Source organism: Enterobacter sp. ENT03, from assembly GCF_019218745.1.
Taxonomy (GTDB): Bacteria; Pseudomonadota; Gammaproteobacteria; order Enterobacterales; family Enterobacteriaceae; genus Enterobacter_D.
Window position 1 is genome coordinate 631,583 of the sequence record NZ_JAHUXA010000001.1, and the last position, 57,671, is coordinate 689,253.

The 57,671-nt window shown below is 57.2% G+C and carries 43 protein-coding genes (1 of these 43 cut by a window edge); 13 read left to right on the plus strand and 30 right to left on the minus strand.

Annotated features, from left to right (window positions below):
- The first annotated feature begins 239 nt into the window (after positions 1–239).
- Positions 240–1,472, plus strand: a complete 1,233-nt coding sequence (locus KW828_RS03040) for an alginate lyase family protein (protein ID WP_218334929.1) — start codon at positions 240–242, stop codon at positions 1,470–1,472.
- A 12-nt stretch (positions 1,473–1,484) separates the two neighbouring features.
- Positions 1,485–3,461: a heparinase II/III family protein gene (locus tag KW828_RS03045; RefSeq protein WP_218334930.1), complete on the plus strand. Its 1,977-nt coding sequence runs from the start codon at positions 1,485–1,487 to the stop codon at positions 3,459–3,461.
- Positions 3,462–3,494: 33 nt separating this feature from the next.
- On the opposite strand, the gene fsa is transcribed toward KW828_RS03045, so the two are convergent.
- Positions 3,495–4,157 (minus strand): fructose-6-phosphate aldolase, encoded by a 663-nt coding sequence (gene fsa / locus KW828_RS03050; protein WP_218334931.1) that lies wholly within the window; start codon positions 4,155–4,157, stop codon positions 3,495–3,497.
- A 134-nt stretch (positions 4,158–4,291) separates the two neighbouring features.
- On the opposite strand from fsa, the gene KW828_RS03055 reads away from it, so the two are divergent.
- From KW828_RS03055 to KW828_RS03070, 4 genes are all read left to right on the plus strand, one after another.
- Positions 4,292–5,191 carry a glycyl-radical enzyme activating protein gene (locus KW828_RS03055; protein ID WP_218335363.1) on the plus strand — a complete coding sequence of 300 codons (900 nt, stop codon included), beginning with the start codon at positions 4,292–4,294 and terminating at the stop codon, positions 5,189–5,191.
- 4 nt (positions 5,192–5,195) lie between these two features.
- On the plus strand, positions 5,196–7,628 hold the full coding sequence (locus tag KW828_RS03060) for a formate C-acetyltransferase/glycerol dehydratase family glycyl radical enzyme (protein WP_218334932.1): 2,433 nt from the start codon (positions 5,196–5,198) through the stop codon (positions 7,626–7,628).
- A gap of 148 nt (positions 7,629–7,776) precedes the next feature.
- The gene (locus KW828_RS03065; protein ID WP_218334933.1) at positions 7,777–8,592 is read left to right on the plus strand and encodes a Cof-type HAD-IIB family hydrolase; all 816 of its coding nucleotides are present in this window, start codon (positions 7,777–7,779) and stop codon (positions 8,590–8,592) included.
- A gap of 152 nt (positions 8,593–8,744) precedes the next feature.
- Positions 8,745–10,010: a DUF1479 domain-containing protein gene (locus KW828_RS03070; RefSeq protein WP_218334934.1), complete on the plus strand. Its 1,266-nt coding sequence runs from the start codon at positions 8,745–8,747 to the stop codon at positions 10,008–10,010.
- Here KW828_RS03070 and KW828_RS03075 read toward each other — a convergent pair.
- Complete coding sequence (locus KW828_RS03075; RefSeq protein ID WP_218334935.1) at positions 10,007–11,080, minus strand: LacI family DNA-binding transcriptional regulator; 1,074 nt, start codon at positions 11,078–11,080, stop codon at positions 10,007–10,009. The genes KW828_RS03070 and KW828_RS03075 overlap by 4 nt on opposite strands.
- A 303-nt stretch (positions 11,081–11,383) precedes the next feature.
- Between KW828_RS03075 and KW828_RS03080 the strand changes: the two genes are divergently transcribed.
- A complete protein-coding gene (locus KW828_RS03080; RefSeq protein WP_218335364.1) occupies positions 11,384–12,637 on the plus strand; it encodes an MFS transporter in 1,254 nt (417 codons plus the stop codon).
- 18 nt (positions 12,638–12,655) lie between these two features.
- Positions 12,656–15,022, plus strand: coding sequence for a TIM-barrel domain-containing protein (locus KW828_RS03085; RefSeq protein ID WP_218334936.1), 2,367 nt, complete (start codon positions 12,656–12,658; stop codon positions 15,020–15,022).
- A gap of 42 nt (positions 15,023–15,064) precedes the next feature.
- On the opposite strand, the gene KW828_RS03090 is transcribed toward KW828_RS03085, so the two are convergent.
- Positions 15,065–17,668, minus strand: coding sequence for a hypothetical protein (locus KW828_RS03090; protein ID WP_218334937.1), 2,604 nt, complete (start codon positions 17,666–17,668; stop codon positions 15,065–15,067).
- Positions 17,669–17,988: 320 nt separating this feature from the next.
- Here KW828_RS03090 and KW828_RS03095 point away from each other — a divergent pair, with 320 nt between their 5' ends.
- Positions 17,989–20,085 (plus strand): ADP-ribosylglycohydrolase family protein, encoded by a 2,097-nt coding sequence (locus tag KW828_RS03095; RefSeq protein ID WP_218334938.1) that lies wholly within the window; start codon positions 17,989–17,991, stop codon positions 20,083–20,085.
- Between the two features lie 167 nt (positions 20,086–20,252).
- Positions 20,253–21,245 (plus strand): LacI family DNA-binding transcriptional regulator, encoded by a 993-nt coding sequence (locus tag KW828_RS03100; protein WP_218334939.1) that lies wholly within the window; start codon positions 20,253–20,255, stop codon positions 21,243–21,245.
- 49 nt (positions 21,246–21,294) lie between these two features.
- Here KW828_RS03100 and KW828_RS03105 read toward each other — a convergent pair whose 3' ends face one another.
- The 12 genes from KW828_RS03105 to KW828_RS03160 form a co-directional block, all read right to left on the minus strand.
- On the minus strand, positions 21,295–22,206 hold the full coding sequence (locus KW828_RS03105) for an OmpG family monomeric porin (RefSeq protein WP_218334940.1): 912 nt from the start codon (positions 22,204–22,206) through the stop codon (positions 21,295–21,297).
- Between the two features lie 76 nt (positions 22,207–22,282).
- Complete coding sequence (locus KW828_RS03110; protein ID WP_218334941.1) at positions 22,283–23,362, minus strand: ABC transporter ATP-binding protein; 1,080 nt, start codon at positions 23,360–23,362, stop codon at positions 22,283–22,285.
- A 10-nt stretch (positions 23,363–23,372) separates the two neighbouring features.
- Positions 23,373–24,041 carry a beta-phosphoglucomutase gene (gene pgmB / locus KW828_RS03115; RefSeq protein WP_218334942.1) on the minus strand — a complete coding sequence of 223 codons (669 nt, stop codon included), beginning with the start codon at positions 24,039–24,041 and terminating at the stop codon, positions 23,373–23,375.
- Positions 24,042–24,045: 4 nt separating this feature from the next.
- The gene (locus KW828_RS03120) at positions 24,046–26,316 is read right to left on the minus strand and encodes a glycoside hydrolase family 65 protein (RefSeq protein ID WP_218334943.1); all 2,271 of its coding nucleotides are present in this window, start codon (positions 26,314–26,316) and stop codon (positions 24,046–24,048) included.
- The gene (locus KW828_RS03125; protein WP_218334944.1) at positions 26,313–27,371 is read right to left on the minus strand and encodes a Gfo/Idh/MocA family protein; all 1,059 of its coding nucleotides are present in this window, start codon (positions 27,369–27,371) and stop codon (positions 26,313–26,315) included. The genes KW828_RS03120 and KW828_RS03125 overlap by 4 nt, the downstream gene beginning before the upstream one ends.
- Before the next feature lie 10 nt (positions 27,372–27,381).
- Positions 27,382–28,170 carry a sugar phosphate isomerase/epimerase gene (locus tag KW828_RS03130; RefSeq protein WP_218334945.1) on the minus strand — a complete coding sequence of 263 codons (789 nt, stop codon included), beginning with the start codon at positions 28,168–28,170 and terminating at the stop codon, positions 27,382–27,384.
- Between the two features lie 18 nt (positions 28,171–28,188).
- Complete coding sequence (locus KW828_RS03135) at positions 28,189–29,241, minus strand: zinc-binding alcohol dehydrogenase (protein WP_218334946.1); 1,053 nt, start codon at positions 29,239–29,241, stop codon at positions 28,189–28,191.
- Between the two features lie 28 nt (positions 29,242–29,269).
- On the minus strand, positions 29,270–30,112 hold the full coding sequence (locus KW828_RS03140; protein ID WP_218334947.1) for a carbohydrate ABC transporter permease: 843 nt from the start codon (positions 30,110–30,112) through the stop codon (positions 29,270–29,272).
- Entirely contained in the window at positions 30,099–30,980 is an 882-nt protein-coding gene (locus tag KW828_RS03145; RefSeq protein WP_218334948.1) for a carbohydrate ABC transporter permease, read from the minus strand. The genes KW828_RS03140 and KW828_RS03145 overlap by 14 nt, the downstream gene beginning before the upstream one ends.
- Positions 30,981–31,002: 22 nt before the next feature.
- Positions 31,003–32,292 carry an ABC transporter substrate-binding protein gene (locus tag KW828_RS03150; protein ID WP_218334949.1) on the minus strand — a complete coding sequence of 430 codons (1,290 nt, stop codon included), beginning with the start codon at positions 32,290–32,292 and terminating at the stop codon, positions 31,003–31,005.
- 11 nt (positions 32,293–32,303) lie between these two features.
- On the minus strand, positions 32,304–33,986 hold the full coding sequence (locus KW828_RS03155; RefSeq protein ID WP_218334950.1) for a sugar phosphorylase: 1,683 nt from the start codon (positions 33,984–33,986) through the stop codon (positions 32,304–32,306).
- A 270-nt stretch (positions 33,987–34,256) separates the two neighbouring features.
- Complete coding sequence (locus tag KW828_RS03160; RefSeq protein WP_129362181.1) at positions 34,257–35,849, minus strand: ABC-F family ATPase; 1,593 nt, start codon at positions 35,847–35,849, stop codon at positions 34,257–34,259.
- Between the two features lie 222 nt (positions 35,850–36,071).
- Here KW828_RS03160 and ldtB point away from each other — a divergent pair, with 222 nt between their 5' ends.
- Entirely contained in the window at positions 36,072–36,992 is a 921-nt protein-coding gene (ldtB, locus tag KW828_RS03165) for a L,D-transpeptidase (RefSeq protein ID WP_072569424.1), read from the plus strand.
- A 51-nt stretch (positions 36,993–37,043) separates the two neighbouring features.
- Here the strand turns inward: ldtB and KW828_RS03170 are convergent, their stop codons facing one another.
- From KW828_RS03170 to mntR, 15 genes are all read right to left on the minus strand, one after another.
- Entirely contained in the window at positions 37,044–37,760 is a 717-nt protein-coding gene (locus tag KW828_RS03170) for a GntR family transcriptional regulator (protein WP_218334951.1), read from the minus strand.
- A 15-nt stretch (positions 37,761–37,775) separates the two neighbouring features.
- Complete coding sequence (locus tag KW828_RS03175) at positions 37,776–39,098, minus strand: PTS sugar transporter subunit IIC (RefSeq protein WP_218334952.1); 1,323 nt, start codon at positions 39,096–39,098, stop codon at positions 37,776–37,778.
- A 49-nt stretch (positions 39,099–39,147) separates the two neighbouring features.
- Positions 39,148–40,524, minus strand: a complete 1,377-nt coding sequence (locus KW828_RS03180; protein ID WP_218335365.1) for a glycoside hydrolase family 1 protein — start codon at positions 40,522–40,524, stop codon at positions 39,148–39,150.
- An 851-nt stretch (positions 40,525–41,375) separates the two neighbouring features.
- Positions 41,376–42,422, minus strand: coding sequence for a ferric ABC transporter ATP-binding protein (fbpC, locus tag KW828_RS03185; protein ID WP_218334953.1), 1,047 nt, complete (start codon positions 42,420–42,422; stop codon positions 41,376–41,378).
- 4 nt (positions 42,423–42,426) lie between these two features.
- Positions 42,427–44,505 carry an iron ABC transporter permease gene (locus KW828_RS03190; protein WP_218334954.1) on the minus strand — a complete coding sequence of 693 codons (2,079 nt, stop codon included), beginning with the start codon at positions 44,503–44,505 and terminating at the stop codon, positions 42,427–42,429.
- Between the two features lie 66 nt (positions 44,506–44,571).
- On the minus strand, positions 44,572–45,603 hold the full coding sequence (locus KW828_RS03195; RefSeq protein WP_088219860.1) for an ABC transporter substrate-binding protein: 1,032 nt from the start codon (positions 45,601–45,603) through the stop codon (positions 44,572–44,574).
- On the minus strand, positions 45,600–46,904 hold the full coding sequence (uhpC, locus tag KW828_RS03200) for an MFS transporter family glucose-6-phosphate receptor UhpC (protein WP_218334955.1): 1,305 nt from the start codon (positions 46,902–46,904) through the stop codon (positions 45,600–45,602). Before uhpC ends, KW828_RS03195 begins: the two co-directional genes overlap by 4 nt.
- An 84-nt stretch (positions 46,905–46,988) precedes the next feature.
- The gene (locus KW828_RS03205; protein WP_218334956.1) at positions 46,989–48,533 is read right to left on the minus strand and encodes an MASE1 domain-containing protein; all 1,545 of its coding nucleotides are present in this window, start codon (positions 48,531–48,533) and stop codon (positions 46,989–46,991) included.
- A complete protein-coding gene (locus tag KW828_RS03210; protein ID WP_218334957.1) occupies positions 48,533–49,162 on the minus strand; it encodes a response regulator transcription factor in 630 nt (209 codons plus the stop codon). The genes KW828_RS03205 and KW828_RS03210 overlap by 1 nt, the downstream gene beginning before the upstream one ends.
- 103 nt (positions 49,163–49,265) lie before the next feature.
- Positions 49,266–50,306 (minus strand): aldo/keto reductase, encoded by a 1,041-nt coding sequence (locus KW828_RS03215; RefSeq protein WP_218334958.1) that lies wholly within the window; start codon positions 50,304–50,306, stop codon positions 49,266–49,268.
- A 108-nt stretch (positions 50,307–50,414) separates the two neighbouring features.
- Entirely contained in the window at positions 50,415–51,941 is a 1,527-nt protein-coding gene (locus KW828_RS03220) for an efflux transporter outer membrane subunit (protein ID WP_218334959.1), read from the minus strand.
- Between the two features lies 1 nt (position 51,942).
- On the minus strand, positions 51,943–53,514 hold the full coding sequence (locus KW828_RS03225; protein WP_218334960.1) for a DHA2 family efflux MFS transporter permease subunit: 1,572 nt from the start codon (positions 53,512–53,514) through the stop codon (positions 51,943–51,945).
- A complete protein-coding gene (locus tag KW828_RS03230; protein WP_218334961.1) occupies positions 53,511–54,641 on the minus strand; it encodes an HlyD family secretion protein in 1,131 nt (376 codons plus the stop codon). Before KW828_RS03230 ends, KW828_RS03225 begins: the two co-directional genes overlap by 4 nt.
- A 101-nt stretch (positions 54,642–54,742) precedes the next feature.
- On the minus strand, positions 54,743–55,852 hold the full coding sequence (locus KW828_RS03235) for an anion transporter (protein ID WP_218334962.1): 1,110 nt from the start codon (positions 55,850–55,852) through the stop codon (positions 54,743–54,745).
- Positions 55,849–56,322: a manganese-binding transcriptional regulator MntR gene (mntR, locus tag KW828_RS03240; RefSeq protein WP_072567924.1), complete on the minus strand. Its 474-nt coding sequence runs from the start codon at positions 56,320–56,322 to the stop codon at positions 55,849–55,851. Before mntR ends, KW828_RS03235 begins: the two co-directional genes overlap by 4 nt.
- Before the next feature lie 190 nt (positions 56,323–56,512).
- Here mntR and mntS point away from each other — a divergent pair, with 190 nt between their 5' ends.
- A complete protein-coding gene (mntS, locus tag KW828_RS03245; protein WP_088219870.1) occupies positions 56,513–56,641 on the plus strand; it encodes a manganase accumulation protein MntS in 129 nt (42 codons plus the stop codon).
- 279 nt (positions 56,642–56,920) lie between these two features.
- Positions 56,921–57,671, plus strand: the start of a protein-coding gene (locus tag KW828_RS03250; protein WP_218334963.1) for a phosphoethanolamine transferase. The gene runs 833 nt beyond the window's last position; 751 of the gene's 1,584 nt are visible here — the first part of the coding sequence; it begins with the start codon at positions 56,921–56,923; its stop codon lies beyond the right edge, outside the window.

A 57,671-nucleotide genomic window follows, 5' to 3' on the forward strand; every position in this document is an offset into this window, starting at 1 on the left:
CTATTGCTGCAATTATTCGTCAAATTTTGATTTTCATGTTATTACGTGACTCTGAGCACATTTTTTGGCGTGTAAAAACTCCTGCGGTGCAAATCAGAAGCTCGTCACAACTTTATGCAAACTATCTCTTAAACTCCCTGCCATTAATTCACTCGCTGTGCATACGTTTATTTCATCGATTAATAAATGGTGGATTTTATTATTTAACCCGGATATTTCACCCTGCATAAAGGTAAATTATGAATACGGAAAAATGCAGCAGGCTTTTATGCCTGACGTTTCTTTCGCTGACGATCAGCGCCGCTTTACATGCGGCGCCAAGGGGTCTTGCGATCCTCTCTGAAGACGATTTGCTTTACAGTCAGCAGCAAATTGCCGCCAGAAATCCGCCGTTTGAACAAGCCCGTGATGCGCTACTAAAACAGGCTCAGGGAGCGCTGACCCAGCCGCTATTTTCAGTGATGGACAAAACGCTGGTCGCGGCCAGTGGTGATAAGCATGACTATTACAGCTTCCCGCCCTACTGGTGGCCCGATCCTGATAAGACAGACGGGCTGCCGTATATCCGTAAGGACGGGCAAACTAACCCTGCCGCCAACAGCGACGCAACGGATAAAAGCCGCCTGGTGAAAATGAGTAATGCCGTCTCCACGCTGACGCTGGCCTGGTATTTCACTCAGGATAAGTCGTACGCAAATAAAGCCGTGGCGCAAATCAAACGCTGGTTTCTTGATCCCGACACGCGCATGAATCCAAACCTGCGCTACGCCCAGGCAATCCCCGGCATTAACGACGGGCGAGGGATCGGCATTATCGACAGCCGTGCACTGGTAGAGGTGGTGGATGCGATTGGACTGCTGCACGCCTCGCAGCAATTATCCGATGAGGAATATCAACAGTTACGCGACTGGTTCGGCGAATTCTGGCGCTGGATGACGACCAGCCAGAACGGCTTTGAAGAAGAGAACTGGCACAATAATCACGGCACCTGGTTTGATCTGCAGGCGGCGACTTTTGCCTGGTTTAGCGGCCATACCGCAGATGCCAAAAAACAGCTCCACATCACGCAATTGCGCCGGATCGCAAGTCATTTTGATAATCAGGGCCGCCAGACGGCGGAACTGGAGCGTACCCGTCCGTGGCATTACAGCAACTTTAACCTTGATGCTTACAGCCGCCTCGGTCGGCTGGGCGAAAACGTGGGCGTGGATCTGTGGGGATTTACCCTTGACGATCATAGTCTGCGCAAGGGCTACGCTTATGTGGCGGGTTTTATCGACAGCACTACACCCTGGCCGTGGAAAGATATTGATAAATGGGATGACAAAAAAGCGTTGTATAACCTGGCCACCGCCGCGCATGCGTGGCCTGATGACGGTGAGTTTGTGCAAAAAGCGCAGTGGTTGCGCGCCCGTTATCCTGATGACATCACGACGCTGATAAGCCCCCTGCGCGACGATCGCAGCCGTTAAGGACAACTCACCATGAAGCAATTTGCTCACCGGCACGCCGTTCACCCAGGCGCTACAGAAAACCTCAAGAAGAAATGGGCCGACCTGCTGGTCACGCCCACTCTGGTGCCGGAAACGGGGATCGCCAGCTGGAATCTCTATTATTTTTGCCCTGAACATAGCGTCAGGCTGCGGTGGGATCGTCACTCTCCTCATCATCACTGCTGCCCGGTTGATGGTCGATCCTTTAGCGGCGAACCTTACGACAGCGCATGGTGGCGAGAAATGAACGGGCAAAACGCCAGCGCCTGTTACCACCTTGGCCTGCTCTGGCAACTGACCGGCGACGCAGCCTGCGCCGCTAAGGTGGCGGAAATATTGCGGCGGTATGCCGATTATTATCCGGGTTATGAAGTGCATGGTGATATTCCGCACAACGGACCGGGCAAAATGAATGCCCAGACCTTATGCGAAGCCAACTGTCTGCTGGAAATGGCGCTCGGCTATGACTTTATTGCCGACAGCCTGTCTGCCACGGAACGGGAACATATTTGCGACAACCTGCTGCGTCCCGCCGCCAGGTTTTTACAGGCGCATCGCAGCCCGCAGATCCATAATCACGAAGTGAAAATCAACGCCGCTATCGCGGTGCTGGGTTTTATTCTGGAAGAGGACGCGCTGATCGAGTTTGCCGTTAACCAGCAATATGGTCTGCGCTGGCAACTGGAAAACGGGCTGCTGGACGAGGGATTGTGGTTCGAAGGATCAATTCATTATCACTACTACGCGCTGCAAGGCTTTATGGCGTTTGAAAAGCTGGCGAGGGGGTCGCGCTGGAGCCTGCTGGATCTACCGTACTATCGCAAAATGCTTGATTTTCCCCTTTCGCTGTTAATGCCCGATGGGACGCTTCCGCTGCTTAATGACTGCCTTGCCGGGCAGGAAAAGTTGTACCACCGCGATGTTTATGAATTTGCCTGGCAGGTGTACCGCGATCCGCTGTATGCCCGCGTGCTGCACTTCATCGGCGAGGAAGACGACGCCGTTGATACCTTGCTGTGGCGCGACGCCCCGCTGCCCGTTGATCCCACGCCGCTGATCCCGCAGACGACGACCTTTGCCCCTGCTGCCGGGCTGACCGTCTGGCGTAAACCGCGACGTGGTCAGGCGCTGCTGATTAAACACTCGCCCTACGGCGGCGAGCACGATCACTATGACCGTCTGAATGTGCTGCTGTGGGACAACCACGTTGCGCTTCTCCCGGATCTCGGCACCACCGGCTACGGCGCAAAAATGCACTATGCCTATTACAAGAACAGCGCCACGCATAACACGCTGTCAGTGAATCAAACCAACCAGCCTCCGGCGCAACCCCAGTTGCTCAGCTGGCATCACGGCGATGATTTTTACTGGATGGACAGCCTGGTGGACTGGCGGAAAGCCACCGACGCGCTGAACAGCCACACCCGCGTGGAGTGGGACGCGGTGGCGTGGCGAGATATTCTTTTTCGCCGCCGCTTACTGTGGCTGGATGATGTACTGATTGATCTTTCTGACGTTCACAACCCACATGCGCAGCAGCTTGACTGGACGCTGCATCTGGCCGCCCGCGCGCTCGATCAGAGCGGAGAAGCGGGGATATTTGCTACGCAAGGCCCGCTCCGTATCATGCGCAACGCCACGGTTTGCGCGCTGCGCGGCTGTCAACCGCGCCATTTTGCAGGTCTTGCGGGTGAACATACCCTGTGGCTGGCCGGTGACGCCGATTTATGGCAGGGAACCGCGCCCGGTAATCCGGCAGTCAGCGATCTTAGCTATGTGGTATTACGCAGCCATCAGTTGCAGGCACGGTTTCTCGCCGTGTGGGATTTTTGCGCCGAACGGCCATTAACAGCGGTGAAGATTGATCATGATGAGAGAGGCAGTCATATCACTTTATGCCGGGGGGATCACACCCGCAGGCTTAGCGTGCCCGAAGGCCCGGGGGCGCTTCCACATATAGAGGGGTAATGTTAACGGGGCCGTGCGCGGCCCCGTTGATTTTTACAGCGCCAGCCGACCAAATGCGCCCTGCCAGTCCTGCTCGAACTTCGCAATCGCCGCATCCACCGCCGGGGCGGCGATAAACTGTTGCGCCACGTCCAGCGGCAGGGTGATGGACTCACAGCCCGCCAGCAGGCAATCCAGCGCCTGACGCGGCGTTTTAAAGCTGGCGGCCAGCACTTTCGCGCCCGGTGCGTGCAGGGTTAACAAGCGTTGCAAATCGCACACCGTCTGGATGCCGTCGCCGCCCTGGGCATCCACGCGATTCACATAGGGGGCGACATATTCCGCCCCCGCCAGCGCACTTAACAATCCCTGCCCTGCGCCATAGACCGCCGTGCCGAGCGTCGGGATACCTTCCGCCTTAAGCACTTTAATCGCCGCCAGACCTTCGGCACTGACCGGCACCTTCACCACAATGTCTGCAATGATGCCGCGCAGTTTGCGGGCATCCGCCACCATGCCGTCGGCGGTGGTCGCCATCACCTGGGCGAATAAACGGCCTTTACTGCCTAATGCGTCCTGTAACGCAGGGAGTAATTCTTCCAATGGGGTTTTGCCGGCAGCAACGATGCTCGGGTTGGTGGTCACGCCTGCCAGGGGGAAAATACGCGCCAGTTTTTTGACCGCCGCGACGTCGGAGGTATCGAGATAGAGTTCCATAATCTGACCTTCAAAGTGTGAGATGTAGCATGCGCTGAAATTTACCCCAGGCTACCTGAATGATACTTGATCATCGTCAAAATAACTTTCATTCGAAAGTAATTTAATCTTCATACGCAAGATGAGGCCCGATGATGATATTCAATATTCAGCGCTACTCCACCCACGATGGCCCCGGTATTCGTACCGTGGTGTTCCTTAAAGGCTGCTCGCTCGGCTGCCGCTGGTGCCAGAACCCGGAAAGCCGCGCGTTAAAACGCGATCTGCTTTACGACGCGCGCCTGTGCCTTGACGGCTGCGCGCTGTGTCAGCAGGCAGCGCCCGCCGTGATTGAGCGGGCGCTGAACGGTCTGCTGATCCATCGCCAGCATCTTAATGACGCGCACCTGGACGCGCTGACGGAATGCTGCCCGACCCAGGCGCTGACCGTCTGCGGCGAAACGAAGCCAGTGGATGAAATCATGGCCACCGTGCTGCGGGATAAACCCTTCTACGATCGCAGCGGCGGCGGTATCACCCTGTCCGGTGGCGAACCCTTTATGCACCCGGAATTGGCCGGCGCGCTGTTTCAGGCCAGCCATGAGGCGGGTATTCATACCGCTGTGGAAACCTGTCTGCATGTGCCCTGGCACTACGTTGAGCCGTCAGTAGATGATGTCGATCTGTTCCTTGCGGATCTGAAACATGTCGACAGCCAGATATTCAAAGCCTGGACCGATGGTTCAGCAAAGCGCGTGCTGGAAAACCTCAAACGCCTCGCGCGCCTCGGCAAACAACTGACCATCCGCGTGCCGCTGATCCCCGGTTTTAACGCCGATGAGACGTCGATCCGCGCCATTACCCGCTTTGCCGCCGACGAACTGAACGTTCGCGATATTCATTTTTTGCCATACCACACGCTGGGCATGAACAAGTATCACCTGCTCGGCCAGCCCTACACCGCGCCAGACAAACCGCTCGACGCGCCAGATCTGCTGACGTTTGCAGAGGACTACGCGCGCGAATGCGGCCTGACCGCCACGTTACGAGGATAACCCTATGACCACCTTACGTCTCGATACCCTGACCGACCGCATCAAGGCGCATAAAAATGCGCTGATCACCATCACAAAACCGCCGGTCTGCACCGAGCGCGCCCTGCACTACACCCAGGCCTACCAGCAGCATATGGATAAGCCGATCCCGGTGCGCCGCGCCCTTGCCCTCGCCCATCATCTGGCGGAGCGCACTATCTGGATCAAGCATGATGAGCTGATTGTCGGCAATCAGGCGAGCATGGTACGCGCCGCGCCGATCTTCCCGGAATACACGGTGACGTGGATTGAAAAAGAGATCGACGATCTCGCCGACCGTCCAGGCGCAGGCTTTGCCGTGAGCGGAGAAAACAAGCGCGTGCTGCATGACATCTGCCCGTGGTGGCGCGGGCAGACGGTACAGGATCGCTGCTACGGCATGTTTACCGACGAGCAAAAATCACTGCTGGAAAGCGGCATCATCAAAGCCGAAGGCAACATGACCTCCGGCGATGCGCACCTGGCGGTAAACTTCCCGCTGGTGCTGGAACTGGGGATGGACGGGCTGCGCCAGAAAGTCGCCGAGCGCCGCTCGCGCATCAATCTCACCGTGCTGGACGATCTACACGGCGAGCAGTTCCTGAAAGCCATTGATATTGTGCTGGAAGCCGTCAGCCTGCATATCGCACGTTTTGCCGATCTGGCGCGCAAGATGGCGCAGGACGAAATCCGTGAAAGCCGCCGCAACGAGCTGCTGGCGATCGCGGAAAACTGCGACATCATCGCCCATCAGCCGCCAAAAACTTACTGGCAGGCGTTGCAGCTGTGCTACTTCATCCAGCTGATTTTGCAGATTGAATCGAACGGTCATTCGGTGTCCTTTGGCCGCATGGATCAGTATTTGTATCCGTACTATCGCCGTGATGTGGAGCTGGATCAGAGTCTGGCGCGGGAAGACGCCATTGAAATGCTGCACGCCTGCTGGCTGAAGCTGCTGGAAGTGAACAAGATCCGCTCCGGCTCGCACTCGAAAGCCTCGGCCGGCAGCCCGCTGTATCAGAACGTCACCATCGGCGGTCAGCAGCTGGTGAACGGTCAGCCGCAGGATGCAGTCAACCCGCTCTCGTATGCGATCCTCGAATCCTGTGGACGCCTGCGCTCCACCCAGCCGAACCTCAGCGTGCGGTATCACGCGGGGATGAGCAACGATTTCCTCGACGCCTGCGTGCAGGTGATCCGCTGCGGCTTCGGCATGCCAGCGTTCAACAACGACGAGATCGTGATCCCGGAATTTATCAAGCTTGGGATCGAACCGGCAGATGCTTACGACTATGCGGCGATTGGCTGCATCGAAACCGCCGTTGGCGGCAAGTGGGGCTATCGCTGCACCGGCATGAGCTTTATCAACTTCGCCCGCGTGATGCTGGCGGCGCTGGAAGGCGGACGCGACGCCACCAGCGGTAAGGTGTTCCTGCCGCAGGCACAGGCGTTGTCCAAATGCAACTTCAGCGATTTCTCGCAGGTGATGGACGCCTGGGACACGCAGATCCGCTACTACACCCGTAAATCCATTGAGATTGAGTATGTGGTGGACACCATGCTGGAAGAGAACGTGCACGACATTCTCTGCTCGGCGCTGGTGGACGACTGCATCGAACGCGCGAAAAGTATCAAACAGGGCGGCGCGAAATATGACTGGGTATCGGGTTTGCAGGTGGGGATCGCCAACCTCGGCAACAGCCTCGCGGCGGTGAAAAAACTGGTGTTCGATCAGGGGGCGATTGGTCAGCAGGAACTCGCCAGAGCGCTGGCGGAGGATTTTGAAGGGCTGACCCATGAGCAGCTGCGTCAGCGTCTGATCAATAGCGCGCCGAAATACGGCAACGATGACGACAGCGTGGATCTGCTGCTGGCTCGCGCTTATCAGACCTACATTGAAGAACTGAAGCAGTACCACAATCCGCGTTATGGCCGTGGCCCGATCGGTGGTAATTACTACGCCGGCACGTCGTCCATTTCCGCTAACGTGCCGTTTGGTGCTGCCACCATGGCGACCCCGGATGGCCGTAAAGCCCATACCCCGCTGGCGGAAGGTGCCAGCCCGGCCTCCGGTACTGACCACTTAGGGCCAACGGCGGTAATTGGTTCGGTCGGTAAACTGCCAACGGAGGCGATCTTAGGCGGCGTGCTGCTGAATCAGAAGCTGAACCCGTCGACGCTGGAAAATGACAGCGATCGCCAGAAGCTAATGATGCTGCTGCGCACCTTCTTCGAAGTGCACAAGGGCTGGCATATTCAGTACAACATTGTGTCGCGCGAGACGTTAATCGCCGCCAAGCAGCACCCGGATCAGTATCGTGATTTAGTGGTGCGCGTGGCGGGCTATTCGGCGTTCTTCACCGCCCTGTCGCCGGATGCGCAGGACGATATTATCGCCCGTACCGAACATACCCTGTAATCCTCGTCCCTCTAAGCCCGGTGGCGCTTCGCTTACCGGGCCTACCCGTTCGATAACGACGGGCACTTTCGAATGAAATAAAATTGTGCTTGTGCTCACATTGTTATTAGAATGTTTCTGGTCGCAGTTACATTCAGGAGCGCAATGCATGACCGTTAAAGTTATCGTCACCGATATGGACGGAACTTTCCTTGATGATGCCAAAACCTACGATCGCGATCGTTTTCTGGCACAGTTTGAGCAGTTACAGCGCCGCGGTATTGAGTTCGTGGTCGCCAGCGGTAACCAGTATTATCAGCTCATCTCCTTCTTCCCGGAAATTCAGGACCGTATTTCATTCGTCTCCGAAAATGGCGCGCTGGTGTATGAACATGGCCAGCAACTTTTCCACGGCGAGCTGACCCGCCATGAATATCAGATCGTGCTCGGCGAACTGCTGAAAGATAAAGGGCTGAACTTTGTCGCCTGTGGGCTGGAGAGCGCTTACGTCAGCGATCGCGCGCCGGAGGCGTTTGTTGAACTGATGTCGCACCATTATCACCGCCTGAAACCGGTGCGCGATTATCATGCGATCGACGACAAGATGTTTAAGTTCTCCCTTAACCTGCCGGACAGTGAGATCCCGCAACTTATTGATGCGCTGCATGTGTCCCTCGACGGCATTATGAAACCCGTCACCAGCGGCTTTGGGTTTGTCGATCTGATTATTCCCGGCCTGCACAAAGCCAACGGCATCACCCGTCTGCTCAAACGCTGGGGTATCTCGCCGAAGGAGTGCGTGACCATCGGCGACAGCGGCAACGATGCAGAAATGCTGCGCATGACCGGTTACTCCTTTGCCATGGACAATGCCGGGGAGGCGATCAAAGCGATCGCCCGTCACCGCACGGACGATAACAATCACCAGGGGGCGCTGAACGTTATTCAGGCGGTGCTCGACGGTACAGCCCCCTTCTCAGCCTGACGCCTGCTGATGCCGGTGCGTCCTGCGCTGGCATCACCCTTTTCCCGCTTTGTGCACCTCATCAAGTTTTTAAACTTGCATTAACTTTTTTTTAACTTAGATTAACATATGTAAGATAATTCACTTTCGAACGAAAGAAATGCGAGGTCTTTATGGCTGTTATCTGTGCCAGCGAAACGCTGCCTGCCGATCACAAAGCGGCGATCCGTCAACTCAAGCAGGCCCTGCGCGCGCAAATCGGCGACGTGCAGACGGTGTTTAATCAGTTAAGCGAGCGCATTGCCGCCCGCGTCGCGGAAATCAACGCCCTGAAAGCGCGCGGCGAACCGGTGTGGCCGGTGATCCCTTTTGCCGATATTCAACATGGCACCCTCAGTGACGCACAGCGCGAGGCGGTAAAACGCCGCGGCTGCGCGGTGATCAAAGGCCACTTCCCGCGTGAACAGGCGCTGGGCTGGGATCGTTCGATGCTGGAGTACCTCGACCGCAACCACTTTGACGAGGTGTACAAAGGGCCGGGCGACAGCTTCTTCGGCACACTTGAGGCCTCCCGCCCGGAAATCTACCCGATTTACTGGTCGCAGGCGCAGATGCAGGCGCGGCAGAGCAGTGAAATGGCGCAGGTGCAGTCGTTTTTAAACCGCCTGTGGACCTTTGAGAGCGAGGGCAAACAGTGGTTTGATCCGGATGTCAGCGTGATTTACCCGGACCGCATTCGCCGCCGTCCACCGGGCACCACCTCGAAAGGGCTGGGCGCGCATACGGATTCCGGCGCGCTGGAGCGCTGGCTGCTGCCTGCCTATCAACAGGTTTTTGCCGCCGTGTTTAACGGCAAGCCGGAAGAGTACGATCCGTGGAATGCGGCGCACCGCACCGAGGTGGAAGAGTACACCGTCGATAACACCACCAAATGCTCGGTATTCCGCACCTTCCAGGGCTGGACGGCGCTGTCAGATATGCGCCCAGGCCAGGGCTTGCTGCACGTGGTGCCGATCCCCGAAGCGATGGCGTATGTTCTGCTGCGCCCGCTGCTGGATGACGTGCCGGACGATGAGCTGTGCGGCGTCGCGCCAGGGCGCGTGCTGCCGATTTCCGCCCAGTGGCATCCGCTGCTTATCGACGCGCTGACCAGCATTCCGGCACTGGAGGCCGGGGATTCGGTCTGGTGGCACTGCGATGTGATCCACTCGGTCGCGCCGGTCACCGATCAGCAGGGCTGGGGCAACGTGATGTATATCCCTGCTGCCCCGCTGTGCGAGAAAAACCTCGCCTATGCGAAGCGGGTGAAAGCGGCGCTGGAGACTGGCGCATCGCCGGGCGACTTCCCGCGCGAAGACTATGAAACCACCTGGGCGGACCGCTTTACGCTGGACGATCTGAACGAACACGGCAAACGCGCGCTGGGCATGCCGGTTTAATCATCATACAGCCCTTCCCTTTCCACGGCGGTGCGCCTTTTATCCGGGCGTATCCGCCGCACCGATTCCCGTACCGCCAGCCTGCCGTTAAGTAACAGCGTGCCGGTGGGCGCGTCGGGGCGGATCAGCCGCTGCTGTAACAGATGCACCGCTTCTTCCCCCAGTTCGTCGCGCGGAACGTGTACCGCGGTGAGCGGCACCTCCTGGATCGCCGCCAGGTTGAAGCCATCGATACTCATCACCGAGACGTCCTGCGGCACGCGCAGCCCGCGCTTTTGCAGCGCCTTCACCGCACCGGCCGCCAGAAAATCACCCCCCAGCAGAAAGGCCGTCGGCAGCGATTTCGCGGGCTGGGCGTCGAGCCATTCCCCGACCCGATCTTCCGCTTCGCGAGCGCTGAAACTCTGCACCAGCAGCACGTCACGGTTATCGCTAAAGCGGGCATTTTGCGCGCGCCAGGCGTCACGAATGCCCGCCAGCCGCAGCTCCATGGTGTAGCGGCGCAGGCACAGCACGTTCATCACGTTGCGATGGCCCATTTCGAACAGATAGCGGGCGGCAAACTCGCCAATCAGCCGGTGATCCGGCGCAATGGCGGGCAGGCGCATTTTGCGATCCCGGCAGTTAATTAATACGCAGGGCTTCGCAAGATCGGCAGCCAGATCGTGGATATGTTCGTCGTCGATACCGAGCAGGATCGCCGCCTGAGTGTCGCTGTCGTTCATTTTCGCCAGAAACAGGTTGGCGTCGCTGTCGTTCTCCTCCAGCGCGCAGTACCGCAGATGCACCTCGTGGGGAGCCAGCGCTTTGCTGATGCTCTGGATGACGCGGTAATAGAAGATGTCCGAGCGCTCATCAAAGGCCCGCTGCGGCGCGAACACCAGCAGGCTGTTGAGCAGCAGCCGTCCGGCGGCCATGCCGTCCATCACGCCCAGTTCACGGGCGCACGCCAGCACCGCCGTCCGGGCTTTTTCGCTGGTATTGGCCTTTCCCGCCAGCACGCGCGATACGGTGCTGGCAGACAGCCGCGTGCGGGTGGCGATTTCAGCGATTTTGAGCTTTTTGTCCATTTTGTGATCTGCGCCCGTTCGTCAAATGAAAGAATTTTCACAGCTGTGTTATCACGCTATCTCTGTGCTGCACGCCATTTTCTGCGCATCTTTGGCAAATTACTGAGAAAGCTTGCACAAAATCCGCTATTGCCGGGCAATGATTATTCATAACCTCAACAGGACGCACAACTTCCATACTAGTTGTGCAACAACTCTGTCATTAAAACGATAAGTATCAATCAGATACCCCTACAACGTCCGTCGGAGAGCGTTATGAGTCAGGACATTAACAACGATATTGCGGTCGGCTAGCCGCGTCGCATCATCAAGAATCTTCGCTGGTGGGTGCTGGTGCTGTTTTTGCTCGGCGTCACCGTCAACTACATCACCCGTAACTCGCTGGGTATTCTCGCCCCGGAGTTAAAAGACAGCCTCGGCATTACCACAGAACAGTATTCGTACATTGTTGGCGCGTTCCAGCTCGCCTATACCCTCTTTCAGCCGCTGTGCGGCTGGCTGATTGACGTGATCGGCCTGAAGCTGGGCTTTATGATCTGCGCCACCCTGTGGGCGCTGGCCTGTATTTTACATGCCGGAGCGGGAAGCTGGCTGCAGCTGGCGATCCTGCGCTTCTTTATGGGCGGCGCGGAAGCGGCGGCGACACCGGCAAACGCCAAAACGCTGGGCGAGTGGTTCCCGAAATCGGAACGCCCGGTTGCCGCGGGTTGGGCGGGCGTTGGCTTCTCAATTGGCGCGATGCTGGCACCGCCGATTATCTATTTTGCCCATGCCTCTTTCGGCTGGCAGGGGGCGTTTATGTTTACCGGCGCGCTGGCGCTGCTGTGGGTGGTGCTGTGGTGGGCGTTCTATTACAACCCGGATAAGCACCCCAATTTGAGTAAAGAAGAGCTGGCGCATATTCAGCAGGATAATGAGCCGCTCACTGAAAGACTGCCCTTTTTCACCGCACTGAGAACCGTGTCGAAAAACAAACGTTTTTACGGTATCGCCATCCCGGCGTTTATGGCGGAACCGGCCTGGGCGGTGATGAGCTTCTGGGTGCCGCTGTATCTGGCGAAAGAGCACGGCATGGATCTGAAACAGATCGCCATGTTCGCCTGGCTGCCGTTCCTCGCCGCCGATCTCGGCAGTATCGCCAGCGGCTATCTGACCAAACTTTATACCCGCTGGTTTGGCTGCGCGCGCATCAACTCCATTGTCGCAAGCTCCGTGACCGGCGCATTTTTGATGATCTCGCTGGCCGTCGTCACCCTCACCCGCGATCCCTACATCATCATCGGCCTGATCTCCATTGGCGGCTTCGGCCATCAGATCATCTCCTGCATGTTGAGCGCGCTGGTGGTGGAGTCGTTCGATAAGGGGCAGATGGCAACGGTCAACGGTATGCGCGGCTCCTGCGCATGGATCGCCAGCTTCCTGTTCTCGCTGCTGATTGGCGTTACCGCCGACAAGATCGGCTTCAACCCGCTGTTTGTCGCCATGGGTTTCTTTGACCTGGTCGGCGCTTTTTTCCTCGTGGCATTTATTGCTGAACGTCGCGCTAAACGCGCCTGAAAGTGGATGTAAATCGATATGAAAACGTTGAAAAACTGGACGCTGCACTCGCAGTCTGACCACCATCTTGAACTGTTGGTCGACGGGCAACATACGTTGTGCCTGTATGTGCTGGAAGAGACGCTGTTTCGCGTGCTGGTGAAACGCAAAGGCGAGCTGGCGCTGGACCGCACCTGGAGCATCGCCCCGGCGCAGGACGTCCCCTGGGAAGGGCGCCCGCGCGACGATCTGAGCGGTTTTAGCTGCCCGGCGTGGACGCTTTCACAGACTGACGACACGCTGAGCGTGGAAACCGCCGCCCTGCGCGTTACCGTCCACCAGCCGCTGTGGCTGGAGTGGCATTATCGTGACGACGCGGGCCAGTGGCAGTGGCTGGCAGGCGATCGCCCTACCAGCGCTTATCTGCTGAACGCCCACGGCGACGGCGTGGCGCACTATCTGCGTCGTGATAAAACTGAACGTTTTTACGGGCTGGGCGAAAAAGCCGGGGACTTGCAGCGCAACGGCAAGCGCTATGAGATGCGCAATCTGGATGCAATGGGCTATAACGCCGTCAGCACCGATCCGCTGTATAAGCATATTCCCTTCACCATTACCCGCCGGGATGACATCAGCTACGGCCTGTTTTATGACAACCTCAGCAGTTGCTGGCTGGATCTGGGTAACGAGATCGACAACTATCACACCGCCTATCGCCGCTGGCAGGCGGAAGCGGGCGATATTGATTACTACGTCTTTACCGGTAAACGGGTGCTGGACGTCACCAAAGCCTTTGTGCGTCTGACCGGCAAAACGCTGTTCGGGCCAAAATGGAGCCTGGGTTACAGCGGTTCTACCATGCACTACACCGACGCGCCGGACGCGCAAAATCAGCTGATGAATTTCATCCGTCTGTGCGCGGAACACGCCATTCCGTGCGATTCATTCCAGCTGTCATCGGGCTATACCTCCATCAACAATAAGCGCTACGTCTTTAACTGGAATTACGACAAAGTGCCGCAGCCGAAGGTGATGTCCGGCGCGTTTCATGAGGCGGGCATTAAGCTGGCGGCTAACATCAAGCCCTGTCTGTTGCAGGATCATCCGCGCTACGCCGAAGTGGCGCAGCAGGGGCTGTTTATCCGTGATTCCGAAAGCGACGCGCCGGAGCGCTCCAGCTTCTGGGATGATGAAGGCTCGCACCTCGATTTTACCCATCCGCAGACCATCAAATGGTGGCAGAACGGCGTCACCACGCAGTTGCTGGAGATGGGCATTGATTCCACCTGGAACGATAACAACGAATACGAAGTGTGGGACGGCGAAGCGCGCTGTCACGGCTTTGGACGCGAAATCGCCATTAAGCATATCCGTCCGGTGATGCCGCTGCTGATGATGCGCGCCTCGATGGAAGCGCAGCAGCGTTTTGCGCCGGATAAGCGCCCGTATCTGATCTCCCGCTCCGGCTGCGCCGGGATGCAGCGCTACGTGCAGACCTGGAGCGGCGATAACCGCACCAACTGGGATACACTGCGCTACAACACGCGGATGGGCGTGGGGATGAGCCTGTCGGGACTGTTTAACGTTGGCCATGATGTCGGCGGTTTTTCCGGCGATAAGCCGGATGCCGAGCTGTTTATTCGTTGGGTGCAGAATGGCGTGATGCATCCGCGTTTCACCATTCACTCATGGAATGACGATCACACGGTGAATGAGCCGTGGATGTACCCGGCGGTGACACCGGCGATCCGCAGCGCCATCGAACTGCGCTACCGTCTGCTGCCGTATCTGTACACGCTGCTGTGGCAGGCCCATGCCGATGATGAACCCATGCTGCGTCCAACGTTCCTCGATCACGAACACGATGAGCAAACCTTTGAAGAGTGCGACGATTTTATGCTGGGTCGCGATCTGCTGGTGGCGAGCGTGGTGGAGCCGGGCCAGCGCCAGCGCGGCGTGTGGCTGCCGGATAACGAAACCGGCTGGTACGATTTTTACAACGGAGCCTGGTACAGCGGCGGTCAGTGGGTGACGCTCGACGCGCCGCTGGAAAAACTGCCGCTGCTGGTGCGCGCCGGGGCGGGCCTGCCGCTGAGCGAGCGCATTACTCATGTTGACGCCCGCGCGGATGATCGCCGTGAACTGAAGCTCTACCCGCTGAAAGGCGTCGGCACAAGTGCCGGGCTGCTGTTCGAAGATGACGGTGAGTCCTGGGGTTATAAAGACGGGAATGCGCTGTGGCTGAACTGGGAGATGGTATGTGATGCCCGCACTATTTCGCTGAACATCACCCTCACTGGTGATTATCAGCCCGCGTGGGACACCTTACAGGTGTCATTACCGGCAGGGGAAACGCGCTCGCTGGTCGTGAATGGCATCGCCACCAACAGGTGGCGGTTACGCTAATATCAACGCTGACCCTCTCAGCCGGGAGGGTCAGCGTAGTGGTTAGTTTTTAAACTTCACCGGATTATCACGATAGGCTTTCAGCCGACTGCGCATCCAGCTGCTGCTGTTGCGGTTAACCGCGCTGACCACCCCGGTGGTCGCCCCGCCCCCTACCTGCACATGGAAAATCCCCCGTGACGGGAAATCCAGATACTTCGGCGTGGAGAAGTCCCACTCATGGCGGCTGAACAGCTCGCGCGGCGTGTGGCCCATCATCTTCGCATGCACATCCAGGAACGGAATATCGAGCAGACGGCGGTTGATCGCCTCCACCGACGAGCCGATTTCCGGGTGTCCCATCAGGTAGCTGCCGCCAGTACCCCAGAACTCCTCGTCCAGCTCGCCCACCACTTCATTTATGCTGGCCAGGCGGCTGGCGGGAACCTGCCACGGCAGCACGGGCTGGCGCAGATAACGGCTTAACGCCGCACAGAAATCAAAGGTGCGCTCCCACTCGTAAGGCGTGTAGCAGTAACCGTTTTTGTAAGCGCGGCTGGTGAAATCGTCTGCTTCATAGCGGTCGGCGGCCATAAAGTCTGCGCCTTTTGCCAGCGCTGCCGAACCATCCGCACGGGTATAAGGGATCTCATCAAAAACGCCCACCAGCAGCGCGTACTGCGCGGTGAGTTTGCCCGCCAGATGGGGATCGAGGGTCATTTTTTTATGCGTGCCATCGATCGGGTCGAAAATATCATCATAGGTAAAATCGCTGTAAATCCACTGCGATCCGCCAACGCCCCACAGGTTGACCTGCCAGCCGAGCACTACGTCCGGGGCCACCACGCGCACCAGCCAGTTCACGCCTTTGATGTAGCCTTTTAAGGTATCGGTGATCGCCGACGGCACAGCGACGTTGATGCCGTGATGCGCCAGCGCGTCCGCCAGTGGTTTACGCACCGGGATCGCATAATCCGGTGCGAAGCCGTACTTCTGGCACTCTCCCAGGTAATCCGGGTTCACGATAAAGCCCGCCGGTACCGGATGCGCGGCATCTTTCGCCGCATCCGCCATTTTCAGCGCCTGAATAAAGTTGGCGAAACTGAACTGGTGGCGCACCGGATCTTTAATGATGCGCTCGACGTCCCCCAGCGACAGGTTGCAGGTATAAGACACCATCATCGGCAGCACATGATCGTTGATTTTTGCTTCCACGTTGCGCGCCATCTCAATGATTTTAGCGGTGGGTTCTTTCGCCGGATCAAGATACCCCGATGCGTCGCCCATGCCGTCATCGCCCGAATATTTGAACAGCGAGGCCACGCGCGCTTCCGCCAGATCGTCAACGTTACTCTGCGACATATCCGCGCAGCCGCCAAAGCTCAGGTAGTCCGGGAAACCTTTCACGCGCAGGTTCGCCCCGGCCGTGATGTTCACGGTTAACACCTGCGGCGCATTGCTCTCGATGCGCAGCGGTTGCGGGCTGACATCCACATAATGCACCACGCTGTCATGAATAAAGGGCGCGGTTTCAATGTGATACACACCCGGAGCCAGCACCACGGTTTGTTCGAGGTTGCCGTCGCGGATCGGCAGATTAGCAAAATGGTACTGGCGCGGGATCGCCCCGCCGTCGTTAAGACGCAGATCGAAGGTGGCGTTCAGCCCGTGTTCCGCCCTGACGTGCAGCGTCAGTTTCGCCGAGCCGGTTTGTTTATCATCCTGCTGGCGCACCTGAGTGCTGGTAAACGCCAGATGATGATAACGACCGTTCAGCGCGCCGTTGATACCGTCAAAAATGTAGTGCGTGTTATTAAGCTTCACGTCGTTTATGCGCAGGGCGAAATTGCCGCTGGTGGGCAGGCTTTCCAGACGCTGCGTCTGTCCGGCGCGCAGAACGTGACGCTGTTTTTCCACGCCATTTTGCAGGTACACCAGATGCAGATCCTGGTTCTGCAGGCCGGGCACCGCCGCCAGGTTTAGCGCCACGTCGAGCGTGGTGCTGCGCACTGCCGGAGCAAAGGAAATGTCGAGGCGGGTACGCTGGCCTTTGCTGATGGTCAGTTCCGACGCGCTCAGGCTGACCGGCGCGCGCACGGTGCCATCGGCGGTGCGCAGTTCTTCGACCTGCGCATGCCAGGTACCGGCAGCGAGGCTGAAATAGGCCGTTCCCGCTTTCGGAAAGACGGTTTCGCGTTTTTCACCACGCGTCAGCACCAGCGCCAGCGCAACGCCTTCCAGCCCTGCCGGGAGGCTGGCGCAGTTCACGACCAGTTCCCCGGCGACGTTGGTTTCTTCGTCGGCTGCTGCGGTAAAGGTGTCGCTGAAGGTCGCCCATTTCGGTACGGCATCCGAAGAGGCATTGACGCCGATATGGATCTGGGTGATGACATTGCCAATCGCCTGGCCATCGGCTGCAGTAATGGTCACTTTATAATCGTAAACCCCGTTGCCGATTTCGCTCGACTCGATATTCAGTTTAAATTCACGCCACGGACTGGATGAAATCGTAATATCCCCTTCGGTAATTTTACCCGGGGCGCTAAAGGTCAGAATGAGTTTTTGTTTTATATCGACAGTGCCGCCCGATTTGGCTTTAAAGCCACGCAGATCGGCGGTGGGATACCAGGTATCGTTAGTAATACTGTGGCTAAAATCCAGTTGCATAATACATCTCCGGTGAAATACAAATAGCGATTAAACCTGACCGACAAGACAGGGGTATCGCGGGTCAGTGTTCAGGCGATGTCATTTATAAATTACCCGAAACTTAATTACAGCGGAGGCAGCCGTTAAAAGAGTGTTAATGATATAACGTGTTCATGGTCATATTCTTTTACGCATCTTACTGCGTAAAAATAATAAAGTTTGATTTGGCTCTCTGTTCTCAAAAAAACTCAATATTGATGAATGAGAGTTATTGACGCGCGGTCACCTGCGTTTTAAAAAACGGCCACCACAGGGAGCGTTCATTTAGGACAGAAAATATGCAATTGCCCGCAGATTATTATCAGCGACTGTATGCCGGGGTACTGGGAAAATTAATCGGTGTCTATTTAGGCCGGCCATTTGAGGGCTGGCGTTATCAGGAAATCGTCCAGCAGCTCGGTGAAATTAATTATTATGTGCATGAAAAATTTAATCGCCCGCTGGTGGTCGCCGACGACGACGTGGCAGGTACCTTTACCTTTATTCGCGCGCTGGAAGATTATGCGTTAGCGGATACGCTTACCGCGGAACAAATTGGCCAGTGCTGGCTGAATTACATTATCGATAAGCGCACTATTTTATGGTGGGGCGGCAACGGCAATTCCAGCGAGCAGACGGCCTGGCTGAACCTCAAAAAAGGCATTCCCGCGCCGTTAAGCGGTGCAACGGCCACTAACGGCAAAACCATAGCCGAACAGATTGGCGCACAAATTTTTATTGATGGCTGGGCGCTGGTCGCGCCGGGCCAGCCTGCGCTTGCGGCGTCATTAGCGCAAAAAGCCGCCAGCGTCAGTCACGATGGCGAAGCGGTATGGGCGGCGATGCTGTGGGCGGCCATGGAGGCCCAGGCCTTTGTCTGTGACGATATTCAGCACCTACTGGATCTGGGGTTGTCGTTTATCCCTAAGGAGTGCGAAATCGCACGCATGATCGCCGACGTTCGCCGCTGGCATCAGCAGGATGGCGACTGGCATCTCACCCGCGAGAAGATTGACGCTCAGTATGGGTATGACAACTATCCCGGCAACTGCCCGATGGTGCCCAATCACGCCCTGATGATCATGGCGATACTCTATGCGCCCGATAATTTTCAGCAGGCGCAATGCATTATCAACACCTCGGGCCGGGATACCGACTGCAACGCCGGTAACGTCGGCTGCCTGTCGGGGATCATGACCGGGCTGGCGGGCATTGATGCCGGGCCGGACTGGCGCGGGCCGCTGGCGGATCGCCTGCTGATCTCGTCGGCGGACGGCGGTTTTTCCATTAATAACGCCGTGCGTATTACCGATTATCTGTACGATCTTGCCCATTCGCTCGCCGGGCTGCCGCGCCCTGCGCCCCGTAAAGATGGCGCTCCGTTTCACTTTTCGCTGCCGGGCAGCGTACAGGGTTTTCGCTCGCTGTCGCCGTCGGTGCGGGTGAGCAATGCGGCGTATCAGGGGCGAAATATGTTATGCCTGGATTATCAGTCCCTGCCGCCAGACGCCCCGGCCTGCGTGACTACCCTTACCTTTTCACCGCCGGAAGTGGCCGACATGCTGAGCTACGCCAGTTACGATCTGATGGCGACGCCGCTGGTCTATCCCGGCCAGCAATTACAGGCCACGCTGTTTGCCCCGCCGGATAACCGGCAGGTCGTCTCGGTGCGGCTTTGCTACCGGGTATACGACGAAAACAGTGAACTGCACTGTTACTATGGCGATCCGCAGCCGTTGCGACCGGGAGGCGGAATTACGCTGACCATGACGCTGCCGGACAGCCACGGTCAGCCCATTGCCGAGGTGGGCGTGGCGCTGGCGGCGGCGTCTGCCGGGCGAGTGCTGGTGGATACCCTGCGCTGGGACGGTGCGCCGCATCTGACGCTGCGCAAACCCACGGGCAACAGCGATTTCTGGTGGCGCGCCTGGGTGAACGGCGCGGATTTACTTTCACGGCACTACCCCGATCGTTTCCGCATCGCCAGCGAACGGGAGGAAGGGCTTTTGATCCACGGCACCCGCGAATGGCGCGATTATCGCATCCAGGGCGATCTCACGCTGCATCTGGGGGAGTATGGCGGGCTGGCGTTTCGCTTTCAGGGCATGCGCCGCTATTACGCCGCGCGTATTACCCGCGATGAAAAATTCCAGCTGGTACGGGTGCGCGACGCTACATGCTCGGTGCTGGCGGAAACCCCGCTGGCGGGCGTTTTCGAGCGCGAGATCGCCTTTGATATTCGCTTGCAGGGCAGGCGTATTGTGGCAAGCGTAGATAACATCCAGCTTAGCGTGACCGATGAAGACGCCGGGGCGTTCACCGACGGCGGTTGTGGACTGCTGGTGTTCGCCGGTGCCATCTCCACCGCCGCGCTGCACCTTTCTCCGATCCATTAACCCTGACCGTTACCCGGCGGAGCTGATATTTCGCCGGGTAATCATTGACCGGACAATGAGGTCCGTAAAGTGATTCGTTTCATTAATTAACCACGTAGTGTTTGTCTTAACGGCATTATCTCCCGTAAGATAAACAGTATAACTCTATTAATGGAACCAGTAAGGTTATGTCCCCTACCATCTATGATATTGCGCGCGTGGCAGGCGTTTCAAAATCCACCGTATCGCGGGTCCTGAATAAGAAAACCAATATTTCGCCGCAGGCGCGGGATAGCGTTCTTAAAGCCATGCGTGAGCTGAATTATCATCCGAATAAAGCCGCGCGCGCGCTGACCTCCTCCGGCTTCGATGCCATTATGGTTATTTATACCCGCCCGACAAAAACCACGGCCGGCAATCCCTATTTCTCTGAAGCATTACATGCCATTACCGAAAAAGCGGAGGAAGTAGGGTTTGACGTGATATTACAGACTTCATTAAACCCTGCGGATGAACTGCAAAAATGCGAAAGCAAAATTATGCAGAAGATGATCAAGGGCATTATTATGCTCAGCTCGCCGGCCAATGAGTCATTTCTGACACAGCTTGACAGACATGGTATTCCGGTGGTGGTGATCGGCAAAGTCGAAGGACAGTTTGAACATGTCTATTCGGTGGATACCGATAACTATCAGGACAGCGTCGCCATTACCGAGGCGTTAATTAAAAACGGGCATAAAAATATCGCCTGTATTCATGCGCCGCTGAGCTATCACGTTTCCATCGATCGGGTTAACGGTTATAAAGCGAGTTTGCAGGCCAGCCAGTTGCCGCTGCGTGATGAGTGGATCATTGACGGCGGCTATATGCAGGAGAGCGCCCTCGACGCCGCCCGCGCCTTACTGAGCCAGCCGATGCTGCCCGACGCGATTTTTGCCACCGACAGCCTGAAGCTGATGAGCGTCTATCGCGCCGCCGCTGAAAAAAACATCCGCATCCCGCAACAGCTCACGGTGGTGGGCTATCTCAACGAAACGCTCTCTTTTATTCTCAACCCGCCACCCGGCGGCATTGATGTGCCGTCCCAGGAGCTGGGCGCGCAGAGTTTTGATCTGATTTTCAAGCTGATTTCCGGCGAAAAATGCCCGCGTAATGTGATTGTGGCAACGACGATTAGTTGAGTGAAACAGCAGAAAAGAGTGGCACTGGCGTGCCACTCCTGGTGAGGTATCAGAACGCGTAGTTAACGCCGACGCCGATATAGTGGAACTTATCGTCGCTGCCTTCGTCATGACCCTGCCATTCAAACGCATAGTCCAGCGTCATGGACAGGCCGTTCTGGAAATCGTAGGCGTACAGCATACCCAGGCGGTTCATGTCGTGATCTTCGCGGGTAATATCATCCTGCCAGTCCCAGTTTGACCAGCGGTCGAGGTCAATACGGGTGTAAGGCGTTAAGGTGGTATTGCCTAAAGCGATGGGGAAATAAGCACGGATCTGCTGCGTGGAGAATTCACCGTTATTACGCCCGCTGTCCATATTAAATCCACGCTCAAGATAGTAGTTGGTCACTACCGAGAAGGTATCGTTGATTTTATACGTAAAGCCGGTTTCGGTTTCCACGCGGCTGTCAGCATAGCCGGTCACACTGAGATCGTTGGCAAACTGGTAAAGAGCCAGCCAGCCGCCAAAACTCCAGGCGTCGTTGAGTTGCACATTCCAGTCCGGCGCAACTTTCCAGCGCTGCATATTCGCGGTGCCGGCGTCATCGTTATGCTCATCCTTAAAGTGATACCCATAATTACGGAAGCCGCCGGTCAGACCGAGGGAGAAATCCTCCCGGTCGATAAACTGGTAGTGAATTTCCAGTTCCGGGCGATCAAACCACGAGCCGCGCGTACCGCTGCTGTAGTCCACCGGGCCTTCCTGATAGTAGGCCATTGCCACGCGCCACGGGCCTTTTGAGGCATTGAACCAGACTGACGGTTCATACAGCCCGTCCATGTCCTCACCCTGGCCTTCGACGTTTTCACTTTCATACATGGCACCAATATTAAAATGCCAGTCATTATTTTCAGCTGCCTGCGCGCAGAATGTCCCGGCGCACAGGATCAGTGCGGCACGGCTCAGTAAGATATTCATTTTCATTCCTTAGAAAAATAAAAATGGTTAACCGGAATCGCTGTCCGGCGATGTATTTATAAACTGCGTTTATTCGTTAAACAGCTTGTTCTGTTTCCGCGTCAAAGAAATGACACTTATGCATATCGAAATAAATGTTGATATTATCTCCTGCGTGATAATCATTAACGGCCCCGGCACGTACCACTAATTCGTGCCCCCCCACGGTGCTGTACAGCATGAACTCCGCACCGGTTAATTCCGCCACGCTGATACGCGCGGCAACACAATTTTCTTCCTGGTGTTGCGGATGAATATCTTCCGGGCGAATACCCATGACCACCGCTTTATGCTGACAACCGCTGGCCTGCAATGCGTTTAATTTATCGGCCGGGATGGTCAATTTAAGGGTTTCGGTAATAAATTGATTACCGTCGATGGTGCCGCGAATAAAGTTCATTGACGGCGAGCCAATAAATCCTGCGACAAACATATTGGCCGGATGGTTATAAACGGTTTTCGGTGCGCCTACCTGCTGAATAATACCGTCCTTCATGATCACAATCCGCGTCGCCATGGTCATGGCTTCGGTCTGATCATGGGTAACGTAAATCATGGTGGTATTCAGCTTCTGGTGCAGCTTGCTGATTTCCGCACGCATCTGTACGCGCAGCTTGGCATCGAGGTTCGACAGCGGTTCATCCATCAGGAATACCCCGGCTTCGCGCACAATGGCGCGACCGAGGGCGACACGCTGACGCTGGCCGCCGGAGAGTGCGCCCGGCTTGCGCGTTAAATAATCGCGCAGGCCGAGGATTTGCGCCGCCCAGCTGACGCGCTCGTCGATAATTGCCTTGTCGATCTTCTGCATTTTCAGGCCGAACGCCATGTTGTCGTAGACGCTCATGTGCGGATAGAGGGCGTAGTTCTGGAACACCATCGCGATGTTACGCGCCTTGGCGGGTACGTCGTTGACGCGCTTGCCGTCGATCATCAAATCGCCGTCGCTGATCTCTTCCAGACCGGCGATCATGCGCAGGGTGGTGGATTTACCGCAGCCCGACGGCCCGACAAAAACAATAAATTCTTTGTCTTCGATCTCCAGGTTGAAGTCTTTGACCACGTGGACCTGGTTGTCATAAATTTTCTGAATATGTCGCAACGAGAGTTGTGCCATGGTTGTGTCCTTACTTTCTGTGTTGCCAGAATGCTGATAAACGCGCCCACGTCAGTTCTTCCGTAGAAGAGAGACGCAACATGGCGTGATTTAAGGTGTTGCCGATGCCGACCGACGCCATGCCGCAGGCATTGATAGCGTCAATACCGGCCTGCGCATCTTCCACGCCGATGCAGGCCTGCGGGTCAACGCCCAGCCCGCGACAGGCGTTAAGGAAAATTTCCGGATCCGGTTTCGAGTGGCGAATGCGCGACGCATCGGCGCAAAAGCCAAACAGATCGGTCATCTCCAGCGCCTCAAGGATCGCCGGGGCATTCAGGGAAACCGACGCGAGGCCCGTGGGAATGCCGTGAGCGCGCAGCTCAGTGAGCAGCGTTTTGATCCCCGGCAGCACGGCGCGGGGGGTGAGCTGGCGCAGCGAATCGACATAAATGCCGTTTTTACGTGCCGCCAGCGCCGCGCACTGCTCTGGATTAAACGCCTGCTCGCATCCACCGTGCGCCAGAATGCGCCGCAGCGATTCCATGCGGCTGATGCCCTTCAGGGTGGCGTTAAAGGTTTCATCGATGTCGATGCCCACCTCGCTCGCCACCTGCTGCCAGGCGTGAAAATGCAGTTCAGCGGTATCGGTGATCACGCCGTCAAGATCGAAAATAACGGCGTGTAGTTGCTGTGCCATAGCGTTAGTGCCCCTCCGTGGTAGCGGTCCCGGATGTCGGTAAATAAAAATCGCGTAGTAAACAGGTCAGCTCGCCGTCCACCGTCACGGGCTGCTGATTGAGATACAGCGTGACCGGGGCCGTGCTGCGGATGCGGATCTGCTTGGCATCGAGGGTGATGTGCAGCGATACGCCCTGCCAGCACAGCGGGAAGTCGAGTTGCTGCCAGCCCTGGGGTAAACGCGGCGCCAGATGCAGATCGCCATGACGCACTGACAGCCCGGCAAAGCCCTGGATTGCGCCGAGCCAGATCGCCCCGGTAGCGGCAGCGTGAATACCGTCATCGCAGGAATGGGCGTCGCCACCGAGATCGATGTCGGCCCCTTCGCGCCAGAAACGGTAAGCGGTGTCGGTGTCGCCGCAGCCTGCTGCCACGATGCCGTGGATCGCCTTGCTGAGCGACGAGTCGTGAATGGTGCGCGGCTCATAAAAGTTCAGGTTCGCCAGACACTGCGCGGGCGTGAACTGCTCCGGCAGCATATAGGTCAGCATCACCACGTCTGCTTGCTTGAGGATCTGCATCTCGTTGACTTCCGCCCGCGAGTAATCCAGCAGGATGGTCTGCTTACCCGCATGGGTTTTATAGGCGCTGAGATCGATCGCCGGTTTTTGCAGGAAGCTGTCATCCTGGGGCAGGACGCCATCCGCCTGCGGTTGCGGCAGCCACAACAGCTTCAGGAAACGCTCCGCCTCGCGCTGAAACGCCTCGTCGCCGCAGGCAAAGTGGCGGGAAAACGTCAGCGCCTGTGCCACGTTGTAGTGCGCCAGATAGCTGGTGTAGGCGTTGTTATTCACGTGCTCGGTGTACTCGTCCGGGCCGATAACGTCGTGGATCTCCAGCTGGCCATTCACCTCTACCGCGCGACTGATCCAGAACGTCGCCGTGTCGATGAGCAATTCCAGCCCTTCGTGCGCCATAAAGCTGTCGTCGTGGGTGGCGTGCCAGTAGGCCACCACCGCCCAGGCGATGTCTGCCACCAGGTGATGCTCCGCCAGCGCAGAGGCCACTTTTTGCCGTACGCCGGTACGGATATTGATCGCGGCGAACTCCGGCGTTTCTTCGTCGCCGCTGCGGGCGCTCTCCCACGGAAACAGCGCCCCCTGCCAGCCGTTTTGCCGCGCTTTGTTGCGCGCGCCCGGCAGATTGTGCCAGCGGTAGCGCAGTAAGCGGCGGGCGATGTCCGGCTGGCTGAACAGGTGGAACGGTAGCAGGAACACTTCGGTATCCCAGAAGATGTGCCCTTTGTAGCCCTCGCCGGTCAGCCCTTTCGCGCCAATGCTGCTGCGCTCGTCGTGGCCCGGCGTCATGATGTGCAGATGATACAGCGCGTGATCCAGCGCCTGCTGGTCGCGCGGATCCGCGCTTAACACCTGTACGCGGCTGCGCGCCCAGAAGGTCTGCCATTGCGCGTCCGAGACGGCACGCAGCGTGTCATAACCCTGGGCAACGCAGCGTTCAAGCGCGGCGCGCCCCTGCTGACTGAGCGATTCCTGCGACGCCGTACCGTCATCGCACCAGGCGACCCAGCTCAGTTTTTCCAGCGTGATGCTCTCGCCCGCCGCGACGTGCGCCGTGTTGTGTTGCAGAAGCTGACGGTTTTTCGCGGTAAAGCAGGTGCTGGCGGCCCCTTTTACGCGGCACCAGCTGGTGATGGCGACATCCGCCGCGCCGTCCTGGGTGGCGTAGATGCCCTGTAAATAGTGTTCACCAAAGACCCGCAACTGCACTTCATCCAGATGCTGACGACCGCTGTTGGTCTGGGTGGCGTCAATGCCGGTGACCAGCGACACGCGGGTGTCGCCGTTTAACGGCGTGATGGTCAGCGTCATGGCGAACAGCGGCAGCTGATCGGCCGAGGCGAAACGGCGGCTGCTGATGCGGTACTGCGCGCCCTGTGGTGAACGCCAGACCAGCGAGCGCGTTAACTCGCCGGTGGCGAAATCCAGTTCACGCTGCCAGTCGCTGATGACACCGCCTGCGGTGGTAAAAATCTCGCCGTTAAGTTCGATCTGCACGCCGATAATATCCGGCAGGTTGACCAGCTCGCTGGTTTCGCCTTTGCCCGCGCAGTGGTACAACCCGGCGAGATACATGCCGCGAGTTTGCAGCGGGCAGGTTTCTTCGTGAGTGGCACGCACGCCCATGTAACCGTTGCCGGTGGTCATCAGCGAGGCGTATTTGTTCAGGCTATGCAGACTGCATTCCGTTTGCCTGAGCGTCGAAAGCTTGATCATAATTCCACACTTGTCCCTGTCTCGGCGGCCCGATAAAGTGCGGCCACCAGCTGCTGCACGATGCGTCCCTGTTCGGCGTCGGCAACCGGCACCGCCTCGCCCCGCACGTGACGCACAAAGGCGTCCATGCTGCGCAGGTGGCGGTTGTCATCAGCCTGTTCACGGGCAAACAGCGTTTTCAACTCGCCGCCCTCGTCGGTGTATACCTGCGCCGGAAACAGCGTCGCTCCGGCCTTATCGCCGCAGAACGTCACGTTCATGATCGACTGTGGGGCAATGTTGAGCGCAAACGACGTTTCCAGCCGCAGAATGCCGCCGTTGTGAAATTCGATGGTGCCGAACAGCGCGTCTTCCACGCTGTAGGTCGCCGGATCCCACTCGCCAAACTGACCGCTGTTTTTACGGGTACCGATTTTCTGAAAGCTGTGAGCGCTGACGCGCTTGACCGCCGGAAACCCGAGCACGTAGAGCGCGGCATCCAGCATATGAATGCCGATGTCGATCAGCGGTCCGCCGCCCTGAAGTTCTTTATTAGTGAAGACGCCCCACCCCGGTACGCCGCAGCGGCGCAATGCGGTCGCGGTGGTGACATACACTTCGCCCAGCGCACCGTCGATCACCTGCTGGCGCAATAATTGCGCATCCAGCGCGAAACGGTGGTGAAAGTCGTAGGCCAGCACTTTTCCGGCGCGGCGGGCGGCGCTGCACATGGCTTCTGCCTGCTCCGGCGTCATGGCGGGCGGCTTTTCGCACATCACATGGCATCCGGCCGCCAGCGCCATCATCACGTGATCATAGTGAAAGCGGTTGGGCGAGCAGACGCTGACCACATCAGGTTTCACCGCGTCGAGCATGGCCTGCGGATCGTCCCAGACCGTGATATGCGCGCCGTACTTCTCTGCCATCGCCTGCGCCTGAGAGAGGCGGCTGTCACAGACAGCCACCAGTTCCACAGCGTCATGGGTGCAGTAGTACGAAGCGTGTACTTTATCCGCCACCTGCCCGGCACCGATAATGGCGACGCGCAGCGGTGAAGTCGTGGTTGCACTCATCACAGAGAACCTCTTAGCAGGTGCGCAAAAAGGCCAGTGACTCACGGTAAGCCGCGCACGGATCTTCTGCCCGCACGCGCCCTTCGTACACCACGTATCCCTGATAGTTATCGGCGCGCAGCTGATCGAACAGCGCGCGGAAATTCAGCGTGCCGCTGCCCGGCTGATAGCGATGGTTGTCAGCAATATGCACGTGCCCCAGCAGATCGCGGTTGTCGTGCAGCGCTTTCGCCAGATCGTCTTCTTCGATGTTCATGTGGTAGAAATCGCCGATGATCTGCACGTGTTTCAGATCGTTGTCCAGGATATAACGACGGGCGTCGGCGAGGGTGTTGATCATATGATCCTGGTAGCGGTTGAGCGGCTCCAGATAAACCGTGGTGCCGGTACGCGCCGCGACGTTTTCGAGATAACGCAGCGAATCGCTGACCGCTTTGCGATCGCCCGCCAGGCTGCGCGGCGAGGTCATCGGCGGCAGACGGAAAGTAAACATGCCCCAGGCCGCCGGGACGATGATCCCCTGCCCGCCCACTTCTGCCAGCGCTTCCAGAATGCGTTCGATCTGTTGCAGGCCGTTGAGACGGCGTTCTTCGATAAAGTCGCCGATCCAGCCGTCGTAGCCGCCACAGGCGGTGGTCACCGGCAGGCCGGTTTCTTTAATGGCCGCTTTTACCGCGTCAACATTGTTGACCAGCAGTTTGCCGTCGATCTCAAAGCCATCGAAGCCCATTTCTTTGATAAAGCGAAATTTTTCCAGAATGTTTTCCGGGAAGAAGGCCTGGTTCTGTGTTCCGATTTTCATGTTCAGTAATCCTTTACCTTAAAAGGTGACGCCCATTTTGATGCTCTGTTCCGGATGACGATCGACGAACTGCATATAGCTTTCCGGGCTGCTGGCGAAGGTCACCACCGGGTCGATCAGCGCGTCGCAGTCGAGATAGCCGTTCATCAGCAGTTCCCAGCAGGTTTCCTCGATGCGTTTACGGCTCCAGCGCGGATAGTCCGGGTTCGGCTCGCTGCACGCACGGGAGAAGACAATTTTGGCGTTGTTGAAATGCGCTTCGCGGCCAAGGTTGAAGCCTTCTGCAAACGGCTTGGCGAAGGCGACGTAAGAGATGGTGCCGCCGTAGGCCAGCCCGCGCAGCGCCGATTGCAACGCATCGGCGTAGCCGCTGGTTTCGATGATCACGTCTGCGCCCTGTTTGCCAGTGAGCTTTTTGATCTCCAGACCCACATCAGTGCCAATCGGGTTAAGGCAGAAATCCGCCCCGTAACGGCGGGCAATATCACAACGGTGGGCAATAGGATCGACGCCGATCACCACCGAGGCCCCGGCTTTTTTCGCCAGCTGGACGGCAATCTGACCAATCGCCCCCAGACCGATAATCACCACAAAATCGCCGACGCGGACGTTGGCATCGCGCACGCCGCTCATGGCGAACTGTGCCGGGTCATAGCAGACCGCGTTTTTCCAGGAACTCCCCTGCGGCATTTTGCGCAGTTTGTAGTTATTGACGGCGTTAACGATGACGGTTTCGGACAGCGGGCCGTAGCTGCATACCCGATCGCCAATGGCATAGTCGGTGACGCTTGCGCCGCATTCGATAATGTCGCCAACGATCATATTGCCGAGCTGGAATTTGCCAAATTCGATACCGCGCGGGGCGTCTGTCGGACGCGGGGTAAACATCTGCCATTCACCGTTGAATTCCTCGTCGATAAACGGGCTGGCGGCGCGAAAATCCACCACTTCCGTGCCGTGTTTTGGCGCACCAAACATGACGCGGATTTTGACTTCGTTCTCCGCAATGGCACGATCTTCATATTCCACCAGCGCCGCGATGCGCGGTGCGGTTGCTACTAACTTCTTCATCTTAATCTCCATTTAAAAACAGGCCGCCTTAGCCTTTAACGCCACCGGCGGTCAGACCACTTTTAATAAAACGTTCAGAAAGCGCATACATGATCACCACCGGCAGCGCGGTCACCAGCGAGGCCGCCATCATGCGTCCCCAGATATAGTCCGGCGTGCTGAACAGCGTGTTCAGGCCGACCGGCAGGGTGAAGTTGCTGGCGCTGGAGAGGAAAATCGAGGCAAACAGATAGTCGTTCCACGCCACCATGAAGCAGTAGACGAAGACCGACACCAGCCCGGATATTGCCAGCGGTACGGTGATGCGGAAGATAATTTGCAGGCGATTCAGACCGTCCATCATGGCCGCCTCTTCGATCTCATCCGGGATGGTGTCGAAGTAGCTTTTCAGCATGAACACGGCGGTAGGCAGCGTCTGCGTGACCATGGTGATGATCAGCGCCATTTCGGTGTCGTAGATGCCAAGTGCGGTGATGATCTTGAACAGTGGCACCACCAGCAAAATGCCGGAGAACATGTACACCGTGTAAAAGCTGGCGTTGATGGTCATGCGGCCCTTAAAGCGCAGGCGGGAGAGCGCATACGCCCCCAGCGTGCCGAGAAACACCGCCACCGTGGACGACACCACCGACACCACCATGCTGTTACGGAAGTAGTCGACGAACGGAAAGATCAGCGGGTTAAAAATGTCGATATAGTGCTCCAGCGTCCACTGCTGCGGCAGCAGCGTCGGCGTGAGTGAAATCGCCTCTTTCGCGCCTTTGAATGAGGTCATCAGCATCACGAAAAATGGAAACAGCGTGATGATAAGAAAGGCGGCAAGCCCAAGGTAAAACCCGATGCGGCTGAGGGGGCGTTTATTTGTTGCCATGGAGATTCACCCGTTTTCTGGTCAGCAAAATTACCGCGAAAATAATGACGAACAGCACGATAGAAATGGCTGCCGCTTTTCCTAAGTCATTAAATGCGAAGGCCGTTTTATAGAGATAGACGCCGAGAATATCGACCTTGGTAGTCAGCAGATAAACGTCGGCAAACATGTAGAACATCCAGATAGTGCGCAGTGTGATGACCGTCGCCAGCACTGGCATAATCGCCGGTAGCGTGACGATACGAAAACGCTGCCAGGCGTTCGCGCCGTCCATTTCGGCGGCTTCATACAGCGATTTGTCGATGGTCTGCAAAATCGCCAGAAAGGAGATAAACGCATAGGGGAAGTAGCGCCAGATGGCGAACAGCACCACCAGCACGAAGCTGCTGCCCGGATTATCAAACCACAGCGGCGCCTGATCGTAGAGATGCAGCAGATCGACGCCGAGATAGTTCACAATGCCGTAGCCGTTGTTGAACATGTATTTCCAGGCGAAGACCAGTGAGATCGACGGCGTCACGTAGGACAGAATCACCAGCGAGCGCGCGGTTTTGCGCAGACGAAACTCGCGGTTGAAGAAAATCGCCACCGCCAGGCCGAGCACGGTACTGCCCGCCACCACCAGCACGGTGTACCACACCGTCATCCACAGTGAATGCCAGAACCCTGGATCGCTGAGGATACGCATGTAGTTATCCAGCCCGACAAACGTCGCGTCGATGCGCGGGTTTAGCGGCAGGCGTAAAAAACTGATTTCGATATTTGATACCATCGGCCAGGCTACCAGGCCCCCCAGCAGCAGTAAGCTGGGGGCCAGTAGCAGCATGGCAAAAGGCATATCAGAACGACCTGAAAACAACCTTTTCATAACTGCAATCCACATCCATTGATTAACGTTGTTTTACAAGTTCTTCCAGCGTCGCCTGACCCTCGGTGAGGGTTTGCTTGAGATCGTTATTACCCACTGTCACGTTATGTACCGCGCGGTTGATCACGCCCGAGCCGGTAACGTCGCCCATGCGGGTGAAGTTTTTATCGCCGACCGATCCGAAGACCTGCATATTGGGATACTGGGCAATCAGGTCGTACGGCAGTTGACCAAAGGCTTTGATCACCTCGTTGTCTTTCCACAGCGCGGTGTCGGTGACGCCTTTGTTGGCCGGGAACGCCGCGCCCGGCGACATCATTACCCACTCCGCTTCGTTTTCTGCTTTGTGCATAAAGGTGACGAATTTCCCGGCGGCAGCGGTTTCCTCTGCCGTCTGGCCGTTGCTGATGGTCAGCGAGGTGATCGTGCCGAACACGGCAGAGGATTTTTCAGTCGGCACCATAAAGCCGAGGTTGGCCGCATCGCCCTCTTTAAACACCGCTGGCAGGATGTAGGTGGAGTAGATCGCCATCGGTGCGGCACCGTTCATAAAGGCGTCTTTGATTTCCATGACGTTGTTGGAGCCAGGCATGGTGGTCCGGGAGAGTGAGCGGTACATTTCCAGCGCCTGTTCCATTTCCGGCGTGTTCAGCGTGATGCTGCCGCTGGCGTCAAAAACGTTGGCGTTGTTGGAGAGCGCGAACTGCGAGAACGCCTGTTCGGTCATCACGCTTTCTGCGGTCGGCAGCGCGATACCGTATTTTTTCTGCGCCGGATCGCTGAGTTTCTGCGCCGTTTCCAGTAACTGCTGCCAGTTCTGCGGCTCGCTCAGACCCGCATTTGCCAGCACATCTTTTTTGTACCAGACGCCCTGTAACCAGGCGCTGATTGGCACGCCGTTCCATGCCGCCCCATCTTCGGTACGCACGATACGCAGCACGCCGTCATAGAAATTCTGCTCGCCCACGGAGGCGATGACCTCACCGATGGCTTTACGATCCACCAGCTGTTCTTTGTCCATCACTTTGGCGTAGTCGTGGCTGGTTTCGATCACCTCCGGCAGCGCGCCGGTACGCGCCAGGGTGATGATTTTGGTGTTAAAGGCGTCCTCTTCCACCGGCACCTGTTTTACCGTGATGTCCGGGTTTTCTTTCTGGAACTTATCGATCAGGCGAGAAATAACCGCCTGACGTTCCTGCTCAACCGAGGAGTGCATAAATTCAATGGCGACCGTCTTTTTTTCTTCTTTACAGCCAGAAATAAGGGCGCACGACACCAGTGCTGATAACAGCACGATTTTTGATTTAGACATAAGATGTTCCTTTATTGTTTTTTGATCCACATGACCTGCCACGGACGCAGGGTTATTTCCGCGTGAGAGACAGGACATTCACTTATTAAATCAAAACCTGCATTGTGGATTTTTATTTGCTGTTCGGTGTTACTGATATTAAACAACGCCTCCAGCGTGTCGCCGTTTTTAGCGGTACGGGTAATTTGCATTACCTGCGGGGAAATACTATTAATGCTAAAACCGCTGTCAGGATGGAACACGGTGTTTTGCCGACGCAACACAACCATTCGGGATAACGCGTGATAAACGCGATGGCGCAACGAACCGCTGGTTTGCAGCTCATTTTCAATATCGTCCTGCTGATATTTTTGCCGGTTAATCGCCCGGTTATAACCTAAACGTTCTACGCCCTCATAATCGTTACGCGATCCCATAATGCTCTGAATATAAATTGCCGGCACGCCAGGGAAGGTCAGCAAAATAGCGTGGGCGAGCAGGAAGCGGGCCAGACGTTCATCGTCGCTGCTTTCGCGCGCGCTTAGCGCATCCATATAGGTGACGTTGACTTCGTACGGGCTGCGGGTGCCGTCCGGGTTATTCTTCCAGTTAACTAACGCGCCTTCCTGACGCAGTTGCTCCACTAAATGCAGGATTTCCTCTTCCGGCAGAATACCGCGCAACGGGTTAAGCCCGATGCCATCGTGAGAGGCGAGGAAGTTAAACCAGGTGGTGTCACGGCCCGGCAGCGTTAGCCCCTGCGCCCACTGGCACAGGGCGGTGGCGTCCTGACGGTGAACGGCATGCAGCACCAGCGGCGGCAGCGAGAACTGATACACCATGTGCGCTTCATCGCGCCCGTTGCCCAGATAAGCGATATTGTCTTTATGCGGGACGTTAGTTTCGGTGATGATCACCGTGCCCGGCGCGACTTCGTCAGCAATGGCGCGGAACAGCTTGATCAACTGGTGGGTTTTCTCCAGATGAATGCAACTGGTGCCCGGCGTTTTCCACATGAAGCCAACCGCATCCAGGCGTACATAATCCGCCCCTTGCGCCAGGTAGTGCAGCAGCACGTCAACCATTGCCAGCAGCACGTCCGGCTCGCTGTAGTTGAGGTCAATCTGATCGTCGCTGAAAGTGGTCCACAGGTGGCGCGTTGAGCCATCATGCAGGGTGAACGGCGTTAATAAGGGCAGCGCGCGAGGGCGAGTCACCGCCGATAAGTCGGTGGCCGGATCCATCGCCAGAAAGAAATTCTCAAAGCCGGGTTTCTGCTGAAGATAGTGATTAAACCATTCACTTTTTGCCGACATATGATTGCAGACAAAATCAAACATCAGCCGTGCCTGGTGGTTTAATTCTGCAATATCGCTCCACTCCCCTGCTTCCGGCGCAACGCGATGATAATCAATTACTGAAAAGCCGTCGTCGGAAGACCACGGACAGAAAGGTAATAAATGGACGTGCGAAAAAACGGATTTAAACCACTTATAATAAAACGCATTAAATACCGCTAGCGGCTTTGCGTCTTCATGATGAAATTGATCGGCGTAGGTAATTAATACCACGTCGCTTTCATCCCATTTTTGTTTGCGGCTTTGTGAAATGAGCGGCCGGTATTTCTCAATACTGGCGATTAATTTTTCATGATGCAGCGCGGTAAAATTGTCGGCATAAACAGCCTGGAGGATCTTGTTAATGTTTCCGTTCATTTGACTTTCCGTGGTATCGGTCCCATGACGCGGAAATTACTCCTCCTGAAATCGGGTGTCAACGTTACCAGGCGGCCTGTCGGCGCATTAACGCAGAATTAAATCGATATTTGTGAGCCGTCGCAAACTTATCAACAAATAGTTTTTAATCTATTTAAGAAAGAAGGGGCAATATATATTCAGGATATAAATAATAAGTCGGGAGTTATTTATAATATCAATAAAAAACGGCTCCCCGTCAGTACGGGAAGCCGTGTGTATGCAGGAAAATCAGTCGATGCCTTTGCTGCGCAGGTAATCTTCGTAGTTGCCGCTGAAGTCGATAACGCGTTCAGGGGTGATTTCAATCACGCGGGTCGCCAGCGAGCTGACGAACTCACGGTCATGAGAAACAAAAATCAGCGTGCCCTGGTACATTTCCAGCGCCATGTTCAGCGATTCGATGGATTCCATATCCAGGTGGTTGGTCGGTTCATCCATCACCAGAATATTCGGGCGTTCCATCATCAGCTTGCCAAACAGCATGCGACCTTTCTCACCACCGGAGAGCACTTTTACCGGCTTTTTGATGTCGTCCTGGCTAAACAGCAGACGTCCCAGAATGCCACGCACAACCTGCTCGTCGTCGCCTTCCTGTTTCCACTGGCTCATCCAGTCGAACACGGTCATGCCGTTTTCGAATTCATATTCGTGATCCTGGGCGTAATAGCCGATTTTCACGTTTTCGGACCACTTCACGCTGCCGGTGTCCGGCGTTAAATCGCCGACCAGCGTTTTCAGCAGGGTGGATTTACCGACGCCGTTGGTACCGAGGATCGCCAGTTTCTCGCCCACTTCCAGCAGCAGATTGACGTTCTTAAACAGCGGACCGTTTTCAAAGCCTTTGCTGAGCTGCTCCACTTCCAGCGCATTACGGAACAGTTTTTTGTCCTGCTCAAAGCGGATGAACGGGTTCTGACGGCTGGACGCTTTCACTTCATCCAGCTTGATTTTGTCAATCTGGCGCGCGCGGGAGGTTGCCTGACGCGATTTGGAGGCGTTAGCGCTAAAGCGGCTGACAAACGACTGCAAATCGGCAATCTGGGCTTTTTTCTTGGCGTTGTCTGCCAGCAGACGTTCACGCGCCTGGGTCGCCGCGGTCATGTATTCGTCGTAGTTGCCTGCGTAAACGCGCAGTTCGCCGTAATCGAGATCCGCCATGTGCGTACAGACCATGTTCAGGAAGTGACGGTCGTGCGAAATAATGATCATGGTGCTGTTACGTTCGTTCAGCACCTGCTCCAGCCAGCGAATGGTGTCGATGTCGAGGTTGTTCGTCGGTTCATCGAGCAGCAGAATGTCCGGGTTGGCGAACAGCGCCTGTGCCAGCAGCACACGCAGTTTCCAGCCGGGGGCGACTTCACTCATTGGGCCGTAATGCTGTTCCAGCGGGATCCCCACGCCAAGCAGCAGTTCACCGGCACGGGATTCAGCAGAGTAGCCGTCCATTTCGCCGTACAGCACTTCCAGATCGGCCACTTTGTAGCCGTCTTCTTCGCTCATTTCCGGCAGGCTGTAGATGCGATCGCGCTCCTGCTTCACTTCCCACAGTTCAGCGTGGCCCATGATCACCGTGTCGAGCACGCTGAATTCTTCGAAGGCGAACTGATCCTGACGCAGCTTACCGATGCGCTCGTTCGGATCGAGGGAGACGTTCCCCAGCGTCGGCTCTAAGTCGCCGCCGAGGATCTTCATAAAGGTGGATTTTCCGCTACCGTTGGCACCAATCAGGCCGTAACGGTTGCCGCCGCCAAATTTGACGGATATGTTTTCGAACAGCGGCTTAGTGCCGAACTGCATGGTGACGTTGCTGGTAACTAACACGGCGTTATCCTAAAAATGTGTGACAAACCGTGCATTATGCCACAATTGCGAAATGAAATCGCGCCTCGTGATCGGCGGCTACACTGAGCGTTTCAGAAAAAAATGTGATTTCGTACACATCTGAATTCCATGCGCGGGGGAATGCACATATAATGCGCTCCCATCTCCATTAAGACTTAACTAAACGGCCGGATGGCCAGTGGCAAAGATACCTCGCATAACATGAAAATTAAATTAACAACGATTTTAGCGGCGGCATTCGCAGTAGTAGGATTTTGCAAATCTGCCTCTGCAGTAACTTATCCACTGCCAACCGACGGCAGCCGTCTGGTTGGTCAGAACCAGGTCATCACGATCCCGGAAGGTAACCAGCAGCCGCTGGAGTATTTTGCGGCGCAGTACCAGATGGGCCTGTCTAACCTGCTGGAAGCGAACCCGGGCGTTGACACCTATCTGCCGAAAGGCGGTAGCGTGCTGAACATCCCGCAGCAGCTGATCCTGCCGGACACCGTCCACGAAGGTATTGTGATCAACAGTGCCGAAATGCGCCTTTATTACTACCCGAAAGGCACCAACACGGTGATCGTGCTGCCTATCGGTATCGGTCAGTTAGGCAAAGATACGCCGATCAACTGGACCACCAAAGTTGAGCGTAAGAAAGCCGGTCCGACCTGGACACCAACCGCCAAAATGCACGCGGAATACATCGCAGCGGGTAACCCGCTGCCGGCCGTGGTTCCGGCTGGCCCGGATAACCCGATGGGTCTGTATGCGCTGTACATTGGTCGTCTGTATGCCATTCACGGCACCAACGCCAACTTCGGTATCGGCCTGCGCGTGAGCCACGGCTGTGTGCGTCTGCGTAACGAAGACATTAAATTCCTGTTCCAGAACGTGCCGGTCGGCACCCGCGTGCAGTTTATCGATGAACCGGTGAAAGCCACCACCGAGCCGGATGGCAGCCGTTATGTGGAAGTGCACAACCCGCTGTCCACCACCGAAGCACAGTTTGAAGGTGGGGAAATCGTACCGATCACCCTGACCAAGAGCGTGCAGAGCGTGACCAGCCAGGCTGACGTTGATCAGGCTGTTGTTGAGCAGGCCATCGAAAACCGCTCGGGTATGCCGGTTCGTCTGAACTGATTTTGCCCCGGCAGTAAACAAAAAAAGCGATGGGAAACCATCGCTTTTTTATTAGCCGTGATTAACCATAATCACGCCACCATGATCGTAGCGATAATGGCAATGGGCATACTCCAGCGGCGTGCCGTCCTCCAGATAAATCACCTGCTCCACTTCCAGCACCGGATCGGTGTCATCGCAGCTCAACCAGCGTTTATCCTCGGCATTCGGCTTTAGCGCGCGCACCACGCGGTACGAGCCCATAATTTTCAGCGCCAGCGTGTCCTGCACATAACGAAATACCGAGCTTTGCAGATGACCGCGGTTAAGGCCGGGCACCAGACTCACCGGCATCAGCGTAAACTCCAGCGATACCGGTTCCCCGTCAAGCAGCCGCAGACGCACAAAGTCATAGACCGGCGCATCGGCGTCAATCAGCAGCGACTCCTGCTCTTTTTCGTCGGGAAAGCGTAAATCGAAGCGGATGATTTCACTGGTGACGGTGCCGACATTTTCCCAGGTTTTGGTCGCGCCGTAATAATCGCTGCCGGGCAGATCCCACTGGGAGAGCTGGAGGAAATTCTTGCGGATGAAGGTCCCTTGCCCCTGACGGGTATACACCAGCCCTTCGACGATCAGCTGGCGTATCGCCTGCTGGATAGTCATGCGGCTGGTGCTGAATTCCGCCGCCAGCGCAAACTGGTCGGGCAACGGCTCGCTGGCAGAATACTGCCCGCTCATGATGCGCTGCTTGATTTCCTGCGCGATAGAAACGTATTTCGCCGACATTGCCCGTTCCTTTTATTATTCGACTATCCCACTGTTTTTTAAGGCCACTCGCTCGGCTATCTTGAGGAAAGGCAGGTAGAAGAATACACCAAAGATGATGATTATCAACTGAACGACCACCGCCCGCCAGTCCCCCGCCGTGGCCAGCCAGGCGCTCAGCACCGGTGGCGTGGTCCAGGGGATCATCACCACGCAGCGCGACATTAACCCGAGCGTGGTGCAGATCCAGGCGAACAAAATCCCGATAGCCGGCAGCAGCACAAAGGGGATCATCAGCGGAATATTAAACACAATCGGCAGACCAAAAATCACCGGCTCGTTGATGTTAAACAGCCCCGGTGAAATCGACAGACGCGCCACCTGTTTCGCCGACTGCTGGCGCGAGAACAGAAAGATGGCGATGAGCAGCGACAGCGTACTGCCGGTGCCGCCGATCATGCCGAAGGTCGGTACAAAGATATTGTTGATGATGTGCGGGATCGGCTGCCCGTTAGCAAACGCGATCATATTTTCGTTGGTGTTGATCAGCAGGAACGGCTCGAGCACCACGGCGTTGACCACCGACTGATGAATACCCAGCGTAAACAGAAAGTTACCAAAGCTGTAGATAAACAGCGTGCCCGGCAGACTGGTATTAATAAGCCGCAACGGCTGCTGGATCAGCGTGGTGATCAGGTGGATCAGATCGGTGTGCAGCACGTTCGCCAGCAGCGCGGCGATAATGGCGAAGGTGGAGAGCGTAAAAATGGTCGGCAGCAGCGCGGAAAAGGATTTGCTCACCGCTGGCGGCACGTTTTCGCCGAGCGAAATATCGAGCTTTTTGAACCCGGCGATGCGGATAAACAGCTCGGTGGACAACAGGCCGATGATCACCCCGGCAAAAATCCCGGTGGTGCCGATATTGGCAAACGACAGCAACTGGCCGACCGTCACTGTGGCCTTGCCGCCTACCGGCACCACGTCGAGCTGGATGGGCATCATAATGATAAAGCTGGATAAGGCGATCACCACTGCCGAGACCGGGTTGTCGAAGTTTTTGTTGCGCGCCAGCGACCAGGCGATCATCGGCGCGATCAACAGCGCCGCGATATTCAGCGTACCGTTGATGATCACATCGCCCCACACTTTAAAGCGCGTCAGCATTTCTCCGTCCATTACCCACGGAAACACCACGTTATTCACCAGCACCGCCAGCCCGGCGAGAATAAAAATGGGCATCACCGCGGCAAAGGCATCGCGCAGGGAGCGCAGATGCACCTGGTTGGCGATACGGGCGGAGAACTCAACAAATCGATCAACAAACGACTGCATATTCGGTTTCATGTTTGCATCAGACATCGCAGATACCTTCCCTTCAATCAGTCACAAAACGGTCTGGCAGGCGGGATCACATCTCGTCGCCGTTACTGTGGATCACACGTTTGAACCAGGCGTAGCTCTTTTTCGGCACGCGTTTCAGATCTTTCAGATCGTGGTTTTCACGGTTCACATACACCACGCCGTAGCGCTTACGCATGTCCCCCTGCGAGCTGAGAATGTCAATCAGCCCCCAGCCGAGATAGCCCATTACCTGCGCGCCGTCCTCAAAGATGGCATCTTTCATGGCCTGCAAATGCGCACGGTGATAGTCGATGCGGTACTGGTCGTCGATGGGGTTAACGCCGTCCCAGGATTCGATCACGCCAATACCGTTTTCAATCGGGAATACCGGCAGCCGCCAGTCGTTGTAATAACGGGTGATAATGGTGCGAAAACCGAGCGGATCGATCTGCCAGTTCCATTCGGTGGCGGTGAGGAACGGGTTATTTTTGTCGCCATGCAGCAGGTAATAGTTCACCGGCGTACCAGCGGGAATGGCATCACTGTCCAGCGTCTTACTGGCGTAGTAGCTGAACGCCATATAATCATTTTTCACGCGGGCGATTTCCGCGAGATCCTCGTCGCGGAAAATATCCTGGAAGCCTTCGCGCGCCACTACCGCCATCACCGCCGGGCTGTAGCCCTGACCGGCATAGACCCGCAGCAGGTTCTGGTTGAGAAATTCGTCATACTGCTGCGCACAGAAAATATCCTGCGGCTTACAGGTGGCGGGATAGATCAGCTGATGCGCCAGCATACCGCCCATCAGCTGCCCCGGTTTGGTGTCATGCAGATAGTGCGTCAGCCGGACGTGGGCCATCATCACGTGATGCGAGATCTGGTACAGCTCGCGCAGCGTTTTCTCGCCTTCCAGATAGCCGCCGACCTTAAAGGCTTCCGGCATGTGGTAGATATTTTGCTCGTTAAAGGTCAGCCAGTACTTCACGCGGTCGCCAAAGCAGTCGATCATCTTTTTGCCGTAGCGGACAAACGCCTCCATGACGTGACGATCGGTAAATCCATTGTAGGTCTTTGCCAGCGCCAGCGGCATATCAAAGTGGTAGAGGCAGATCATCGGCTCGATGCCGCGCGCCAGCAGGTCGTTGATAAAGCGATCGTAAAAGGCGATGCCCTCGGCGTTAAACTCCCCGTCGCCCTGGGGACAGACGCGGCTCCAGGCGATCTGAAAACGGTAGCAGTTCATGCCGAGATCCTGCATCAGGTCGAAATCTTCGGCATAGCGATGGTAGGAGTCGGTGGCCACTTTCCAGTCAGAAGCGAATTCGCTGGCTTCGCGGATGTCGTACACCGACGGTCCCTTTCCGCCTTCGTTCCACGCCCCTTCCGTCTGCATACTCGATACCGAGTTACCCCATAAAAAACCCGCCGGTAAGGATTTAGTCATCATCTGATCTCCGCTGGTAGATATGTAAAGTCATTTACTTTATATGACTAGTCATATAGCGGATGCCGATAAGGCAAGCAAAGGGGGACCGTGGGTTTTGTGACCAGTGCCGAAAAGATCGCGTAATCATTTTTTGTATGCGGCAGGTTGCGCTCGGGATCAGGGTGATGGTGGTAGGTTGCGCTCTAATTTAATGTTGTGGAACAACGGAACGCCGGATGGCGAGAGCGCGCAAGGGGCGGCCAGTCGCCGCCGCCCCCTGCACCCCCGGGCTTCCGGCAAGAAAATCGCCGCTGCGCGGTGGCCTTCGGCTTATCCCTTCCGGCTTCGGGTCGGGCGCGATGCAGCGTCCCTGCAACTCGCGCCCTCAGCCCGCATCCATGCGGGCTGCCCCGGCCGTAAGTGAACGCCTCAGCGATTTTCAGCCGACTCCCCCACACACTTCCAGATTTCTAAAAAAACACCACTCACAGCTTCCTGTAAGTTCATAAAAAACTAATGCCACTCAGTCGCAATATAAAAAACGCGGTAATGACGCGAGGGGTTGAGTCCCCGCTGAAACCGGCGAGCCGGAGGCCGGATGACAAGGGCTGGCCGCCAGGGATGGCGGCCAGAGGCGACATGAGGCAGGAGGCCGAATCGAGCCGACCGCGGACAGACGGGTGGGAGGTGAGCGCAGTGCGCAGCACCGGTTTCTGTGCGGGGCCGCGGGGATTGCTAAGGGGGCCGCGGTGGCCCCCTTAGCACGTTCACCGTCAGCGGTGTCACGCCTGACACGAAACGCAAAGTGAACGGAATAATCCACTGTACGTAACAGTCCTGTGAACGTAACCCTGAGTACGTTCCCAGAATTAACCCGCTTCCCGCATCTCAAACATCCCATACGGATGGATCTCAAGGAAATAATTCTCCCCCACGTCCGGCTGAAGCCGCGTCGCATTCACCTGCAACAAAATCTCCTGCCCGTGCCATGCCACAATCACCTCATACTGCGGCCCCATATAGGCCACATGACGGATCACACACCGCTGGCTTTCGCTGCCGTGCTGACCAAGCGTAATCGCCTCCGGACGCACCCCCACCTGCCCGCTGCCCACCGTGGCGAACTGCGCCGGACGCGGCAACTGATAGCCATAAATATCCACATGATCCGCCGAGAAGGTCGCCGGGAACAGGTTGGCATCGCCCATAAAGCTGGCCATAAACCGCGACGCCGGCTGACGATAGAGATCCTGCGGCGAGCCCATCTGCATGATGTGCCCTTTGTTCATCACCAGCACGGTGTCAGAAACCGCAAACGCCTCGCTCTGATCGTGGGTGACATAGAGCGAGGTGATGTTGAACTGCTTTTGCAGTTCACGAATTTTATCGCGCATACTGCGACGCAGGTTGGCATCGAGGTTACTGAGCGGCTCATCAAACAGCAGTACTTTAGGCTTTAAGATCAGCGCGCGTGCCAGCGCCACACGCTGCTGCTGACCGCCGGAAATCTGATCCACATAGCGGTCTTCAAAGCCGTCCAGATCGACCATCGCCAGCGCCTCTTTAACGCGGGTTTTGATCTCGGCGCGCGACACGCCGAGCATCTTCAGCCCATAACCGACGTTCTCTCCCAGCGACATATGCGGGAACAGGGCGTAGGACTGGAACACCATACAAATATCACGCTGCTGAATGGAACTGTCGGTGACGTCTTCGCCGTCGATATAAATCTGCCCGGAGGTCGGCTTCTCCAGCCCCGCCACCAGCCGCAGCACGGTGGTTTTACCGCAGCCGGACGGACCGAGCAGCGTCACCATCTCTCCCTGCGGGATTGCCAGATTGATGTTTTCAATCACCACGTTGCTGCCAAAGGTTTTGCCGACGTTGCGCAGCTCAACAAAATGTTTCTGTGTCATAGGTTTACGCCTGGTTTTTAGCTTTTGAGCGGGAGATACGCGCCTCACCGATCAGCCAGTCAAAGAGGAAGATGATCGCCAGCATCACCACAATCAGGATCGAGCCGTAGGCAATCGCCACGCCGTACTCGCCGTCTTCAACACGGTTTAAGATGTAGGCCGTAGCCACACGGGTATCCGGCGTGACGAGGAACACAATGGCGCTCACCGTGGTAATGGCGCGCACAAAGCTGTAGATCAGCGCCGAGAGGATCGCCGGGCGCAGCAGCGGCAGCAGAATGTGCGTAATGGTGCGTAAGCTTCCGGCACGCAGACTAAGGGACGCCTCATCCAGTGATTTGTCGATCTGGCCGAGACCGGCGATGCCCGCGCGAATACCCACCGGCACGTTACGCATCACCATCGAGATAATGACAATCGCCGCGGTGCCGGTCAGGTAAACCGGTGCGCTGTTAAAGGCGAGAATATAGGAGACGCCTGCCACGGTGCCCGGTACGGCAAAGCACAGCATGGTGGTGAATTCGATAGTCTTTTTGCCGCGGAACTGCTGGCGCACCACCACCCAGGCGATCAGCAGGCCAAAAATGGCGGTGATCGGCGCGGCAATCCCGGCGTACAGCAGCGTATCAAGCAGTGACGGCCACGCACCATCGCTCATTCCCTGACCGAACAGCTTGATAAAGTTATCCAGCGTCAGGGTGTAATCCACGCCCCAGTTGACGGTAAAGCTGCCGTAGAAAATGCTGCCGTAGAGCAGCGCATTGAACGCCACCCACACTGCCAGTAGCGCCATCACGCCCCACACCAGCGTCACCGGCAGCGGCTGCACGTCGCCCCGGTACGATTTCCCGGAGACGGTGACGTAGGAGCGTTTGCCGATCCACATGTACTGGATGCAGAACACCAGCAGCGAGAACAGCAGCAGGAACGCGCCCAGCGTACTGGCCGCCTGATAATCCAGCTGCGAGCCGGTGATATAGAAATAGATCTGCGTCGCCAGCACGTCGAAGTTACCGCCCAGCACCAGCGGGTTACTGAAGTCTGCCAGCGACTGCACGATAACAATCAAAAAGGCGTTTGCCAGCGCCGGTTTTAAGAGCGGCACAAACACGCCGTTAAAGGTCTGCCAGCGGCTGGCGCGTAGGGTGTAAGACGCTTCTTCCAGCGACGGATGAATGGTTTTGATTGCGCCATCGAGGATCATAAAGGCCATCGGCGTGAAGGCCAGCACCTGCGCGATCCAGATACCGGTAAAACCGTACAGCCAGTTGGTATTGGTCAGGCCGAACCAGTCAACCATCAACTCTGTCACATAACCGGAGCGGCCCATCATCAGCGTCACCCCCAGCCCCACCACAAACGGCGGGGTGACAATCGGCAGGATCGAGAAGATACGGCCTATGATGGCGCTGCGGCGGGCGATGCGCGTAGTGTAAATCGCCAGCACCAGTCCGAAGAACGTACAGCCCACGCCCACCGCCATCGACAGCAGGATCGAGTTGACGATCACCTGCACGATATGCGCCTGCGACAGCACCGTCATAAACGCCAGCGGCGCGAATTCCCCGCTGTCGGTAGTGAACATCGGAATAAAGATGGCGATGCTTGGCCAGACGATAAAGATGCCGATCAGCGCAATAATGGCGATCAGCGAGCCGATTACAAAGCGGTCGCCGCTCAGCCATTCAAGGCGGGTTAAGGCCAGCGTCATGATCGCGCCAAGGGAGATGAACAGCACGATGGTGGCATAGCCCAGCCCACGCCCGGCGATCGTCGCGCTAATGACGATAAACGCCATACAGGCCAGCGACCAGCCGGCATCAAACCCGTGGCGACGGCGTTGATCGCGGCTTGCCGCGCTGAACGGGCGCAGCAGCAACAGGCTGGGGAGCACGTACCACAGCAAGCTGACGTTGAGGTGCGACCAGGCGTAAGCGTCAAGAATTTCGTCTGCGGTCGATTCCAGCAGGCCATAATCCAGGCTCCAGCTCGGCAGCAGCGCGAACGCCAGCCAGCCTAAAAGCAGCCAAAGGAAGACCGCATCCCGCTTTTTCACGGGATGGAGTGCAAGAGTGTGTGACATAAGTGTTCCGGTGTTGTAGGCCCGGTAAGCGCAAGCGCCACCGGGCAAATGATCGCAAATGTGGGGTTATTTCCCCATCTTCACATCGCTGACCCATTTGTTGATCAGCGCCTTACGCACATCCGTTGAGCCGTACTTATCCATGTCGTAGCTAATGAGCTTCAGGTCGTCGAGCTTGAGCGAGTTCGGCGAGGTTTCCGCCGTGGTGTTGGTCAGGATCTGATAGGACTTGCCCTTCTTCCACGCCAGCTCCTGCGCCTCTTTCGACAGCACCCAGTCAACGAACAGCTTCGCGTTGTCGGCATTACGCGCACCTTTCAGAATGCTGACGCCGCCAATTTCATAGCCAGTACCTTCGCACGGGGAGATCAGCTCCAGCGGTGCGCCCTGCTCTTTTTCCAGCGAATAATCATGCAGGAAGCCGATGCCGATAGCCGTTTCGCCACGGGCGGCGTTACGCGCCGGGGCGATACCGGATTTGGTGTACTGGGAAATATTGGTATTGAGCTGCTTGAGGTAATCAAACGCCTGATCTTCGCCCCACAGTTGCACAAAAGTCGCGAGCGCGGTGTAGGCGGTGCCAGAGCTTTGCGGATCGGCAATCTGGATCTCGCCTTTGTATTCCGGTTTGGTCAGATCTTTCCAGCATTTCGGGATCGGCAGGTTTTTCTCTTTCAGCTTCTCGGTGTTGACGCCAAAGCCGAGGATGCCGACGTACACCGCCGACGACAGGTTGCCTTTGACTTTCGCCGGATCGCGGAACTGCGTCATGATCTGCTCAAGGTTCGGCGATTTATACGGCTGCAACAGCCCCATCTCACCCGCCTGCGACTGCGGATCTAAGGTCCCGCCGTACCAGACGTCTGCCTGCGGGTTTTTCTTCTCGGCATCAACTTTCGCCAGCGTACTGCCGGAGCCGTTACGGATAAACGAGGTTTTCACGTCATACTTATCGCCGAAGGCTTTGGTTTCGGTTTCACACATTTCATTGGTGGCGCTGCAATAGACCACCAGACGGCCTTTTGCCTGTGCGGCACCGCTTAAGGTGGCAAGTGCGATCCCGGTGGCAACCAGCGTAGAGAGCAGGGTAACTTTCATGTTTTTATCCTTTGCGTGTTAGAAGCCGTAATGCCCGCCATTAATAGCGGCATCAGCAGTAAACCCATCAGCACCGCCGCGACGGACAGCAGGGTGAACATCCCCGACCAGCCGTAGCGCTCGATCACCTGTGACAGCGGCCAGCCCGCCAGCGCCGCCCCCAGATAGGCGAACAGCCCCAGAAAACCGGTAATGGATCCTGCCGCCCCTTTGTGACCGCACTCCACCGCCGCCAGACCAATCAACATCTGCGGGCCGAAAACAAAAAAGCCCACGGTAAAAAAGCACATCGCCAGCAGCGCGTAATGGTGCACCGGTGCCAGCCACAGCGCGGCGACGGAAACCATCAGGCCGAGCGTGAACAGCAAAATCATCGGCGCGCGCTGCCCGCTGAACATCACATCCGATCCCCATCCGGCAAACAGCGCCCCCAGCAGTCCGCCGACTTCAAACAGCATGACGGTGGCGTTGGCGCTGAGCAGATTGACGCCGTGATTCTCCGCCAGCCAGATATTTCCCCAGTCGTTGAGCGCAATGCGGATGAGGTACACCAGCACATACGAGACGCCCAGCAGCCAGATCATCGGGTTTTGCAGCATGGTGGTGCGTAACATCTGCCACAGCCCCATCGGCGGGCTTTGTTGCTCCTGACGTAATTCCAGCGGATCCTGCCGCCACTCCCCGACGGAAGGTAACCCCTCTTCCTGCGGTGTGCCCCGCAGTTGCATGGTTAACCACACGCCGAGCGCCATGCTGATGATCCCCGGTGTCAGCATCGCGGCCTGCCAGCCCCACCAGTGGGCGGCAAAGGCACAGATCAGCGGGATAATCGCCCCGCCAATATTGATAGACGTATTCCAGCAGCCCCACCAGAAGCCGCGCTCATTGCGCGAATACCAGTGGGTCAGCAGCCGCGCGCATGGCGGCCAGCCCCAGCCCTGGAAAAAGCCGTTCAGCGTCCAGATGAACAGCAGCGTCGGCAGCGAATCGCCAAACGCAAACAGCACGTTTAAAAGCCCGGTGGCAAACAGCCCGATACCCATAAATACCCGGCTGCCGTGGCTATCGTGCCAGAGTCCGGCGGCAAACTTCGACAGGCCGTAGCTGAGGTAAAACAGTGAACCCAGCAGACCGATGTCGCTCTTGCTTAGACTGAGATCCAGTTGCAGCGCGGGCAGCACGTAATTGACGCTTTTGCGTGTCAGGTAAAAGGCCGCGTAACCCACCACCATCGACAGCAATAAACGCGGACGTAATCGGCGGTAGCGCTGGGTAATGGCAGTGGCTGACAGTTGCTGCATAGGGCCTCCGGTGACAATGACTATATGAAAGCGAAAGAAAAAGGGGATGAGAGAAAGTCCGCAGTGGCTAAGACTTTTTCCTGGTTAACGGGGGCTTTGTGGCAAAAGTGTGGGCAGGTTAACAATTACGTGCGTGCCCTGAGACGACTCAAGCACCAGATCGCCCCCCAGCGCATTCACCCGTTCGCGCATCCCCTGAATGCCGAAGCCAGGCAACTGCCCTGCCGGTATGCCGATGCCGTTATCCGTGACCGTCAGCCAGATCTGCCCGTCGCGTTCTTTGAGCACAATACTCACCACGCTTGCCTCGGCATGTTTACAGACGTTGTTCAGCAACTCCTGCAACAGGCGATACAGCGTGAAGATCAGGGTTTCGTTTTCCGGCGGCGCGCTGAGCCGGTAATCAAAGCGGCAGGTAATGCCGCGCTCGGTAAAGGCGAATTCATTCACCAGATGGTGCAGCGCCTCGCGAAAAGAGAGTTCATCGAGCACCGGCGGCCGCAACTGGCGCAGGAGCTGGCGCGTGGAGGTGTGAATGCGCCGCGCCAGATCGTTGATCTGACTGGCGGCGTCCAGCGCCTGACTGCTGCCCGCGCTGCGTTTTACCAGCTGTGACTGGATCTGAATAGCGGTGATGTTCTGACCAATCTCATCGTGCAGCTCACGGGCGAGGCTTTTGCGGGTGTCCTCTTCGCTATGAATGAGCTTTTCCGTCAGCGCACGCCGCGTCTGCAACTCCACCTCCAGCCGCTGACGATAGTGATCGAGGTTTTGCGCCAGATGCTGCTGACGGCTGATGGCGATCCCCAGCCCAATGCCGAGCAGCGCCTGGGTGGCGAGGAAAATCTCCAGCTCCAGCAGATCGCCAAAACCGATCCCCACCTGGCGGGCAATGGTGATCATCATGCTGCCGAGCAGCCCCGCCAGCACCCCGCCCTGCCAGCCAAATTTCCACGCCATGATGACGTTAGGCAGAAACACCACAATCAGCAGCAGCCGTTCAATTTCCGGCGACAGCACCATTTGCGTGCCGATACCGATAATAAAAAATAGGCTGCACCAGATAATCAGCGAGGTGCGCAGCGGCGGATTGCTGGTGTCCAGGCCGAGCAGATGATAGCGATGCTGTTGGCGCAGGAACTCAAAAATCAGGTAGACGAAGGGCGTCAGCAGCACGCCGCCGGTGAAGCTGGCAAGGCCAATCAACGTGGCCTGACTTTCCAGAAAGGGCGACAGCAGCAGGGTTTGCAGCAACGCGCAGGCGGTGACCGCCGTCAGCAGCAGCGTCAGGCGATGCCAGTAAAGGGGGAAGCGGTGCCACCAAGCGTGGACGATACGGGCCACCGGCAGCGCGATCACCGGCGCGGCCAGCATGGTATAGCCACTGAGCAACTGTTCGCTGTGCAGCCAGAAAATCATCGCCAGTAACGGCAGTAACAACGCCAGCCAGAAACGGCGCGACAGCAAAATCAGCAGCGCCAGGAAGACGCCCTGCGGCAGAAACAGCACCGCCTGCTGGCCATTATGGGTGAGGTAAAAACTCAGCGTCCACAGCATCAGCCAGCCGGGTCCCCAGGCAAGGACGATAAACAGTGATAACACCATAAAACGCCGGAAGGATGATGACATCAGTGCCCCGTCAGCAACTGGTGTTCAAGGGCAAAATGCACCAGCTCAATGGTGCTACTGCACTGTAATTTACCCAGCACATTGGCGCGGTGGACATGTACGGTTTTATGGCTCAGTTCGAGCTTAAAGGCGATCTCTTTGACGCTGTCGCCTTTTACCAGCAAATCGAACACTTCCCGTTCGCGGGGGGTGAGAATATTCAATACTTTACCGGCTGGCTCGCCGCCGCGCAGGGCGCGCAGGGCATCAGCGCAGAGGTAATGACCGCCCATGCCGACGGATCGCACCGCCTGCACCAGCTCTTCCGGGCCGCAGCGTTTGGTGAGATAGCCGCTGGCCCCGGCGTCCAGGGCGCTCTGCACGAAAGCGGGCGTATCATAAATACTGAGAATAATAGCGCGAAAGCCTGGCCGCTGTTGCCGCAGGCGTTTTAGCAGGCTGAGGCCGTTTTCATCGGGCATGGCGACATCCAGCACCGCCACGTCAACGTCATCCTGAAGCAGTGCGGGCCAGGCCTCAGCAGCCGTGCTGAACTGCCCGGTCACGCACACATCCTCTTCCAGGCCGAGGAGCTGGGCAAACCCCGACCGAACCACCACATGATCATCCACCAGCACTACTCGGACCATTAGCATCACTCGTCGTTATCTTTCGCGACATGATGCCGGGTCAGACGCCGCTGGCAATGCTCTTATCGGTGATATGTTATGGATGTAACAAAATTGCAATAAATTACTGCCCGGCCAGCTGGTTGCGGCGGTACTCGCCCTGACGCTCCAGCATCCAGCCCGGATATTCCCGCGGCAGCGCGCTCACCGCGTCCAGCTGTTGCAGCTCGTCGTCGCTCAGGCGAATACCGGTGGCGGCAATGTTATCCGCCAGCTGCGCCTCGCGTTTCGCGCCGATGATCACACTGCTGACCACCGGCTGATGCAGCAGCCACGCCAGCGCAATCTGCGCCACGCTCGCCCCTTTCGCATCGGCAATGGTGCGCATCACGTCCACGCAGTCGAACGCGCGATCTTTATTCACCGGCGGGAAGTCGAACTCCTGGCGACGGCTACCCGCTTCTGACTGGCCGTCGCGGCTGTATTTTCCGCTTAACAGGCCGCCCGCCAGCGGGCTCCAGACCATCAGGCCGACGCCTTCACTCTGCATCATCGGCACCAGCTCGCGCTCCAGTTCCCGTCCGGCGATGGTGTAATACGCCTGTAGTGAAGCGAAGCGCGCCAGACCCAGCCGCTCGGAAATGCCCAGCGCTTTGGCGATCTGCCAGGCCGCCCAGTTGGAGACGCCGATATAGCGCACATGGCCGTGCTGCACCAGATTATCCAGCGCATAGAGCGTCTCTTCGATCGGCGTTGCCGGATCGAAGCCGTGCAGCTGATAGAGATCGATATGATCCAGTTGCAGGCGTTTTAAGCTCTGTTTCACGCCACCGATAATGTGGTGACGGGAGCTGCCGCGAGAGTTCACCGCCGCCGTACCGGTTTCACCGAACACTTTGGTGGCGACAATGACGTTTTCGCGCGGCACCTTCAGGTTTTTCAGCGCCTGGCCGGTGATGATTTCCGAGCGCCCGCCCGAGTACACATCGGCGGTATCAATAAAATTGATCCCCGCATCCAGGGCGCTGCCCACCAACCGATCCGCGTCGCTCTGCCCGAGCTGGCCGATTTTGCCCCACATGTCGTCTTCGCCGCCAAAGGTCATGGTGCCAAGGCACAGTTCCGATACAAACAGCCCGGTGTTGCCAAGTTTCTGGTATCGCATAGAACGTTCCTCAAAAAGATGCTGCCGTGAATGTTCTGTAGTTATACCCGCCCCGCCGGTTTCGCGAATGTGGCGTTCCTGCGCTTTTCTTGCCCAATCCTCTGAACGTTATCCGCGCGGCGCGTCGCCAAAGACGGCGTAGTCAGGCATTTTTACGTTCTGGTACGGCTCCCAGCCGCCGCCGAGGGCTTTATACAGCGCCACCAGATCGAGGCTGGTCTGCACCCGCGCCTGCGCCCGCTGCTGTTCCGCCTGGGCTAACTGGCGCTGGGCATCCAGCACATCGATAAAGGTGGCGATCCCCTGCCGGTAGCTGTCGCTCGCCAGATCGAAGGCGTTTTGCAGCGCGGTGATGGTTTTGCTCAGCCCCGCTTCACGCTGCTGATCGGTACGGTAGCTGACCAGCGCATTCTCCACATCCCCGAGCGCGGTCAGCACCGTCTGGCGATAGTTGAGCACCGCCGCCCCCTGCTGCGCCCGCGCCAGTTTGACGCTGGAGACCAGCCGTCCACCCTGGAAAATCGGGATCGACACCTGCGGGCCAAAACTGTAGAAATGGCTGCTCCAGTCGGTGAGCCAGTTGGTTTCGCTGTTGCGCAGACCAAACTGGCCGGTCAGCGACAAGCTCGGGAACAGCTGCGCCACGGAGACGCCGATCTGCGCCGTGGCGGCATGTAAATTCGCTTCCGCTTCGCGCACGTCCGGCCGACGACGCGCCAGAGTGGACGGAATGCCGGTCGCCACCAGATCCGGCAGCGTCGGCAACGGTTGTGGGTTGCGCAGTTCGGCGTCCAGCGCGCCCGGCGGTTTGCCGAGCAGGATCGCCAGCGCGTTCATCGCCTGCCGCTCCTGCGCCTGATATTGCGGCAGCTGCGCTTCCAGATTGCCCAGCTGGGCGCGGGCGTTTTCCACATCCAGCTGCGGCGAGAGCCCCCCGCGCTGGCGGTTTTCCGTCAGGGTGAACGTCTCCTGGGCGGTGGCAATCTGCGTATTCATGGTGGCGATAATGCTCTGCGCCCCGCGCAGTTGCAGCCAGGCGCGGGCGACTTCCGCCTCCAGCGACACCAGCGCGTCGTTGCGCTGTTCAATGGCCGCCTGCTGTTGCGCCTGCGCGGCTTCCACCTGGCGGCGCACTTTGCCCCACAGATCGATCTCCCACTGAGCATCAAAGCTGCCCTGATAGAGATTGACCGGCTGGGTCAGCGTACCGAGCGCGCCCTGCAATTCGGGATCAACGTCATTGAGCTGACCGTAAACGTCGTGGGATTTCAGCTCGCCTTCCAGCCCAAGCTGCTGGCGGGTAGCTTTCAGACTGCCGTTCACGGCGGGCAGTAACGCCCCGCCCGCCTGGTTGATCTGCTCCCGCGCCCCGGCGATGCGCAGCACGGTCTGCTGCAACGACAGGTTATCGGCAATCGCCCGCTCAATCAGGCTGTTGAGCTGCGGCGAGTTAAAGGTCGTCCACCAGCGGGGATTCACCGCCTGGGACGCTGTCTGCGACTTCACCTCGCGATCGCCCTGATCGTTCCAGTGGCTGACCGCAGGGGCGGCGGGCTGCTGATAATCCGGCCCGACGGCGCAGCCTGCCAGCAACAGCGCCAGCAGGGTCAGAGTGGGATGAGTTTTCCTGTGCATCTTAATGTGCTCCTGCGCTGCCTTCGCTTTTCACCGGCGAAAGCAGTAAACAAAATGGGATCAACAGAACGGCCACCAGACTGAGCAGCGTGAAGACATCCACGTAGGCAAGGAAGCGCGACTGCTCGATTAAGGTCTGGTACATCTGCCCGCTGGCAATGGCGGTGGGATCGCCCACCTGCGAGGTGAAATTGCGTATCGCCTCTGCTGAACTGCGGACCGCCTGCTGGAACTGCTCGTCAAAGGGCGAGGCATGTTCGCTGAGATAGGCGCTGTGCACCTGGGATCGCTCGGTAATGGCAGCGGTGGAGAGCGAAATGCCCATCGACCCCGCGACGTTACGGAACATGGTGAACAGCGCGGCGGCATCGGCGTTCAGCTGCCGGGGTATGGTGATAAAGGCAATGGTGGTGAGCGGCACAAACAGGAAGCCGAGACCAATCGACTGGGCGCTGCGGAACAGCACCAGGGTTTCAAAATCGATGTCCGGCGTCAGGGTGCGCGACCAGAAGAACGACACCGCGAGGCAGGCAAAGCCAAAGGCGATGATCCAGCGCGTCTGCACCACTGGCATCAGTTTCAGCACCAGCGGAATGGTCAGCACGATCAGTACCGCCCCCGGCGACAGCACCAGCCCCGACCAGGTGGCGGTATAGCCCAGATCCTGTTGCGCCAGCTGCGGGATCACCACCGAGCTGCCGTAGAGGATCATCGCCATACCCGCCATCAGCAGGCTCGACACCGCAAAGTTTTTATCCTTCATACATTGCAGATCGACCACCGGTTTTTTGGCGTAGATCAGCCAGTAGATCGCGCCGATAATGCCCACCAGCGTCAGCACCGCAAAGGTGCGGATAAAGCCGGAGGCGAACCAGTCATCGTCTTCGCCGCGATCCAGCATCACCTGTAAGCAGCCAAGCCCCAGCGCGATCAGGCCGATGCCCGTCCAGTCCACCGAGAGTTTCTCTTCTGATTTGCGCTCCCACGGCGGATCTTCCAGCAGCTGATAGATCGCCAGTACCGTGATAATGCCCACCGGAATATTGATAAAAAATACCCAGCGCCAGGAGTAGTTATCGGTGATCCAGCCGCCGAGCGTCGGGCCGAGAACCGGGGCGACGATAATGGCAATGGACGACAGCCCGAACGCCTTACCGCGATCTTCAGGCTTGAAGTAATCCAGCAATACCGACTGCTGCGTCGGCTGCAAACCGCCGCCAAAGAAGCCCTGTAAGATACGGAACAGAATGATTTCCCACAGCTCAGTGGCGATACCGCACAAAAACGAGCAGACGGTAAACATCACAATGCAGATCAGGAAGAAGCGTTTGCGGCCAAATACGCGGCTTAAAAAGGCGGAGATCGGCAGCACGATGCCGTTCGCCACCAGATAGCTGGTCAGAACCCAGGTCGATTCGCTGTAGCTGGAGGAGAGCGATCCGGCGACGTGCGGCAGCGCCACGTTAACGATAGTGGTGTCGAGGATCTCCATAAAAACCGCCAGCGTGACGACAATCGCCACCGCCCACGGATTGCTGGCGGGTTTCCAGCTTTCATGGCTGTGATCGGTCATTCCAGCGTAACCTTCGGCTCAACGGAGAGGCCCAGCGGCAGCGGCTTGTTGGTATCCAGTCCTTTGTCGATGACGATTTTCACCGGCACGCGCTGGACGATCTTCACAAAGTTGCCGGTGGCGTTTTCTGCCGGGAAGGCGGAGAAGCGCGATCCACTGCCCTGCTGAATGCTGTCGATATGCCCTTCCAGCTCCACGTCCGGCCAGGCATCAATGCTGATGGTGACTTTGTTGCCCGGACGCATACGTTCAAGCTGCGACTCTTTGAAGTTAGCGACCACCCAGATGTCCGGCGACACCAGCGAAAACAGTGCGCTTCCCGCCTGCACCAGCGTGCCGGTCTGCACGTTACGTTTGGTGACGTAGCCGTCGAACGGCGCACGCACTTCGGTCCAGGAGAGGTTCAGCTCCGCGTTTTCCAGCTGCGCCCGCGCCTGATCGACCTGACGCTGGCGTGCTTCGACATTGGTTTCCTGCTGACGGATTTGCAGCTGCACCTGCTCGGCCACTTCCGCCTGCGCCTGAGCGCTGGCAAGCTGGGCCTGTGCGCTGCGTAACTGCGCATTGGCGGTATCAATATTTTGCTGCGTGGTGGCGCGGGGATCGACGCCGCGCTGACGGCGATAGGCCGCCTGCGCATTGGCCAGATCCGCCTGCGCTTTCAGGACCTGGGCGCGCGCTTCATCGCGCTGGGCGGGATACTGCACTTTGGAGAGCGCCAGCTGTGCCTGCGCCTGATGCAGTTGTGCGGTCGCCAGACCCAACTGGGCCTGTGCCTGATCGCGCTGGGCGCGGGCATCGCGCGGATCGATGGTCACCAGCAGATCGCCCTTCTTCACCCGCTGGTTATCTTTGACGCGCAGTTCGGTCACGTAGCCCGCGACCTTGGGCGCTATGGTCACCACATCGCCATCGGTGAAGGCGTCGTCGGTGGTTTCTTCATTACGGGTCAGCAGCCACCACACCAGCGCGCCTATCACCATGACAATCACCACGATGCCCAGGATGATAATCGGCTTTTTGCCGGGGCGTTTGCGTTCCGCTTTTTCGTTTTTCGTGTCGACGTTATCGTCGGTTTTATTGTCGTTTTTCTGCGTCTCGTCAGACGCGTTGATATTCTCAGCCATAGCGTTACAACGTTCCTGTCAGTTAACGGCGCGGCAGGTGCGCCGATAACTAAAGTTAGGAGGTTGCTATACATTTGCCAGGAAAAACTGACAAATGAGCACTATCTGAGAAGAAACAGACCGTAGCCAACCAGCGCAGCCCACACCAGCAGCGGTAGCGACCAGAGATGAAAGCGCCACCAGATGCGGCGATCGTGCGCCATACGCAACGCGATGAGATTCGCCAGCGATCCTGGCAGCAGCCCAAACCCACCGACGTTTACCGCCCAGGCGAGCAGCGTATCGGGCGGTACATAGTTGAGCAGTAAAATGGTCGCCGGGACGTTGCTGATAAACTGCGACAGACCGATAGCGGTAAGCCACAGACCGGGCACGGACAAGTTTCCGACGTTGTTAAGCGCCCCCTGCAATACCGGCAGCTGGATCAGCAGATGCACGTCAATAAACATCGCCATAAACACCAGCAGCAGGGTCCAGTCGACGCTGACCACCACGCGGCGGGCGAGGATCAGAAATCCGATGGCAATGGCCGCCAGTCCCCACAACTCCTGTTTCAGTTCCAGAGAGGTGAGAAATACCCCATACAGCGCCAGGCAACTCCACACCAGCCGCGGCTGCCAGTCTGTGGCCTGGGTGCCGCTGTGGTAATTGAGCGCTTTTTTCGGGAACGCAAACCAGCACATCACCAGCAGCGTCAACATCATCGCCAGCGCCAGCGGTGCCATCTGCGCGCAGAAGGCGGCAAACGACAGGCCGGAGCGTCCCCACAGCAGGATGTTTTGCGGGTTGCCGATGGGCGTCAGCAGCGATCCGGCGTTCACCGCCAGCGCTTCGAAGATGATCAGCCGGTTGACCGGGATCTCGCAGAGTTTTTTAAGCGTGATGGTCAGCGGCACCACGATAAACAGCGCCACGTCGTTGGTTAAAAAGGTCGATAACAGCGCGGCCGCCATCACCATAAACATCGCCAGACGGCGTTCGGTGGCAAAGCGGCGCACCATGCGACGCCCTACGACATCGAAATACCCGGACAGCTCGACGCCTTTGGTCAGCAACATCAACCCGCTGAGGGTAATAATGGTGTGCCAGTCAATGGCTTTGCCCCAGCCCGCGGGGGCGAAAGGTATGAAGAAACTGAGCGCCAGACCCACCAGCAGTAATAAATGAAAGAAATGGTCGCGGGCCAGCGCACGCATGAAAGGCAGTGTCATTCTGCGTTCTGCCCCTGTTGCAGGGTAAACAGACGGAAGCGTTCCAGCGTCTCTTCACTGACGTGATGCTCCATGCCTTCCGCATCGCGACGGGCGGTATCCGGGCTGACGCCCAGCACCAGCAGGAAACTTTCCACGATCTGATGGCGTTCACGGCTTTGCTGAGCCAGGGTTTCCCCTTCCGGCGTCAGAAACACACCGCGCCACGGGATCTGTTCGATCAGGCCAACGCTGGCCAGCCGCTTTAACATCTTAGCTACAGTTGGCTGAGAAACGCCCAGCCGCGCCGCCATATCCACCTGACGCGCTTCACCCACTTCGCGGATCAGATCGGAAATTAACTCAACATAATCATCGATTAACTCGCGGCGATGCGCCTCACGAACCTGCCGAAATCCTTCAACATGTTCTTCAACATTAACCAGTTGCGTCACTTTTTTTATTGTTGGCGTACCTGCGCGACGACTCATTGTGCTTCCTCATTGACGTGACGCGAATACCGCATCCTCTAAGCGAACGGCCATTGTAAACCATCACCTGAGGAGTACAAAAAATTAACGCATTAGCCATAGCTATAAAATATAGCCTGTGCTATATCTGTATGTAATGCAGTCACCCTTCACGGACGGAAAGGTTTTCAGTCTGGACAGGAGGTAACTAATGAACGAATTCAGGAGATGTATGGCCGTGTTCAGTCACTCCCCTTTTAAAGTGCGTTTGCTGCTGGTTAATATGTTGTGCGATATGTTCCACAGCAAACCGCAGCCGGACGATAAACCTTCACGCTAATGCGGCGTCGCGGTACGCCGCTTCATTTTTCTGTCACACTTCCCCTTCATACTGATCGTTTCTATAGAATTTTCTTATTATTTGTCGGTTTTGTAACCATTATCGCAAAACATTCCTCTGACGCCTGTTGACCTTAACAGCGGCTCGCTCTATCTTCTCGCAGCCCTGCACAAATGCGGCTTACGGATGACGGCCCTCTCCTCATTCTTCACGCATTGTCCCGCAGGTTTTGACCCTCGACGCCAGGGTGAGCACATGGCGTTTTCGCGATAGTGTCATATGAATTTAATAATAAAAGAAACCCTTGCTGCGCGTGGGCTGAACATCAGCCCGTGGACAGGCTTTTATTTTTTGCAGTCTTTGCTTATCAACTACGCCCTCGGCTATCCCTTCAGCCTGCTTTATGCGGTGGCGTTCTCCCTTATTTTACAGTTGCTGTGGCGTCATGCGCCGCGTGCGCAGAAAGTGCTGATTGGCCTGTGTACGCTGGTAGCGGCCTCCTATTATCCGTTCGGCCAGGCCTATGGCGCGCCGAACTTTAATACCCTGCTCGCCCTGCACTCCACCAATATGGAAGAGTCCACGGAGATCCTGACGATTTTCCCGTGGTACAACTACGTGATTGGCCTGTTTATTTTTGGCCTGGGCGTGATCGCCGTGCGCCGCAAAGCGTCAGAGCGTCCGGTCTGGGGCAAATGGGATCATCTGGGTGTTGCCTTCTGTCTGGCAGTGGTGTTCGTGCAACCGTTAAGCAACCTTTACTACGGCTGGGGCTTCCATCTGAAAGACACCGGTTATCCGGTGGTGCGCTTTGTGAAAGATGTGGTGGTGAATAACCGCGAAGTGCGGGAAGAACAGGCGCGCATGGCGGAGCTGTCCGGCATGAAAGATACCTGGACGGTGCTGGGCGTGAAGCCGAAATATCACACCTACGTGGTGGTGATCGGCGAAAGCGTACGCCGGGATGCCATGGGTGCATTTGGCGGCTACTGGAATAACACCCCTTTTGCCAGCCAGGTTAAGGGTACCT

Coding starts and splice junctions, on each gene's coding strand:
- KW828_RS03040 (WP_218334929.1), top strand. CDS start 240: ATGAATACGGAAAAATGCAGCAGGCTTTTATGCCTGACGTTTCTTTCG.
- KW828_RS03045 (WP_218334930.1), top strand. CDS start 1,485: ATGAAGCAATTTGCTCACCGGCACGCCGTTCACCCAGGCGCTACAGAA.
- fsa (WP_218334931.1), bottom strand. CDS start 4,157: ATGGAACTCTATCTCGATACCTCCGACGTCGCGGCGGTCAAAAAACTG.
- KW828_RS03055 (WP_218335363.1), top strand. CDS start 4,292: ATGATATTCAATATTCAGCGCTACTCCACCCACGATGGCCCCGGTATT.
- KW828_RS03060 (WP_218334932.1), top strand. CDS start 5,196: ATGACCACCTTACGTCTCGATACCCTGACCGACCGCATCAAGGCGCAT.
- KW828_RS03065 (WP_218334933.1), top strand. CDS start 7,777: ATGACCGTTAAAGTTATCGTCACCGATATGGACGGAACTTTCCTTGAT.
- KW828_RS03070 (WP_218334934.1), top strand. CDS start 8,745: ATGGCTGTTATCTGTGCCAGCGAAACGCTGCCTGCCGATCACAAAGCG.
- KW828_RS03075 (WP_218334935.1), bottom strand. CDS start 11,080: ATGGACAAAAAGCTCAAAATCGCTGAAATCGCCACCCGCACGCGGCTG.
- KW828_RS03085 (WP_218334936.1), top strand. CDS start 12,656: ATGAAAACGTTGAAAAACTGGACGCTGCACTCGCAGTCTGACCACCAT.
- KW828_RS03090 (WP_218334937.1), bottom strand. CDS start 17,668: ATGCAACTGGATTTTAGCCACAGTATTACTAACGATACCTGGTATCCC.
- KW828_RS03095 (WP_218334938.1), top strand. CDS start 17,989: ATGCAATTGCCCGCAGATTATTATCAGCGACTGTATGCCGGGGTACTG.
- KW828_RS03100 (WP_218334939.1), top strand. CDS start 20,253: ATGTCCCCTACCATCTATGATATTGCGCGCGTGGCAGGCGTTTCAAAA.
- KW828_RS03105 (WP_218334940.1), bottom strand. CDS start 22,206: ATGAATATCTTACTGAGCCGTGCCGCACTGATCCTGTGCGCCGGGACA.
- KW828_RS03110 (WP_218334941.1), bottom strand. CDS start 23,362: ATGGCACAACTCTCGTTGCGACATATTCAGAAAATTTATGACAACCAG.
- pgmB (WP_218334942.1), bottom strand. CDS start 24,041: ATGGCACAGCAACTACACGCCGTTATTTTCGATCTTGACGGCGTGATC.
- KW828_RS03120 (WP_218334943.1), bottom strand. CDS start 26,316: ATGATCAAGCTTTCGACGCTCAGGCAAACGGAATGCAGTCTGCATAGC.
- KW828_RS03130 (WP_218334945.1), bottom strand. CDS start 28,170: ATGAAAATCGGAACACAGAACCAGGCCTTCTTCCCGGAAAACATTCTG.
- KW828_RS03135 (WP_218334946.1), bottom strand. CDS start 29,241: ATGAAGAAGTTAGTAGCAACCGCACCGCGCATCGCGGCGCTGGTGGAA.
- KW828_RS03140 (WP_218334947.1), bottom strand. CDS start 30,112: ATGGCAACAAATAAACGCCCCCTCAGCCGCATCGGGTTTTACCTTGGG.
- KW828_RS03145 (WP_218334948.1), bottom strand. CDS start 30,980: ATGAAAAGGTTGTTTTCAGGTCGTTCTGATATGCCTTTTGCCATGCTG.
- KW828_RS03150 (WP_218334949.1), bottom strand. CDS start 32,292: ATGTCTAAATCAAAAATCGTGCTGTTATCAGCACTGGTGTCGTGCGCC.
- KW828_RS03155 (WP_218334950.1), bottom strand. CDS start 33,986: ATGAACGGAAACATTAACAAGATCCTCCAGGCTGTTTATGCCGACAAT.
- ldtB (WP_072569424.1), top strand. CDS start 36,072: ATGAAAATTAAATTAACAACGATTTTAGCGGCGGCATTCGCAGTAGTA.
- KW828_RS03170 (WP_218334951.1), bottom strand. CDS start 37,760: ATGTCGGCGAAATACGTTTCTATCGCGCAGGAAATCAAGCAGCGCATC.
- KW828_RS03175 (WP_218334952.1), bottom strand. CDS start 39,098: ATGTCTGATGCAAACATGAAACCGAATATGCAGTCGTTTGTTGATCGA.
- KW828_RS03180 (WP_218335365.1), bottom strand. CDS start 40,524: ATGACTAAATCCTTACCGGCGGGTTTTTTATGGGGTAACTCGGTATCG.
- fbpC (WP_218334953.1), bottom strand. CDS start 42,422: ATGACACAGAAACATTTTGTTGAGCTGCGCAACGTCGGCAAAACCTTT.
- KW828_RS03190 (WP_218334954.1), bottom strand. CDS start 44,505: ATGTCACACACTCTTGCACTCCATCCCGTGAAAAAGCGGGATGCGGTC.
- KW828_RS03195 (WP_088219860.1), bottom strand. CDS start 45,603: ATGAAAGTTACCCTGCTCTCTACGCTGGTTGCCACCGGGATCGCACTT.
- uhpC (WP_218334955.1), bottom strand. CDS start 46,904: ATGCAGCAACTGTCAGCCACTGCCATTACCCAGCGCTACCGCCGATTA.
- KW828_RS03205 (WP_218334956.1), bottom strand. CDS start 48,533: ATGTCATCATCCTTCCGGCGTTTTATGGTGTTATCACTGTTTATCGTC.
- KW828_RS03210 (WP_218334957.1), bottom strand. CDS start 49,162: ATGGTCCGAGTAGTGCTGGTGGATGATCATGTGGTGGTTCGGTCGGGG.
- KW828_RS03215 (WP_218334958.1), bottom strand. CDS start 50,306: ATGCGATACCAGAAACTTGGCAACACCGGGCTGTTTGTATCGGAACTG.
- KW828_RS03220 (WP_218334959.1), bottom strand. CDS start 51,941: ATGCACAGGAAAACTCATCCCACTCTGACCCTGCTGGCGCTGTTGCTG.
- KW828_RS03225 (WP_218334960.1), bottom strand. CDS start 53,514: ATGACCGATCACAGCCATGAAAGCTGGAAACCCGCCAGCAATCCGTGG.
- KW828_RS03230 (WP_218334961.1), bottom strand. CDS start 54,641: ATGGCTGAGAATATCAACGCGTCTGACGAGACGCAGAAAAACGACAAT.
- KW828_RS03235 (WP_218334962.1), bottom strand. CDS start 55,852: ATGACACTGCCTTTCATGCGTGCGCTGGCCCGCGACCATTTCTTTCAT.
- mntR (WP_072567924.1), bottom strand. CDS start 56,322: ATGAGTCGTCGCGCAGGTACGCCAACAATAAAAAAAGTGACGCAACTG.
- mntS (WP_088219870.1), top strand. CDS start 56,513: ATGAACGAATTCAGGAGATGTATGGCCGTGTTCAGTCACTCCCCTTTT.